48 protein-coding genes (1 of these 48 running past the window's edge) are annotated in these 57671 nt (G+C 37.7%); 13 read left to right on the plus strand and 35 right to left on the minus strand.

Annotated elements, in window-relative coordinates; all coding sequences use genetic code 11:
- The first annotated feature begins 206 nt into the window (after positions 1 to 206).
- A complete protein-coding gene (locus AC4IF5_RS02450) occupies positions 207 to 494 on the plus strand; it encodes a GNAT family N-acetyltransferase (protein WP_490731349.1) in 288 nt (95 codons plus the stop codon).
- Here the strand turns inward: AC4IF5_RS02450 and AC4IF5_RS02455 are convergent, their stop codons facing one another.
- On the minus strand, positions 495 to 1592 hold the full coding sequence (locus tag AC4IF5_RS02455; protein ID WP_490731350.1) for an MBL fold metallo-hydrolase: 1098 nt from the start codon (positions 1590 to 1592) through the stop codon (positions 495 to 497).
- An 89-nt stretch (positions 1593 to 1681) separates the two neighbouring features.
- Between AC4IF5_RS02455 and AC4IF5_RS02460 the strand changes: the two genes are divergently transcribed.
- Positions 1682 to 3295: a S41 family peptidase gene (locus AC4IF5_RS02460; protein ID WP_490731352.1), complete on the plus strand. Its 1614-nt coding sequence runs from the start codon at positions 1682 to 1684 to the stop codon at positions 3293 to 3295.
- A gap of 75 nt (positions 3296 to 3370) precedes the next feature.
- Here the strand turns inward: AC4IF5_RS02460 and AC4IF5_RS02465 are convergent, their stop codons facing one another.
- From AC4IF5_RS02465 to AC4IF5_RS02485, 5 genes are all read right to left on the minus strand, one after another.
- Entirely contained in the window at positions 3371 to 3961 is a 591-nt protein-coding gene (locus AC4IF5_RS02465; RefSeq protein ID WP_490731354.1) for a hypothetical protein, read from the minus strand.
- Between the two features lie 12 nt (positions 3962 to 3973).
- Positions 3974 to 4483: an RNA polymerase sigma factor gene (locus AC4IF5_RS02470; RefSeq protein WP_490731355.1), complete on the minus strand. Its 510-nt coding sequence runs from the start codon at positions 4481 to 4483 to the stop codon at positions 3974 to 3976.
- Positions 4484 to 4897: 414 nt separating this feature from the next.
- On the minus strand, positions 4898 to 5716 hold the full coding sequence (locus AC4IF5_RS02475; protein ID WP_490731357.1) for a hypothetical protein: 819 nt from the start codon (positions 5714 to 5716) through the stop codon (positions 4898 to 4900).
- A gap of 11 nt (positions 5717 to 5727) precedes the next feature.
- Positions 5728 to 6240 (minus strand): RNA polymerase sigma factor, encoded by a 513-nt coding sequence (locus tag AC4IF5_RS02480; RefSeq protein ID WP_490731359.1) that lies wholly within the window; start codon positions 6238 to 6240, stop codon positions 5728 to 5730.
- 155 nt (positions 6241 to 6395) lie between these two features.
- Positions 6396 to 8024, minus strand: coding sequence for an NADP-dependent glyceraldehyde-3-phosphate dehydrogenase (locus AC4IF5_RS02485; RefSeq protein WP_490731360.1), 1629 nt, complete (start codon positions 8022 to 8024; stop codon positions 6396 to 6398).
- Positions 8025 to 8180: 156 nt separating this feature from the next.
- Here AC4IF5_RS02485 and tpx point away from each other — a divergent pair, with 156 nt between their 5' ends.
- Entirely contained in the window at positions 8181 to 8750 is a 570-nt protein-coding gene (gene tpx, locus AC4IF5_RS02490) for a thiol peroxidase (protein WP_490731362.1), read from the plus strand.
- A gap of 54 nt (positions 8751 to 8804) precedes the next feature.
- On the opposite strand, the gene AC4IF5_RS02495 is transcribed toward tpx, so the two are convergent.
- The 7 genes from AC4IF5_RS02495 to AC4IF5_RS02525 all read right to left on the minus strand — a co-directional run bounded on the left by AC4IF5_RS02495 (position 8805) and on the right by AC4IF5_RS02525 (position 15096).
- The gene (locus AC4IF5_RS02495) at positions 8805 to 9581 is read right to left on the minus strand and encodes a Rossmann-fold NAD(P)-binding domain-containing protein (protein WP_490731364.1); all 777 of its coding nucleotides are present in this window, start codon (positions 9579 to 9581) and stop codon (positions 8805 to 8807) included.
- Between the two features lie 40 nt (positions 9582 to 9621).
- Positions 9622 to 10383, minus strand: coding sequence for an MBL fold metallo-hydrolase (locus tag AC4IF5_RS02500; RefSeq protein WP_490731366.1), 762 nt, complete (start codon positions 10381 to 10383; stop codon positions 9622 to 9624).
- 256 nt (positions 10384 to 10639) lie between these two features.
- The gene (locus AC4IF5_RS02505) at positions 10640 to 11182 is read right to left on the minus strand and encodes a Crp/Fnr family transcriptional regulator (RefSeq protein WP_490731367.1); all 543 of its coding nucleotides are present in this window, start codon (positions 11180 to 11182) and stop codon (positions 10640 to 10642) included.
- 16 nt (positions 11183 to 11198) lie between these two features.
- On the minus strand, positions 11199 to 13184 hold the full coding sequence (gene hutU / locus AC4IF5_RS02510; RefSeq protein ID WP_490731369.1) for a urocanate hydratase: 1986 nt from the start codon (positions 13182 to 13184) through the stop codon (positions 11199 to 11201).
- Positions 13185 to 13429: 245 nt separating this feature from the next.
- Positions 13430 to 13723 (minus strand): hypothetical protein, encoded by a 294-nt coding sequence (locus AC4IF5_RS02515; RefSeq protein ID WP_490731371.1) that lies wholly within the window; start codon positions 13721 to 13723, stop codon positions 13430 to 13432.
- A 49-nt stretch (positions 13724 to 13772) separates the two neighbouring features.
- Complete coding sequence (locus AC4IF5_RS02520; protein ID WP_490731372.1) at positions 13773 to 14759, minus strand: 2-hydroxyacid dehydrogenase; 987 nt, start codon at positions 14757 to 14759, stop codon at positions 13773 to 13775.
- A 76-nt stretch (positions 14760 to 14835) separates the two neighbouring features.
- Positions 14836 to 15096: a prevent-host-death protein gene (locus AC4IF5_RS02525; RefSeq protein WP_490731374.1), complete on the minus strand. Its 261-nt coding sequence runs from the start codon at positions 15094 to 15096 to the stop codon at positions 14836 to 14838.
- Between the two features lie 266 nt (positions 15097 to 15362).
- Here AC4IF5_RS02525 and AC4IF5_RS02530 point away from each other — a divergent pair, with 266 nt between their 5' ends.
- Complete coding sequence (locus AC4IF5_RS02530) at positions 15363 to 16490, plus strand: DUF2268 domain-containing putative Zn-dependent protease (RefSeq protein WP_490731375.1); 1128 nt, start codon at positions 15363 to 15365, stop codon at positions 16488 to 16490.
- A gap of 66 nt (positions 16491 to 16556) precedes the next feature.
- Here AC4IF5_RS02530 and AC4IF5_RS02535 read toward each other — a convergent pair whose 3' ends face one another.
- Complete coding sequence (locus tag AC4IF5_RS02535; protein ID WP_490731377.1) at positions 16557 to 17207, minus strand: protein-L-isoaspartate(D-aspartate) O-methyltransferase; 651 nt, start codon at positions 17205 to 17207, stop codon at positions 16557 to 16559.
- Positions 17208 to 17323: 116 nt separating this feature from the next.
- Between AC4IF5_RS02535 and AC4IF5_RS02540 the strand changes: the two genes are divergently transcribed.
- From AC4IF5_RS02540 to AC4IF5_RS02565, 6 genes are all read left to right on the plus strand, one after another.
- Positions 17324 to 18286, plus strand: a complete 963-nt coding sequence (locus AC4IF5_RS02540) for a Gfo/Idh/MocA family protein (protein WP_490731379.1) — start codon at positions 17324 to 17326, stop codon at positions 18284 to 18286.
- 577 nt (positions 18287 to 18863) lie between these two features.
- The gene (locus tag AC4IF5_RS02545) at positions 18864 to 20594 is read left to right on the plus strand and encodes a cellulase family glycosylhydrolase (RefSeq protein WP_490731381.1); all 1731 of its coding nucleotides are present in this window, start codon (positions 18864 to 18866) and stop codon (positions 20592 to 20594) included.
- 66 nt (positions 20595 to 20660) lie between these two features.
- Positions 20661 to 21542 carry a CGA/CIA family class A beta-lactamase gene (bla-A, locus tag AC4IF5_RS02550; protein WP_490731383.1) on the plus strand — a complete coding sequence of 294 codons (882 nt, stop codon included), beginning with the start codon at positions 20661 to 20663 and terminating at the stop codon, positions 21540 to 21542.
- A gap of 44 nt (positions 21543 to 21586) precedes the next feature.
- Complete coding sequence (locus AC4IF5_RS02555; RefSeq protein ID WP_490731385.1) at positions 21587 to 21997, plus strand: hypothetical protein; 411 nt, start codon at positions 21587 to 21589, stop codon at positions 21995 to 21997.
- Between the two features lie 11 nt (positions 21998 to 22008).
- Positions 22009 to 22905 (plus strand): 3-hydroxybutyryl-CoA dehydrogenase, encoded by an 897-nt coding sequence (locus tag AC4IF5_RS02560; RefSeq protein WP_490731894.1) that lies wholly within the window; start codon positions 22009 to 22011, stop codon positions 22903 to 22905.
- A 45-nt stretch (positions 22906 to 22950) separates the two neighbouring features.
- A complete protein-coding gene (locus AC4IF5_RS02565) occupies positions 22951 to 23190 on the plus strand; it encodes a DUF8828 family protein (RefSeq protein WP_002977986.1) in 240 nt (79 codons plus the stop codon).
- A gap of 53 nt (positions 23191 to 23243) precedes the next feature.
- On the opposite strand, the gene AC4IF5_RS02570 is transcribed toward AC4IF5_RS02565, so the two are convergent.
- The 3 genes from AC4IF5_RS02570 to dnaN all read right to left on the minus strand — a co-directional run bounded on the left by AC4IF5_RS02570 (position 23244) and on the right by dnaN (position 28184).
- Positions 23244 to 23654, minus strand: a complete 411-nt coding sequence (locus AC4IF5_RS02570; protein WP_490731391.1) for an META domain-containing protein — start codon at positions 23652 to 23654, stop codon at positions 23244 to 23246.
- Positions 23655 to 24141: 487 nt separating this feature from the next.
- Complete coding sequence (gene pheT, locus AC4IF5_RS02575) at positions 24142 to 26544, minus strand: phenylalanine--tRNA ligase subunit beta (protein ID WP_490731393.1); 2403 nt, start codon at positions 26542 to 26544, stop codon at positions 24142 to 24144.
- Between the two features lie 509 nt (positions 26545 to 27053).
- Positions 27054 to 28184 (minus strand): DNA polymerase III subunit beta, encoded by a 1131-nt coding sequence (gene dnaN / locus AC4IF5_RS02580; RefSeq protein WP_490731395.1) that lies wholly within the window; start codon positions 28182 to 28184, stop codon positions 27054 to 27056.
- Between the two features lie 263 nt (positions 28185 to 28447).
- Here dnaN and AC4IF5_RS02585 point away from each other — a divergent pair, with 263 nt between their 5' ends.
- Positions 28448 to 28804, plus strand: a complete 357-nt coding sequence (locus tag AC4IF5_RS02585; RefSeq protein WP_490731397.1) for a diacylglycerol kinase family protein — start codon at positions 28448 to 28450, stop codon at positions 28802 to 28804.
- Between the two features lie 73 nt (positions 28805 to 28877).
- Here AC4IF5_RS02585 and AC4IF5_RS02590 read toward each other — a convergent pair whose 3' ends face one another.
- The 17 genes from AC4IF5_RS02590 to AC4IF5_RS02670 all read right to left on the minus strand — a co-directional run bounded on the left by AC4IF5_RS02590 (position 28878) and on the right by AC4IF5_RS02670 (position 55655).
- The gene (locus AC4IF5_RS02590; RefSeq protein ID WP_490731399.1) at positions 28878 to 29345 is read right to left on the minus strand and encodes a GyrI-like domain-containing protein; all 468 of its coding nucleotides are present in this window, start codon (positions 29343 to 29345) and stop codon (positions 28878 to 28880) included.
- 170 nt (positions 29346 to 29515) lie between these two features.
- Positions 29516 to 29848, minus strand: coding sequence for a gamma-glutamylcyclotransferase family protein (locus AC4IF5_RS02595; protein ID WP_490731401.1), 333 nt, complete (start codon positions 29846 to 29848; stop codon positions 29516 to 29518).
- Positions 29848 to 30477 (minus strand): SGNH/GDSL hydrolase family protein, encoded by a 630-nt coding sequence (locus tag AC4IF5_RS02600; protein WP_490731403.1) that lies wholly within the window; start codon positions 30475 to 30477, stop codon positions 29848 to 29850. Before AC4IF5_RS02600 ends, AC4IF5_RS02595 begins: the two co-directional genes overlap by 1 nt.
- Before the next feature lie 159 nt (positions 30478 to 30636).
- On the minus strand, positions 30637 to 31017 hold the full coding sequence (locus AC4IF5_RS02605) for a barstar family protein (RefSeq protein ID WP_490731404.1): 381 nt from the start codon (positions 31015 to 31017) through the stop codon (positions 30637 to 30639).
- A gap of 13 nt (positions 31018 to 31030) precedes the next feature.
- Complete coding sequence (locus AC4IF5_RS02610; RefSeq protein WP_490731406.1) at positions 31031 to 34726, minus strand: phosphoribosylformylglycinamidine synthase; 3696 nt, start codon at positions 34724 to 34726, stop codon at positions 31031 to 31033.
- Positions 34727 to 34925: 199 nt separating this feature from the next.
- Positions 34926 to 35897, minus strand: a complete 972-nt coding sequence (locus AC4IF5_RS02615; RefSeq protein WP_490731408.1) for a WG repeat-containing protein — start codon at positions 35895 to 35897, stop codon at positions 34926 to 34928.
- A gap of 50 nt (positions 35898 to 35947) precedes the next feature.
- The gene (purB, locus tag AC4IF5_RS02620; protein ID WP_490731410.1) at positions 35948 to 37375 is read right to left on the minus strand and encodes an adenylosuccinate lyase; all 1428 of its coding nucleotides are present in this window, start codon (positions 37373 to 37375) and stop codon (positions 35948 to 35950) included.
- Between the two features lie 556 nt (positions 37376 to 37931).
- On the minus strand, positions 37932 to 38576 hold the full coding sequence (locus AC4IF5_RS02625) for a hypothetical protein (RefSeq protein WP_490731412.1): 645 nt from the start codon (positions 38574 to 38576) through the stop codon (positions 37932 to 37934).
- Positions 38558 to 42019 (minus strand): DUF6443 domain-containing protein, encoded by a 3462-nt coding sequence (locus tag AC4IF5_RS02630; protein WP_490731414.1) that lies wholly within the window; start codon positions 42017 to 42019, stop codon positions 38558 to 38560. The genes AC4IF5_RS02625 and AC4IF5_RS02630 overlap by 19 nt, the downstream gene beginning before the upstream one ends.
- 5 nt (positions 42020 to 42024) lie before the next feature.
- A complete protein-coding gene (locus AC4IF5_RS02635; RefSeq protein ID WP_490731416.1) occupies positions 42025 to 45465 on the minus strand; it encodes a hypothetical protein in 3441 nt (1146 codons plus the stop codon).
- A gap of 12 nt (positions 45466 to 45477) precedes the next feature.
- Entirely contained in the window at positions 45478 to 45618 is a 141-nt protein-coding gene (locus tag AC4IF5_RS02640) for a hypothetical protein (protein WP_490731417.1), read from the minus strand.
- Positions 45619 to 46108: 490 nt separating this feature from the next.
- Positions 46109 to 46498, minus strand: coding sequence for a hypothetical protein (locus tag AC4IF5_RS02645; RefSeq protein WP_490731419.1), 390 nt, complete (start codon positions 46496 to 46498; stop codon positions 46109 to 46111).
- Positions 46499 to 46593: 95 nt separating this feature from the next.
- Positions 46594 to 48921 carry a beta-glucosidase BglX gene (bglX, locus tag AC4IF5_RS02650; protein ID WP_490731420.1) on the minus strand — a complete coding sequence of 776 codons (2328 nt, stop codon included), beginning with the start codon at positions 48919 to 48921 and terminating at the stop codon, positions 46594 to 46596.
- Positions 48922 to 49005: 84 nt separating this feature from the next.
- Positions 49006 to 49713, minus strand: coding sequence for a carboxylesterase family protein (locus AC4IF5_RS02655; RefSeq protein WP_490731422.1), 708 nt, complete (start codon positions 49711 to 49713; stop codon positions 49006 to 49008).
- A gap of 235 nt (positions 49714 to 49948) precedes the next feature.
- Entirely contained in the window at positions 49949 to 51340 is a 1392-nt protein-coding gene (locus AC4IF5_RS02660) for a glucoamylase family protein (protein ID WP_490731424.1), read from the minus strand.
- A 72-nt stretch (positions 51341 to 51412) separates the two neighbouring features.
- Entirely contained in the window at positions 51413 to 52831 is a 1419-nt protein-coding gene (locus AC4IF5_RS02665; RefSeq protein ID WP_490731426.1) for a RagB/SusD family nutrient uptake outer membrane protein, read from the minus strand.
- Positions 52832 to 52841: 10 nt separating this feature from the next.
- Positions 52842 to 55655: a SusC/RagA family TonB-linked outer membrane protein gene (locus tag AC4IF5_RS02670; RefSeq protein WP_490731428.1), complete on the minus strand. Its 2814-nt coding sequence runs from the start codon at positions 55653 to 55655 to the stop codon at positions 52842 to 52844.
- 347 nt (positions 55656 to 56002) lie between these two features.
- Between AC4IF5_RS02670 and AC4IF5_RS02675 the strand changes: the two genes are divergently transcribed.
- Complete coding sequence (locus AC4IF5_RS02675) at positions 56003 to 56674, plus strand: DUF4197 family protein (protein ID WP_490731430.1); 672 nt, start codon at positions 56003 to 56005, stop codon at positions 56672 to 56674.
- 40 nt (positions 56675 to 56714) lie between these two features.
- Positions 56715 to 57020, plus strand: coding sequence for a DUF493 family protein (locus AC4IF5_RS02680; RefSeq protein ID WP_123273762.1), 306 nt, complete (start codon positions 56715 to 56717; stop codon positions 57018 to 57020).
- A 259-nt stretch (positions 57021 to 57279) separates the two neighbouring features.
- Here AC4IF5_RS02680 and AC4IF5_RS02685 read toward each other — a convergent pair whose 3' ends face one another.
- On the minus strand, positions 57280 to 57671 hold the 3' end of the coding sequence (locus AC4IF5_RS02685; protein WP_490731432.1) for a M43 family zinc metalloprotease. The gene runs 1636 nt beyond the window's last position; the window shows 392 of its 2028 coding nt (coding positions 1637-2028); its start codon lies beyond the right edge, outside the window; its stop codon occupies positions 57280 to 57282.

Genomic DNA, 57671 nt, shown 5'->3' on the forward strand with positions numbered 1-57671 from the left:
TCTTTTAATCTTTTAATCTTTTAATCTTTTAATCTTTTAATCTTTTAATCTTTTAATCTTTTAATCTTTTAATCTTTATAGTTATAAAATTCGTTAAGATTCCTAAAAACTATTACTTCATATCATTTAATTTCGTAATTTTAAAAAGGAGAACGTATTCGGGAAATTCTCTATTTTATTTTTTAATCAACCAAATCTCAGTAATTATGGAAAATATAAAGTTTAAAGTATCTCCATATCAGGATGAATTGCAGCTACTTATTGACGGGAAAAAGGCAGGCTATATGTCCATAGAGGTTGACGGAAGACTGCTGATCGTATATTACACCAAACTTGATGAGGAACGTGAGGGAAAAGGATATGCCAAGCTATTACTGGACGAGCTGGTACGCTACGCAGAAGAAAAAGATTTGCTTGTAGACCCGGAATGTGATTTTGTCAGACAACAGTTTGAAAATCATCCCAGAAGATATAAAGATATCTGGCACGCCTGATCAATCCTCCCACCAGACAGTAAACTGCCGGTCCGGCTGATTCAGATCCACAACTTCTCCGATCATCGGAGTAAGGATATCCAGTCCTTTTTCTTTTCCAAAAGCCGTTATCTTCTGTAATGGCTCATTCCAGGGGTGAAGAGCCAGCGCAAATTTAGCCGCATGAACCGGAATAATGTACCTTGCACGAATATCTAAAGCTGCCTGAATGACGTCTTCAGGCAGCGTATGAATATATCTCCATGCTTCTCCGTACTGCCCGTTTTCAAGAATGGCATAATCAAAAGGACCATATTTTTCACCGATCATCTTAAAGTGGGAATCATAACCGCTGTCTCCCCCTAAAAAGATCTTTTTTGTAGGTGTTACCAAAACATAAGAAGCCCAAAGGGTATCGTTCTGTTTTATCCTTCTTCCTGAAAAATGTCTGGCAGGAGTAAAAGCTAATTTTATATTATTCTTTAATTCCACTTCTGCACCCCATTCTTCCTCAATAAGCTTGGTTTCAGCATATCCCCATCTTTCCAGATGCGCCCCTACTCCCAATGGTAAGATCACTTTATCTGTCCGCTCACGGATCGATTTTACTGTCGGATAATCCAGATGATCAAAATGATCGTGGGTAATCACCAGATAATCCAGATCAGGAATATCTTCAGGCTTAAAAATATCCGAACCTTTAAATGCTTTATTGAAATATTTAAAGGGAGAACCATATACACTCAGTACCGGATCGATCAGAAATGAAACGCCATCGGTCTGGATGTAATAAGAAGAATGTCCCAGCCAAATAAATACATCTGTATCCTTAGCAATACTTTTCAGGTCTGTATGTATGGAAGGAATTTCTTTCAAAGGCTTCAGCAACGGGTCTTTTTTACCTAAAAAGAAATCATAGGTAACTTTTGACATTTTGTAACCTTCAGCAATGGAAGGTGTATGGCTGATATTCTGAAACTGTCTTTTTTTATAGAGCTTCGACTGTCTGATACGCTTCAGCCGTTTGCCTTTCGGTACCGCACCAAATGCTTTCATATTGATCACAATAAAAAAGGTAATGGTCAGCACAACCATACTCGTAAGAATCCAGTAAATCATTTGCAGAAAAATAAACATCAAATGTATCGACTTTTGTTTTTAAATGAAAATATGAAGTGTCTGGGCACTTTCTTTTAACTAAATTTATCATGTCTTACGGAAAATTTAGCATTCATTTAAGTGATGATTCATTGAAAACTTTCTATTTTAGCAGCTTAAAAACTCAAAGTACATTGAAAAATTATTCGGCAATATTTCTTCTGTCTGTGCTTTCGTCATGCGCATCTATAAAAAAACATAACGAACAGCGGGCTTCATGTATTTCCCCGGAACAGCTTAAAGAGGATGTCGATTATGCTTATTCCAAGCTAAAGCAAATGCACCCTCAGCTTTACTGGTATATTCCCAGGCAGGAATTGGAACATAAGTTAGACAGTCTTAAGCAGACTCTCAATGAACCGCTTACTCCTCTTCAGTTTTACTTCAAGCTACAGCCCGTAATTGCAGGAATCCGTGAAGGGCATCTTTCGTTAAAAATTCCCAGAAAGAAATTCACCAAAAAGGAAATTAAAAAATTAGAAAACGAGAAGGGAATGTTCAGCCGTTTCGAATATTATGTTTCCGGTGACCAGATGTATATTGTTCAAAACCCTGATTCTATTGAAAATATCAAACCCGGTACTGAAATTTTATCCATCAATAATGTTCCGGTTTCAGGTTATATCAAAAAATACCGCAACCTGATCAGCAGTGACGGATATAATACGACCTTCCAGCCCTATTTTTTAAAGGATCTTTTCTTTAATTTCTATATTGCAGAAAACGGAATCTCCAGTAAAGCGACCATTGAAACACTTTATAATGGGAAAAAGCATACCTACACTTTAAGCAGAGAATCCAAATCAGTTACTGATCTTGAAAAGGATAAGGAACTGAAAAAAAGAACACCGGAGAAAAAGCTGAATGGATATGTCGCTTCGAGCAATTCTTATAACCGGAGCTTTCAATTTCTGGATAAGGACAGCACGATAGCTTATATAAAAGTAAAAAGCTTCTCCAGAGAATATTCCGAAGAATTCTATAAAAAAACGTTTTCAAAAATTAAAAATGCCAGGTCATCCTATCTCATTATAGATATCCGAAATAATTACGGAGGTTCGCTTTATGAGATCAACAACCTGTATTCCTACCTTACCGACAAGCCTTTTACACTGATAAAGCCATCTCAGGTCAACTCCAGAGATATTCCACTGAGAACCAATTATTTCAGAAAAAGCTCTGCTTTGGAATATGCTTTTAAAAGTATTGCCTATCCAAGTTATTTTTTGGCTCAGGCTTTCAGCACTTATAAAAAAGACGGCAAGGTATTCTATAAAATGAAAGCTGATAAGCCCACCAAGCCTAATAAACAAGCTTTTCACGGAAAAGTCTTTGTACTGATCAACGGCGGAAGCTTTTCTGCATCTTCTATCATTACAGCAAAGCTTAAAAATGATAAAAGGGCAATTCTTGTGGGAGAAGAAACCGGAGGAGCCAATGACGGAACAGTAGCCGGCTTTTATTCTTATCAGAAGCTTCCCAACTCTAAAATCAGATTTCCTATCGGATTGCTTCTCGTACAGCCGAATATCAATTTTTCCGCTTCAAAAAGAGGAGTGCTCCCGGATGTAGTGGTGAGTGAAAGCCTGCAGGATATCATCGATAAAAAAGATCCGCAGCTGGACTGGATAAAAAATGAGATTGTCAAAGAGCAAAATAAATAATATAGGTTTCCCGGTACATGTACCGGGATTCATTAAAACGGGTAGGGGGGGGATTTCAGCCCGCCGATACCCGTTTTATCTTTTCAGCTCATCGAAAAGACCTTCAATATATTTGATATGCCTGCCGTAGAAATGATAAAACCAGAATTTACCGGATAGAAAGAGTAAGAACAAGCCTCCGATTACAGAAACTATCAGTATGAGGATAAGCTTTGTTTCACTCAAAGGTTTCGGCCAAGGTATAAATTCCATTACAATGATCACCTCAGATACCACAAAAGGGGCAAAACTGATATAGTAGGACAGGTAATACTGTTTGTTCAGATCAAACTGTACGATCAGGTCTTTCAGGGAATCATAGGTCTGAAGTACAGGGTTACTGATATCATTATAGAGTTTAAAGAACTTAAGAAAAAAGAAGGCGGTGACAATAAGCATTGAAGCGATCAAAACTGTAATGTACAGTTGGAATTTAAAGGGCCTGCATACAGCGCACACCATAAATGCAAAGATGAAGATTCCTATGATCCACCAGAATTCCCGGCGCATGTTCTTACGCATTTTTTCAAGAGGAAGATTGATCTTATTTCTTTGCTCTATACTTATTTCCGGAGTTTCTTCCGTAATATCTTCGTTCCAGGTATTTTTAAATTCATCGATATTCATTGGATTGCTGATTTAATGGTTGTTTACGTTATTTTGGCTTAAGATATCTTTCAGTTTATTTTTTGCCCGGTTCATTTTTACTCTTGCATTGCCTTCTGAAATTCCCATTTCATCTGCGATCTGCTTTCCTGAAAAATCTTCCAGATAGTAGAATATAAAGGCCTTATCAATGGGGTTAAGCTGATGGATCGCCTTATACATCAAGTTTAATCGTTCTTCTTTTTCATGATCATAGTCCTCCTGAATGGCTATATGATTGGAAAAATCTTCATTGGTAATAAAGCTTCTCCTTTTATCGGATTTAAGGAAAATAATCGCTGTATTTAAAGCAATTCTGTACAACCATGTTGAAAATTCACTTTGCCCTCTGAAGCTGGAATATGCTTTCCAGAGCTGATAGGTAATTTCCTGAAAAAGATCATTACGGTCATCTTTTTCAGTCATATACATTTTGGAAATCTTAAAAATGATCCCTTTATGCTTTTCGATCTTACTTATAAACTCTTGTTCTAATGAGGTCATAGTTTGTTACTCTACAGAGTTAGTTTACATTCAGAAAAAATGTTACAGGTATTTGAAAAAAAATAAAAAAACCTGGCAGAAAATACTGTCAGGCTCTCATCATGTGTTTTTAACTTCTACTATTTTTTAGGATAGCATTTGTACGAAATAATTTTGTGGGATTTTATCTTAACAGTCAATTCTAGTATTTCAATCCTACAATCTGACTTATATTTTTCTATTATACTATATTTTCACAGTTAGTAGAAAAAAAGTAAAAATGTTACATTTTTTTACAAAAAAACCAGCAGTAAAATTTCTGCCGGTCTTTCTTTATGTTTTTAAAGCTGTCAATTTATTCAACAATTATTTTTTTAGCGGACATCACGATCACCTATTCAGACAGCAATATTGAAAAAAGCCGATATAAAGAAACTAATTGAGCCTGTTTAAAGCTTTCTGTAAAGCTCTTATATCAATAAAATCCAATTTCGCGCCTATAATGATGAAGATCAAAAGAACCAGCGTCAGGAATAAAATGATAAAAATATAAACAGATACGAACCATATAACGGTATTCAGAATATTCCCTTTAATTCCTAATTTATTCATGAAAAACTTCTGCGACCGCTCAAACCATGTTCTTTTTCGTCCTTCTTTGGAAACCGGTACTTCAATACCGTTCAGTTCATCCACCAGGTGTACCACATCATCAATATACCTTCCGTACATATAGTAAATCCAATACTTTATAATAAAGGCAACCAGCAAGAGCGTTATCAAAAGACTGATCCCGAAAATAGCAAGGTTATACTCCATATCAAAATGGAAGCTGATCTTGATCAGAGATAAAAGGAAGCCGAGCGGGATATATGAAATATAATATGAGATGTAGATTTCTTTCGATATAAGAAGTTGGGTTTTAAGATTAAACAGATCATAGTTGGTATTAATGCTGGTCTTCCTCAGCATCTTATAAAGCTTAAGGAATCTGGAATAGAAATAAATTATGAAAGCAATTGTCAGAATGGTGACAAATGTAGATATCGTCCTGATATTAGAGTCTGTGGAAGCAAATGGAAAACCGGTCAAAAGCAATGGTAATGTGATGACCATCAGCCAAAACTCAGTTTTCATATTGATCTTCAGCATCTGCAACGGAGAATGTATTTCCCGCTGTTTTTCCAGAGAGATTTCAGGGGATTCCTGTCCTATATCTTTATTCCAAAGTTCTTTAAAGTTGTCTAACTCCATTCTCTTATCTTTTAATTTGAATCTGTTTTTTGCTGTCTCGCAATGATCTCCTTCAGCTTTTCTTTTGCTCTTTTAAGTTTTACCCGTGCATTCACTTCGGTAATTCCCAGCTGAAAAGCAATTTCTTTTCCCGGAAAGTCTTCCAGAAAGAAAAAGATGAGGGCTTTATCGATTGGGCTCAACTGGTGGATTGCCTCATACATCAGTTTCATGTTTCTATCATCCGTATCATTATAAGGCTCCTGCTGGGCGCTCAATCCCTCGATATTCTGATTCCGGATAAAACTACGCTTTTTTTCACTTCGCAGAAAAACAATTGCTGTGTTAAGCGCAGTTCTGTACAACCATGTAGAGAAATCACTTCTCTTTTGAAAATCACCATATGATTTCCAGGCCTGGTAAATGATCTCCTGATAGAGGTCATTCTGATCATCTTTATTATCCATATACATTTTAGAGATCTTGAAAATAACACCTTTGTGCTTTTCAATTTTCTCTAAAAACTCTTTTTCCAGTGAAAACATGGGGTATGTACTAATCCTTGGGTAATATTTATAAAAACACTACTGTATTATAACACAAAAAAATCAATTCAATGTGTCAATTTAACAAATCCTTAAAAAACAAAGAAGTTTATTAAGGATTTTTATTTTATGTTAAATACAATCAGGGATCAAAACTAAAAAATATAATCTGTACTTAAGAAGTTGGAATCATGATCTCTGACGATGGTATTCAGTAATGTTTTATTCGATTCCGTCAGCTTTGCTGCCACCAGAGATCTGATGGAAAATGAACGGAGCGCATCAAAAACCGAAAGCGTTCCTTCCGCACTGTCTTTTCGTCCGGTAAATGGAAATACGTCCGGGCCACGCTGAGCCTGACAGTTGATATTGACACGGCTTACAAGATTCACAAACGGATCGATCAGGCTGGCTACTTCCTCAGGGTCTTCACTGAAAATACTCACCTGCATTCCATGTGACGCATTGACCTGGTAGTCTATCGGCTCTTCGATATCTTCAAACGGAACAACAGGAATTACCGGCCCGAACTGTTCTTCATGATACAGCTTCATATCACTGTTTACAGGATAAACAACAGCCGGGAACACAAAAGATTCCTGAGTATACCCTCCGTCTTTATTTAAGACTTCAGCCCCTTTCAATAATGCATCATCAATACATTCTTTCAGATAAGAAGGTTTGTTCGCTTCAGGAAGCGGCGTTACCTTTACCTCTTTTTCCCATGGCAGCCCGGGTTTCAGGGCAGAAACGGCTTCACTTAATTTCGTTGTAAATTCTGCTGCAATCTCTTTCTGAACAAATATCAGTTTCAATGCTGTACAACGTTGCCCGTTAAAAGACAGCGCTCCCAGAATACACTCGCTCACCGCCACATCAAGATTAGCATGCTTCGTTACAATCGCAGCATTTTTAGCATCAAGGCTCAGGATCGCTCTAAGACGATTCACTTTCGGATGAAGTTTTTTCAGTCCATTGGCTACTTTGCTTGAGCCGATAAAAGCCAGCACATTCACTTTTCCGCTTTCCATAATGGGGGTGATAATTTCAGAACCTTTTCCGTACAGCGTATTCACGGTACCCTTCGGGAAAGCTTCCTTAAAAGCATTTAATAAAGGATAGTGAGCCAGCACACCATGTTTCGGAAGTTTAAATAAAATAGTGTTTCCCATGATCAATGCCGGAATCAGTGTGGTAAAAATTTCATTCAGAGGATAGTTGAATGGTCCCATACTCAGAACGACTCCAAGCGGTGCTCTTCTGATCTGTGCAATGGTACCTTCAGCCTGCTGAAAGCGGGAAGATTCCCTGTCCAGATCTTTCAGGGCATCAATGGTCTGATTGATATAGTCTACGGTACGGTCAAATTCCTTGGTAGAATCCGCCAATGTCTTACCGATCTCCCACATCAGCAGTTTAATAATCAGATCACGCTGCTGAATCATCAGGTAAACGAACTTCTGCATACATTTGATCCGCCCTTCCACAGACATTGTCGGCCATTCGCCAAGGCCATTATCATAGGCTTTCACACAGGCTTCAAGAACTTCCATCGCTTCCTTCGGACCTATATTCGGAATGCTTCCCAGCAATTTCCTTTCCAATCCGTTTTCTGTAGGGATGCACACCGGGGAATAAATATTCGTGACATCACCACTCCATTCTACCAGCTCGCCATTCAAAAGATAAGTTCTCTGATGGATGACCGGAACTTTATATTCTTCCGGGATTTCATTTTCACCTTTAAAAATTTCATGGAATGATGCTCTATTTTCTAAACTCATACGTATTTCTGTTTTTTATGTAATATGATCATTTAATAACATAAAGTTAGAGGTAAAACAGATTGAAAAAACAGCCGGTTAATAGATTTATTCTATTTAGATTAAAATTAACACAGGCTCCTGAAAAAAAGAATAATTTTGTTAAAAATAGAATTCATGTTGTCAAAATTAGTTTTCAGTACATTATTTTTCTTTTCAGCATTTGTTTTTGCCCAGAATAAAACGGCAAATACCATTTTAATGAGAGGAAAAGAAGTTCATACCTATTCCAAATTGCCGGCGGTCAATAAAGCGGCACCAAAATTTACGCTTACGGATGTTGACATGAAAGATCAGACCTTAGATTCCTACAAAGGGAAATATGTGATCCTTAATATCTTCCCAAGCGTGGATACAGGCGTTTGCTCAGCGTCCGTTCATCATTTTAATGAAGATGCCGCCAATATTCCGAATACGGTAGTACTTTGTATCTCTAAAGATCTGCCTTTTGCCCAGAAAAGATTTTGTGGCGCGGAAGGAATCAAAAACGTAGTGATGCTTTCAGATTTCCGTTCAGATTTTGGGAAAACGTATGGAGTTGAAATCACAGATTCACCAATGAAAGGATTGTTGAGCAGAGCTGTCGTAGTCATTGATCCTTCAGGAAAAATCATTTATGAAGAGCAGGTTGCCGATATTTCACAGGAACCGAATTATGAGGCGGCTATTCAAGTGGTAAAAAAATAAGTTTTTGCTTTTTAATATTTAAAATCTCCGGCGATCAAAGATCGCCGGAGATTTTTATTCAGAAACATTCATAAGATGAAAATACCGTGGATCCGGATATTGAAATTCAAAGTTCAAATCTGAAATTAATTTTGAGGGAGATATTGTTCTGCCCTGGTTGGTACGCTCCCCTGAATAGGGAAGATCTTTCTGAGCGTGGATGATCTCTTCTTTATTAGGGTGAACGGGCGCCACCACATTATATACTTTGGATTGAGATTGATTGTTCAGCATTATTTCAACAACGGAGCAAATATCCGCATAATGAATATGGTTGACCAACAGATCCAGATTTGAAATATTATAATTTTTTAAAAGCCGATGATCTCCCATTAATCCTGCCAATCTCAAAATATTGACTTCAGGAAACCTGCTTTTTATAATATTCTCGCTTGGAACATCCTCCGGAGACCGGTCCTCTTCTTTAAATTCTTTTTCAATATCAGGATATACTCCTGTAGAACTCATCATAAATATCTGACCATGGTAATCTCCCAGAAATGTCAATAGATTTTGGGCTCTCTCATGCAACGGAATTTCAGTTCCCCTTATTCCTGAAAACGGAACCGTGATAATTACCGCATCCAATTGTGGTACAACTTTCCATTCCGTCATTGTTTCGGATATATCTTCATCCGGAAAGCTTACCAATGTCGTATGATATCCTTTATCAGATAAATCTTTTATTTTAGATTCGGACGTGGTAGTAGCGAAAATCTCATACCGCCCGGATAATTTATCAGCAATATGGCTCCCCAGCCAGCCACAACCTATAATTCCAATTTTTTTCATTGTTTAATTTATGAATTTATTCTCTATAATAAACTTTAATCTAAGAATCTATCAGAGTCTCCCCATCCTTCAGAATAAGGTATCCCTGCCCTGTTTCTTCTGAAGTCTTCTTTAAATCACCTTCATCAAATACCTGAGGAATATAAAATTTCTCATGGGCAAACAATCCGTAATGCATTGGCACCAGCTTTCCGGCGTGTAAAAGATGTGCTGCGGAAAAGGCTTCTTTCAGATTGAGGGAAGCGGGAACAGGGCTATATTCCAGTCCGATGATTTCAAAATTGACCACAACTCCGTTCACGGGCAGAAAGGCGTAATCGATATTTTCATTCTCTTTGCCAAGCTTCCAGAATTGGTTATGCCAGATGGTATCTCCACCATGAAAGATTTTTGTAGTTCCGTCATCGACAATCCAGGAGGACTGAATTTCCCCTACTCCATCCATTGCAAATACGGGCTTAAAGGTAATATTATTTTCTGTAAACATTTCATCCAGATTCAATACAACCGTATCAACATCATCCATAATTTTTCTTACAAAAGGCTCCAGTCCTGAGTATACAATAAGTTTACCGTCTTTTTTCAGGCATTTTCTGATCACCCCTTTATCAAAATGATCTAAATGTAAATGGGTAAATACAATGTAATCGGCCTGTATAGAGTCTGAGAATTCTATGACTTTCTCTACGGCATCTCCTAAAACAGGTTTATAATAAGAAAAATCTTCTACGGCATCTATTAAAACGGTTTTGTTTTGAGAAATGAGTTTGATGCCTGCCCAGTTTAATTTTTGTATTTCCATATTTCCTTTTTTTAACAAAGGAAGAGACTTATGGAAAGTCAAGCAATAAACAAAAGTTAATTAATTTCTGTGTGAGAAGGATAACATCGCAAGGAACGCAAAGATAAACTTATGCTGACTAGTATTTTTACGTTCGCAATGGCATTTCATATAGCTGAGTATTTATTAATCTTTGCTAAGCACCTGAGGCTTTACGATCTCAAAAGCATAATGAGCAGTGAAGTTCTCTGTGATCGTTTACGTTAAAAAATTAGGGCTAATTAATACGTTTCCTGATCCTGCTTAAAGAGATAGGAGTAATCCCTATGTAAGAGGCCAGATACTTTAAAGGAATATTCTGAATGTAATGAGGTTTGTTCTTCAACAAGTATTCATAAAGGTCCTGCGGGGTATTTTTCAGCAGCAACATTTCTCTTTTCATCGCCGCATTAAGTTTTCTGCTCAGATAGTAGTTCTGAACAAACCGGCATTGCGGATTTACAGCAAACATTTCGTTGACCTCATCCAGGGTAATTTCCCACGCCAAACCATTGCTTATCGACTCATAAATTCCCTCGGAACCTTTCTCTCCAACGGTAAAAATATCTCCGGGAAAGTAAAAATCAGCACAGATTTCGGTGTCCAGGTCTGAGGTATTATGAAGGTAATATTTACGGACAAGCCCATCTTCAACAAGATAGGCTTTATGATCCGGAAATATGTTTTTCTTTGAAAATTCAACTCTGGCAAATTTTTTCCAAACGGGATCACCATCCTCTACATTGAGGTGGGAAAACAGTTTTTTATTGATACCTGCCAACACTGAACATTATATTTTACAGTAAATTTTCATCTACAAGGTTAGGAAGGGTCACTTTCAGATTGGGTTCCGCTTCCATCGCTCTTTTAATGGCGAAAATAGCGCCTTCATTTCTTGCCCAGCTTCTTCTTGAAATTCCGTTGTTGACATCCCAGAAAAGCATAGATTTCAGTCTTCTGTCGGCATCATCGCTTCCATCCAGCAGCATTCCGAAACCTCCGTTGATCACTTCTCCCCAGCCTACTCCTCCACCGTTGTGAATGGAAACCCAGGTTGCCCCACGGAAACTGTCACCGATCACATTGTGAATGGCCATATCCGCTGTAAATCTCGATCCGTCATAGATATTGGACGTCTCCCTGTAAGGGGAATCTGTTCCTGAAACATCATGATGGTCTCTACCTAATACCACGGGTCCGATCTCTCCGTTCTTAATCGCTTTGTTAAATGCTTCTGCAATCTTCATCCTTCCTTCCGCATCGGCATACAAAATTCTCGCCTGTGAACCTACCACAAGCTTATTTTCCTGTGCTCCTTTGATCCACTGAATATTGTCCTTCATCTGCTGCTGGATCTCTTCGGGAGCATTTTTGATCATTTCCTCCAATACGGCACATGCTATATTATCCGTTTTCTGCAGATCATCAGGATTCCCGCTGGTACATACCCAACGGAACGGGCCAAACCCATAATCAAAGCACATAGGTCCCATAATATCCTGAACATAACTTGGATATCTGAACTCTCTTCCCAATGTAGGGTTTTCTGCCATTACATCAGCTCCGGCTCTGGAAGCTTCCAATAAAAAGGCATTTCCGTAATCGAAGAAATAGGTTCCTTTTTCTGTATGCTTATTGATCGCCGCGGCATGTCTTCTTAAAGTTTCCTGAACTTTTTCTTTGAATAATTCAGGATCTTCAGCCATCATTCTGTTAGACTCTTCAAAGCTTTGTCCTACAGGATAATAGCCACCTGCCCAAGGGTTATGAAGTGAGGTCTGGTCTGAACCGATATCAATTCTCAAATCTTCCTGATCGAACTTTTCCCAAACTTCAACAATATTTCCAAGATACGCCAGAGAAACCGTTTCTTTGTTTTCCTGAGCTTCTTTTACTCTTTTTACCAATGCATCAAGATCTTCATGGATCTCATTTACCCATTTCTGATCGTGGCGGATCCTGGTGATCTTTGGATTCACTTCTGCACATACGGTAACGCAGCCGGCAATATTTCCTGCTTTTGGCTGGGCACCACTCATCCCTCCCAATCCTGAGGTTACGAATAATCCTCCTTTCGGTTCTTTCTTGATTTTTCTGAAAGCATTCAGAACAGTAATCGTAGTTCCGTGAACGATGCCCTGAGGACCGATATACATATAGCTTCCCGCTGTCATTTGTCCATATTGGGTAACCCCCAATGCATTGAACTTCTCCCAATCATCCGGTTTTGAATAGTTCGGGATCATCATACCGTTCGTTACCACTACTCTCGGAGCATCTTTATGAGACGGAAAAAGTCCCATGGGATGTCCTGAATACATTACCAATGTCTGTTCATTGGTCATTTCAGACAGATATTTCATGGTCAGCAGATACTGTGCCCAGTTTGAGAACACCGCACCGTTTCCACCATAGGTAATCAATTCGTGAGGGTGTTGTGCTACCGCATAGTCCAGGTTATTCTGAATCATCAGCATGATTGCCTTTGCCTGCTCGGATTTTCCCGGATACTCGGTGATCGGCCTTGCCTTCATTTCATAGTGCGGACGGAAACGATACATATAAATCCTGCCATAATCCTCTAATTCCTGCTTAAATTCAGGAATCAGCTCTGCATGAAACTGAGGTTCAAAATAACGCAAAGCATTCTTTAATGCCAGCTTTTTTTCTTCTTCTCCTAAGATCTCTTTACGTTTCGGAGCGTGGTTGATATTCGTTTCATAGGGTTTTGGCTGTGGCAGCTGATCAGGTATTCCCTGCTGAATTTGTTCTTGAAATGTCATATTGCTATTTAAAGTTCTATGTTTACAATGTTTGAAGTTTTAAAGATATTCAAATTGGGAAATATAGGCAAGTAAAAGGCTGAAAGGTTAAAAGGCGAAAAGGTAAAATTGCTTATTGCTTATTGCTTATTGCTTATTGCTTATTGCTTATTGCTTATTGCTTATTGCTTATTGCTTATTGCTTATTGCAAAAAAACAAAAACCTCACTGAAATTCAGCAAGGCTAATCTGTTTATCATCAAAGTCTAAGTTAAAACATCGTCGTTTTCTTCTTCGTGGTCGTCTTCATTATCACTGAGGCTCCAGTAATTGTTCTCTTCATCTTCAGATCCTATTTCTTCCATTTCGTCATCATCTTCAATTCCGGGGATATCCAGTCCTTTATCTATTTTATCCTCATCTATATCTTCATCTAAAATAGGATTTCCATCTCCGTCAAGCGAAATATGTTTTTCTTTTTTAAATATATCTTCACTGGAATCATAATCCATTTGTTCCAGTCTTCTGTTCTGTTCATTAATATTGTCTTCAGGTGCCATGATGTTTGGATTTTAAAGTTTAAATAATAAGAACAAAAATAATTCCAACTTAGGATAAGTGGTCTGAATAAACTTCAGGATTGACACAATTCGGCATTCTTTCCTCTTTTGAAAAAGCGATAATATTTTCTGCTGCAAGTTTTGCCATTCCGTTCCTTGCTTCCCTGGTAGCGGAACCTATATGTGGCAGAACACATACACTGGAAAGCTCTAATAGAGGATCATCAGCAGGCATAGGCTCCGGATTGGTAACATCAAGACCTGCTCCCCAGATTTTCCCATCCACCAGAGCATTATACAGATCTTTTTGATTGTGAAAACCTCCTCTTGCCGTATTGATGAAAATTGCATCCGGTTTCATTTTTTCAAATACCGAATCATTGAACAGACCTTCATGCTCAGGAGTAAAATTAGCATGAATACTTAGTACATCTGACCTTTCAATCAGTTCTTCAAAGGAAACATATTCTGCTCCCAACTCTTTTTCTGCCTCTTCATTATGATTGCGGTTATGATAAATGATATCCATATCAAAGGCTTTTTTTGATTTTTCAGCCATTTCAAAACCTATTCTCCCCAGTCCGAAAATTCCTAATGTTTTACCATAAAGCTCCTGTCCCAAAGCATGTAAAGGATCAAATGTATTCCAGTTTCCTTCTTTTACTTTCTGAAAATTGTAACTGGCCTTTCTTGACACTGACTGCATTAAAAGAAAAGCAATGTCTGAAGTGGCCCTGCTCAAAACATCAGGGGTATTGCCTACCGGAACATTCCTGGCATTAGCTTCTTTGATATCAACATGATCAAATCCTACGGAATACAGAGCAATAGCTTTAACATTCGGACAGGCATCGAAAAAGTCTTTATTGTATTTAAAATCACCGCCTATGCTTAAAATAGTGTCTGTTTTCTTACAGTAATTCAGCCATTCTTCATATGACAGATTCTCATTTTCGGGAAGTATTACTTCCAGACCAGCTTCTTTCAGCATATTCAATCCAATTTCAGGAATTCTTTTGTTTACAAAAACTTTCATTATTTTCTGTTTATCAGTTTAAATAAAAAAACCTCACTCGCAAAAAGTAAGGTTATTCAACTTTAATATTAAAAAATTATTTTTCATCTGATTGTTTCTTGTTTTTCTCCCAGGCTTCGGAAGCCAGTTCCTGAATCTCTTCCCAAACCTCTTTTGCCGATTTCTGGGCTTGTGTCATAAATCCCTGTTTGGTCGCCTCCTGATTCCTGCTTTTCATATCATTCATATAGTCCTTCACCTGTTGGGAATAGCTTTCTACACTATATCCCGGATTATTATGCAGGTTTTTCCGGACATTACTAAAATCATGCGACGCCTTGAATCTGTTCGTATCCATAATAATAAGATTTTAGTGATTAGGTTCTTAAGAAAGTTCAATTTTCATTCCGAAATGGATTAAAATATTTTAAATTTTAATTAAAAATTATACAATAATACCTAACATGCAGACAAACCCTGACAGAAACAGGAAAGTGTCAACATGTTAATGATTACTGTTGACGGAAAATTGGAAAGTGTGAGTAATTACAATTCTACTTGCTAACAATTACCTATTTATTTATGTTCCCGAAAATAGTGTAATTTTCATAAAAATCCTGTTGTTTGATACTACATTTTATAAATTACTGGAAATCAACTTTTAAATTCTTTTTAATTATTATATCAGCATTTTTAGGACATCATCTGTTTTTTTCTTTTACATATATTAAATTTGTCATACAAAACTTTAATCAGTTAGTTATGAGAGCCCTTTGTTTTATCATTATATTCTTTTTTATCCCGCCAAAAGTAAACGCACAAATTAATGAACACCCCACTTCCGACCCCAATAAAATAAAATTTGTTTTTGACGATATTAACAATTTTTATAATATGCTTACCGTCATTAATCAGGCAAAAAGCAGGTCTGACAGTTTGATTATTATTCATACAAATTTCATAGAAAGCGGAAGTGATGGAATGAAAGAATATTGGCAAATGGAAAAAGATAACGGCAGAAATATTGAAAAGGAATATTTGAAAATTATCAGGAAATATCCGAAATACTTTCAATCGCTCAAATCCTGCATAGAGGAATTACCCAATCAAATTATTCAGTATCGTAAGTATTTTGAGAAAATGAAAGAGCTATATCCGGAAGCTGTTTTTTTTAACAACTACTTTTCCATCGGATTTTTTAACACACAAGGTCAAATGCTAAAATCAGGCTCTGTTTTTGTTAGTACAGAAGCCACTTTGACAAGTAAAAATGTTGATTATAGTGAATTTTCAGATAGCTTTTCCTGGCTTCAAGAAGATGCCGTTGGATTTAAGGGATTAGGATATCTAATAGTTCACGAGAACTTACACTCACAACAAGAGAAATCAAACCATAAAAGGTCTTTTTTGCATACTGCTATTGTAGAAGGTGCTGCTGTTTTCTTAACTGAACTAATATGTGGAGAAGAAAGCCTTATCGGTCCAGCCGGGTTGAGTAAAGATATGTTTAAAAAAGCTAATGACAGTCCTGAATTATGGAAAGAATTTTTAAAAGATCTAAAAGATAATAATTATTCACAATGGTTTTTTAACGAAGGAGGAAAATATCCGTTTGCTATGGGATATTACATGGGATATATGATCTGCAAAGATTATTACGAACGGTCACAAAATAAAAAAGAAGCCATTCATAATCTGGTAAAAGTGCATGATGCAGAATTTATTTTCAAGAATAGTAGTTATTATAAATAGGCGTTTTTGAAATAAGATTTCTGTTTGTAGACGTTATCATAATCACAACCTCACCTTATGAATGGTTTATTTATTGGTACTTCCCAACATCGGAACAAATTTATAAGCCCCGAATTCTTCTTTTTCAAATTCTGTAGGACCTACTTTGGTAAATCTGTATAAAACCTGTTCATCTGTCGGACCCAATGGAATTACCATGCTCCCTCCCACTTTCAGCTGTTTTAATAATTCTGTAGGTAAAGTGGAGGCACCGCAGGTAACAATAATTTTATCAAAAGGGGCAAAAGTGGGAAGGCCTGCAAAACCATCTCCAAAACTCTGGAACTTTGGAGATAGATGAAGCTCCCTTAGCTTCTTTTTTGAGAAATCGAAGAGATCTTTCTGTCTTTCTACCGTATATACCAATGCTTTCATCGCCACCAGAACGGCGGTCTGATATCCACATCCCGTTCCGATCTCCAGCACTTTTTCACCAGCCTTTACCCTCAGCAGCTCAGACTGTTCCGCTACAGTGGACGGATGGGAAATGGTCTGGTGCGCCAGAATCGGGAAAGCCCGGTCTTCATAGGCAAAGTCTTCAAAAATACTTTCGATGAAAAGGTGTCTCGGAACTTCATTCATTGCCGAAAGTACATATTCATCCGAAATCCCGATCCTGTGTCGGAGATACTCAACTAAATTCTTTCTTTTTCCTTTATGTACAAACGAATCCTGCATAGGACAAAAATAAGAAATTAGATTTTAGATTTCAGGGATTCGGGAAAAGAATTATCCACAAAAACTGCTTCTACAATCTAACATCTTTCTTATCTTTACAAAAATTTAATACAGCTATGTTAAAAGCAGGTTTGGTAGGTGCCGGACACTTGGGAAAAATACATTTAAAACTTCTTAATCAATCAGATAGATATGAGTTCGTAGGTTTCCATGATAAGGATGTTGAAAACGGAAAGAAACTGGAAGCCGAATTCGGATACAAATATTTTGAAAATTTTGAGGAATTGCTGGAGCAGATCGATATGCTGGACATCGTCACCCCGACCGTCTATCATTATGATTATGCTTTAAAAGCTATTGAAAAAGGCCTTCATTTCTTTATTGAAAAACCGGTTACGCAAACCCTTGAGCAAGCAGAAGAAATCCTGCGTTTATGTCAGGAAAATGGGATTAAAGCACAGGTAGGACATGTTGAAAGATATAATCCTGCTTTTATTGCCACTAAGGAATACATCAACAATCCGATGTTCATTGAGATCCACAGGCTGGCTGAATTCAACCCGAGGGGAACAGATGTCTCCGTTGTCCTGGATCTTATGATCCATGATCTGGATATTTTATTAAGCATTGCCAGATCCAGGGTGAAGAACATCTATGCAAGCGGTGTCTGTGTGGTAAGCAAAACGCCTGATATTGCCAATGCCAGAATAGAATTTGAAAATGGATGCGTGGCCAACCTTACCACTTCAAGGATTTCTATGAAAGCCATGAGGAAGAGCAGATTCTTCCAGAAGGACGCTTATATCTCTGTTGACTTTTTAGAGAAAAAAGCTGAAGTTATCAGAATGAAAGATGCTCCGGAAAATCCTACTCCATTTGACATGATCATAGAAAATGCGGAAGGAGAAAAAAATCAGATCTTATTTGAATACCCGAATATTCAACCGAATAATGCCATTCTTGATGAGCTGAACTCTTTCGCTGATGCTATTACGGGTGATAAAAATGTAGAAGTTTCCCTTGAAGACGGAACTGAAGCACTGAAAGTGGCTTTGGAAATTATGAAACTTATCAGCTAAATAAAGTCTGTTCTGCGATCTTCAGCAGATGCTACAATACGATCTTGTCATCGCTACTTCTTAATGATGACAAGATCGTATTTTTATAAAATATTCTCATTTCCGACATCATTATATAATAAAGTTGTTTTTAAGTCACAAGCTTTCTGCACAATAAGTACACTTAAGCTTTATGAAAATCTTTGATTTTCTTCTTATGTGAACTTTTTGTACAGTATCATTTTAAACCAACTTAATTGCATTAAGGTATTTAGAATAAAGCTTCACACAAAAAGAAAGGCATTATACTGATATGGATAATATATCGGGAAGCTTTATATTTTCCAATTTAACATTCTCTTCTCTATTCATTATTAAAAAAGGGATAAATTGCTGATTTATCAATATAAATTCCATTTCAAAACAAAAAAAACAATATATTTGAAAAACAATTCAATAAACAATTGAGAAATTTTGTTTCACATATACAATGGATTCCGGGCAAAATAAATGGTCTGAGTATAGACTCTTATTATGATGCCATCATTCATTATAATTAAATTCCAGAATATTCCCTACTATTTAAAATCAAACAACTATGAAAAGAGCCATTCTATTATCCGCCTTATTATTGTCTCAATTTGGGACATCACAATTATTAAAGACCTCCGGGCAGAAAATCATCAATGATAAAGGTGAAAATATCCAGTTAAGAGGCCTTGGCTTAGGAGGCTGGATGCTACAGGAAGGATATATGCTGAAAACAGCAGATTTTGCCGGCCCTCAGTATAAAATCAAGGAAAAAATAGCCGGGCTGATTGGCGAAGATGGCATGCAGGAATTTTATAAGGCTTATTTAAAGAATGGAATCACAAAAAAAGACATTGATTTTTTGGCAAAAGCAGGATTCAACTCCATCAGGCTTCCTATGCATTATAATCTGTATACCCTTCCTATAGAAAAAGAGCCGGTAAAAGGTCAGGATACCTGGCTGGAAGAAGGCTTTACAATGACAGATGATCTGCTTCAATGGTGTAAAGACAATAAGATCTATCTGATCCTTGACCTTCATGCAGCTCCCGGTGGGCAGGGAAATGATGCGAATATCTCTGATAATGATACCTCCAAACCTTCTCTTTGGCAAAGTGAAGAAAACCAAAGAAAGACGGTTGCCCTTTGGAAGAAGCTAGCAGACCGTTATAAAAATGAGCCATGGATCGGCGGATACGATATCATCAATGAGCCTAACATCAATTTCACCGGAAAAAATCAAAATGGCACCGATGAAATGTCAAATGCGCCTCTCTGGAAATTACAGAAGGATATCACGGCCGCTATACGGGAGGTTGATCAGAAGCACATTATCTTTATTGAAGGAAACGGATGGGGTAACAATTACAACGGGTTAATACCGATCTGGGATAAGAATATGGCTTTCAGCTTTCATAAGTACTGGAATTATAATGATGACAAGACCATACAGTTCGCACTGGATCTGAGAGAAAGGCACAATATGCCGATATGGCTGGGAGAAACCGGCGAGAATTCTAATGTGTGGTTCACAGAACTGATTCAATTGCTGGATCACCACAACATCGGGTATGCTTTCTGGCCGATGAAAAAGATTGATAATATTGCAGGCATTACGAATGTAAAAACAACTCCTGAATATGAAAAGCTATTGAACTACTGGAAGAACGGAGGTGAAAAGCCATCAAGGGAATATGCAAGAAAGGCCTTGATGCAAATAGCGGACAACTATAAATTCAGCAATGTAGAGGTTAAAAATGATGTCATTGATGCGATGTTCAGACAAGTGACAGATGATTCTACAAAACCATTTAAGAACCATCAGGTTCCAGGCAGAATCTTTGCTTCCGACTATGATCTGGGAAGAATGGGCTCTGCTTATCTGGATAAAGATTTTATCAATCTCTGGGTAAGTGATCCGGCTAAAAGATCAGAGTGGAACTCCGGCCACCAAATGAGAAATGACGGTGTTGACATCTATTCCTGCAATGATAAGATAACCAATCAGTATTATGTAGGAAAAACGGAGGCAGGCGAATGGATGCAGTATACGATCAGTTCCAAGGCAGATAAAAATTACACATTTGAGATCAGATACTCGAGTGTAAACCCATCAAAAATACGGTTGGAAGACGCTTCTGGAAAACAATTAGCCAGCATTCCCTTACAAGCTACGGGCAAAAACGAAAACTGGAAAACCGCCATCGTTAAAAACATTCCTCTTCAGAAAGGCGAAAATAAGATCAGGGTATTTTTTGAAAATGATGGTGCCAACCTAAATTATTTTGAAGTAAAGTAACAATAATTATCTTAAATTGCAGATCCCTTTTAGCCGCTAAAAGGGATTTCTTTTTAACCTGTCACCATGAAAAAAATAACCCTTCTTTTTATTTTGGTTTCAACATTCGCCTTGTCGCAGAAATCAATGCTGGATCAAAAGATCAATACAATAATAAAAGATAAAAAAGCTACCGTAGGAATTTCCGTTCTCGGATTGGAGAATGGCTTCAAATACAGCAAAAATGGTGATAAAAAGCTTCCTATGATGAGTGTTTTTAAATTCCATATTGCCTGTGCTGCCTTAGAGCTTGCTGACAAAGGAAAGCTTTCACTGGATCAGAAAATTTTTATTAAAAAGTCAGATCTTCATGAAAAGACCTGGTCGCCTTTCAGGGATAAGTATCCTAATGGCAATATTGAAATCACTTTAAAAGAAATCATCGATTATACAGTAGCTTTAAGTGATAATAATCTTTGTGATGTTCTTTTAAAAGTGATCGGAGGTACAAGAACCGTTCAGCAGTTTATGAATTCCAAAGGGATAAAGGATTTTCAGATCAAATACAGTGAGCATGATATGGCGGTCAAAGGATGGGATGCTCTCTATGAAAATTATACCACTACCCATTCTGCCACAGATCTACTGAAAAAATTTTATGACAGGAAACTGCTTTCCGGAGAGTCTACTGATCTTTTAATGCAGATCATGCTGGGAACTCAGACAGGAGCCAATAAAATTATTGAACAGCTTCCCAAAGGGACTCCTGCAGCCCACAAAACCGGATCTTCCGGAAAGCGTGACAATCTTCTTACTATTGCAGAAAATGATATGGGAATCATTACCCTCCCGAACGGGAAGCATTACGCAATTGCCGTATTTGTAAGTAATTCCACAGAACCGGATGCCGTAAACTGCAAAATAATCTCTGATATTTCCAAGACAGTATGGGATAATTTTAATAAGTAAAATATTAAGCTTAATTTTAGCGCAGAGAATTGAGTCCATCATTTATGAAAAAAGGAATAGCAGCAATTGCCGTATTTTGTTTTACATTTTTCTTCTCGCAGAAGAATCAAAACTATTTAGAAATCAGCTATGGAAGCATTTGCTGTGGTCCTCCGTCTGAAAAGCCTGTCATCAGCTACCTGAAAGAATTTAAGAAGAAAAACCAGATCAAAAGCCTGGAAGTCCTAATGCAAAGCGGCTTAGGCAGAGAGGGTGAATTTTCTTTATACGTGGGAACTGATTATCTTACTACGAACCAAAGAAGCCGCCTTATACGAGGGCTTATGGCAGCAGTTTCCAATCAGAATAACAAAAGAGAGCAGGACAACAAAGGAACGGTCAATTTTGATTCGGCTACGGTTGTACATCAATCGGATCTTATCAATGCAAAAAATTTAACTATCTATAAAAAATAAAAGAAAAAATGATCAAAAACATTGTAGTTATCGGAGCGGGAACCATGGGGAACGGTATTGCACATACTTTCGCACAAAGCGGTTTTAAAGTAAATCTTGTAGATGTATCTCAGGAAGCTTTAGACAGAGGCTTAAAAACCATCACTACCAATCTTGACAGAATAATTGCAAAGGGAAACCTTACTGAGGAGCAAAAGGCTGAGACATTAGGAAACATCACTACTTTTACTTCACTTAATGATGCTGTAGGAGCGGCTGACCTTATCGTAGAAGCGGCTACTGAAAACCTGGATCTTAAGTTAAAGATCTTCGGACAAATGGATGAGCTGGCACCTGCAGGCTGTATCCTCGCAACAAATACTTCTTCTATTTCTATCACGAAAATCGCTGCTGCTACAAAAAGAGCTGACAAAGTGATCGGAATGCACTTTATGAACCCGGTTCCTATCATGAAGCTGGTAGAGATCATCAAAGGGTATTCTACTTCTAAAGAAACTTTCGCTGCGATCTATGAGATGAGCAAGACATTAGGTAAAGTTCCGGTAGAGGTAAATGATTATCCCGGTTTCGTTGCCAACAGAATCTTAATGCCAATGATCAATGAGTCTATCGAAACGCTTTATAACGGAGTTGCCGGTGTAGAAGAGATCGATACGGTAATGAAATTGGGTATGGCGCATCCGATGGGTCCACTTCAGCTGGCAGATTTTATTGGTCTTGATGTATGTCTTGCTATCCTTAATGTAATGTATGACGGTTTCAAAAATCCTAAGTATGCCCCGAACCCATTGCTTGTAAACATGGTAACAGCCGGAAAACTGGGCGTAAAATCAGGTGAAGGCTTCTATGATTATTCTGAAAGTAAAAAAGCTGAAAAAGTTTCAAAAATGTTTTTGAACTCATTTTAAATCAATAATTTTATTTATCTTTGAGAAAGTTAAAACATTAAAAAAATGAAATTACCAAAGTTTTTATTAGCAGATAATTCGGAATTTCCAGAAGATCTATTTGTAGTTCATACAGAATATCCAAGATTTATCCTAAACGTTGAAGAAGAAGAAGTTGAGTGGTTAGATGATCTTGAAGGTGATGATGAAGAAACGATGGCAGACGAAGCTACGAAAGTGGTAGAAGCAGCATTCAAATGGTGCGATGAAGAGTTGGCTAAGTACGACGAAGAAGAGGAAGATTAATAACACTCTAAACATAAAAAAGGAACTCAGATGAGTTCCTTTTGTTTTTTATTTTATTCTGATTTATTGAATTTCAATAGCAAAAGATTGTCTTTATACAGTTCAAGTGTATTTCCGGTGATCACATATTTGTTGGCTTTCCCCATCATATCCATAAAGTTCTGCTCTACACCAATATTGTTACACATCATTTTCGTAGATCCCATCTGACCGGCAGAAAAAGCTCCTGTAGACGGATCTATCGTTGCTGTTCCGAAATAGTTATTGCACCCTGCATTGCCTGTGATCTTTTCTCCTTCAATATTTAAGGTTGGAATTTTCCCTTTTACATTGTCTGCCAACGTCCATTTTGTATTGGCAAGAGCCGGCTGAGCCTTTCCTACTTTAGAAGCAGACGGGCTGCTCATTGTTCCACACGAAGCCAATATTGCTGCTGTACATATACTTAAAAAAAGATTTTTCATTTTTTTCTTTTTGAATTAATTCAAATTTACGGAAATTATATTATTTAAACGGGCTGGGGTGAATTTTATTATTTCTTAACATTTTATTTATGGCGCATTTTTAAACACGAATACACAGGTATTTTTCACAAATGACACAATTTGTTGTTGCGGACAAAACGAGCTTGATAGGTATAGATATTAGATGTTAGATGTTAGAAGTTGGAAGTTGGAAAACGCAAAGGTGCAAAGTAATCTGACGGCTTAATGCTTTTAAGGCGCAAGGATTTTATCTCTGATACAATTTGTATCTCACGCTGATTTTGCAGATAACGCTGATTTTTAAACGCAAATCACACGAATGAATTCACAAATGACACAAATGTGTAAGTAAACGAATTCTTTCTACCATTAAGATTTTACGGAATGAGATGATCTTATTATCTTTTACAAAAAAACGGACTTGAAAAAGTCCGTTTCTGTTATCATTAAATATGTATTTCAAATATTAAGATCTCAGCTCAGCGTTGAATTCTTTCTGGAAAGATTTGATCAGAGAATCCATTACTTCAGTAATTTCCTTTTCTTCCAGTGTTTTTTCTTCGTTCAGCAACTCAAAGCTCATGGCGTAAGACTTCTTACCTTCAGGAAGATTTTTACCTTCATATACATCGAATAAATTAATATTCTTAATAAACGGAGATTTGTTCTTCCTTGCGGTCTGATATAAGTCCTGATAATTTACATTTTTATCGATCAATAAAGCCAGGTCTCTTCTGATCTTATTGAATTTCGGGATATCTTTGAATTTCAGCTCATTTTTAGAACGTAACTCCTGAGCATATTCCAGCTCAATTTCCGCATAGAAACAATCCTGATCGATATCAAATTCCTTCAGCAATTCAGGAGCCACTTTTCCGATTCTTGCCAAAGCTTTACCATCCGCTTCATACACTAAAGCATCAGAGAATCTTTCATCAGCCAAAGCTACTTCTTTATAGTCTACCGCAAGTCTTTCCAACAGAACCTTTACATAAGCTTTAAGGTTGTAGAAACTTACAGCAGATTTAGGCTGAAGCCAGTTTTCTGCAACATCTCTTCCTGAAACGATAACAGCAAGCTGCTTTCTTTCTTCATACTTCTCTTTTTTATGGTAGATCTTTCCGAATTCAAAGAATTTAATATCCTGATTTTTTCTGTTGATATTATAAACCGTATTCTGAAGAAGTCCTTCCAATAAAGACTTTCTCATGAATGCAAGATCACCGCTCAAAGGATTCAGTAATTTTACCGCATCGGTTTCATCTTTTACAGAAGTCAGTGAGTTGTTCATTACTTCATTGAAACCAAGGCTTTGTAAAGCTCTTGCCCAGCTGTTTTCCAGCTCATCCTGATCATTTGCACTCAGCTTAACCGGGGTAAATGAAATTTTCTGCGGAGCATCAATCTTATTGTATCCATAGATTCTTAAGATCTCTTCAATCACATCAATTTCTCTTGTTACATCTGCTCTGTAAGCAGGAACAGAGATCTCAAAACCGTTCGGAATTTCATTTAGAACCTGAATTTCCAGTGCTTTTAAAATTTCTTTTACTTTTTCTCTGTGAATTTTTGTTCCCAGGATCTGCTCAATCTTTGAGAATCTAATGATCACATAGTTATCTTCGATTTTCTTAGGGTATTCTTCCAGCAATTCTCCTACTAATTTCCCTTCAGCGATCTCCTGAATCATTTTGATAGCGTGGGTGATTGCGGTTCTTGTAAGATTCGGATCTACTCCTCTTTCGAATCTGAAAGAAGCATCAGTATTCAGACTGTGGAATTTTGCTCCTTTTCTTACCGCAACAGGATTAAAGTAAGCACTTTCAAGGAAAACAGTCTTTGTGGTTTCAGATACTCCAGAATTTTCTCCTCCGAAAACTCCGGCGATACACATTGGGGTGTCTTTACCATCTTTGATCATGATCTCAGTACCGTTCAGTGTTCTTTCCACACCATCCAGAGTAGTGAATTTTGTTCCCGGCTTTACCACGCCTACCTTTACTTTCTTGTCTGCAATTTTATCTGCATCAAACGCGTGAAGCGGCTGTCCGTAACCATGAAGAATGTAGTTTGTAATATCCACCACGTTATTGATCGGGCTTAATCCGATTGCTTTCAGCCTGTCTTTTAACCAGTCCGGAGATTCTGCAACCTTCACATCTTCAATGACGGCACCGATATATCTCGGACATAGTTCCGCGTCTTCAATTTCCAGTTTGAAATCGTGAGAGCCTTCGTTATTTAAAGCTACCGAGGCTACTTTATGAAACTGGGACTTCAACTGATTGGTAGAAAGATAAGCATGCAAATCTCTGGCAACACCATAGTGAGACATTGCATCAGTTCTGTTGGGAGTTAACCCAATTTCGAAGACCTCATCATTGGTTAGCTCAAAATAATCGGCAAAATTCTTTCCTACTTCATATTTGGTTTCGTCTAAAACCATAATTCCTCCATGATCTTCACTAAGACCAAGCTCGTCTTCCGCACAGATCATTCCCTGAGAAACCTCCCCTCTGATCTTTGCTTCTTTTATTTCAAAAAAGTTTCCGGTCTTGTCATAGATCTTTGTTCCGACAACTGCTACAGGAACTGTCTGTCCTGCATCCACGTTAGGAGCTCCGCAAACAATATTCAGCACTTTTCCGTTTCCTACGTCTACTGTTGTCTTCTTCAGCTTATCAGCATTAGGATGTTTTTCGCAGGTTAAAACCTTACCTACAACAATTCCTTCCAGACTGCCTCTTACACTTTCAAATTTATCTATCCCTTCAACCTCAAGACCTATATCTGTAAGGAACTCACCGATTCTTTCAGTTTTCAATTCCGTTTTTACAAAGTCTTTCAGCCAGTTGTTTGATATTTTCATTTGTTTATCTATCTACTTTTTTTAATTGGTCAGTGAAACCCAAGATCCCACCTGCTCCATTTTGAAACTTTTATTTGAATTTTCACCAAATTTTTTGGCAATTTTTCGAGGTACAAATGTCGTGTTTTTTTGAGAAATAGAGAAATTTCAAAACGATTTTAAGAGAATTAATTTTCATTCATTGACCTCCTATGGATTGCATAAATCAGCCTGATGCCTTTATCAACTTCACTTTAAAATAAAATTGAAGGATATTATGTTCACATTCGTTCCATTCGCCGTATGGTATGTCTTCTACACTTCTTTCAAACACAAATAGCTCAAATATCAATAACAGGTTGATATTAGTGAAAAAAGATAATGTAATCAGTGTTTTATTAAATAGAAATTTTTTATTGACCGGATACTTTATTTTGAATAAGCAAAGACAGAATCAATTTCATTATTTTTTGGATGTAAAAAATAAAAGCCGGAAAAAATCCGGCTTTTATTTATTTTTATTATGAATCTTACAATCCGATTACCGGCATAGATAACATTAAAATATTTTCGTTGTCTTCAAGACCGTCAAGAGGTTCGATAATCCCCGGTCTGTTGGGTTGAGACATTTTCATTGTAATATCGTCAGAACCTAAGATCGTCAGCATTTCCGTTAAGAATTTTGAGCTGAACCCGATATTGATATCTTCACCGTTGTAGTCACAAGGGATCTGCATGTCTGCTTTGTTTGCATATTCAGTATCTTCTGCATGAAGGTGAAGAATATTCCCTGAAAGCTTAAATCTTACCTGGTTCGTAGATTTATTAGACATGATAGATGCTCTTTTGATCGCTCCCAATAAAAGGTTTCTGTTGATCGTCAATACATTTGGATTTTCCTTAGGGATTACCGCTGTATAATTTGGATATTTTCCGTCGATCAGTCTACAGATCCAGATATGCTTGCCAAAAGTAAATTTAGCCATATTCTCATTGAAGTCGATGGTAACGTCTTCATTGGAGCTTGCCAGGATATTTTTGAAAATGTTCAAAGGTTTCTTAGGCATAATAAACTCCATCGGCTCAGCATTCATCAGGTCTGTTCTTTTATAGACCACCAATCTGTGAGAGTCTGTGGAAACGAAGTTCGTCTCATTCTCTCCAAACTGGAACAATACTCCTGTCATTACGGGGCGAAGAGAATCGTTGCTGGTTGCAAATAATGTATTGGTAAGCGCTTCAGACAAAACTCCAGCCGGCATTGTTACACTCTGAGAAGCATCGAATTCCGGCAACTCAGGGTAATCATCCGCATTGTCTAATGCTACTGCGAAATTATCTTTTTCATCTAAAATCTCAAGCTGGCTTCCAGTCCCTTCCGCATTGTCTTTTACAACAAATGTCAGAGGCTGTTCGCCATATGTCTTGATAAAATCCTGAAAAATTTTAGCAGGAACAGCAAATTTACCTGAATCATCAGACTTCACTTCCAGAGAAGTTACAAGAGTTGTCTCGCCGTCAGAGGCTGTAATGGTAACATTATTTCCGTCTAATTCAAAAAGATAGTTTTCTAAAATCGGTCTCGATTGAGAGCTTGATATTACGCCACTTACAGTTTGCAAAGCCTTCTGCAGTTCACCACTTGAAATAATAAATTTCATAGATTTATAAAATAAGTTTCTACAAATATAATAAATACATATAACAAAGAAAAAAATAATCCAGAGGAGTTTTTAACAAACATCATCAATCTGTTTTCAGACCGGATATTAATGTCCATATTTTTATAGTCTCTCATTTCTCCGTTTAGAAATATTGACTACAAATTATCCCTCCTTCTTTTTTAATCTTATATTCCAAATATAGCGGATAAAAAATTATAATCAAAATACAAAGCCTATCTTTGTTGTAAAAGTAAAAAATAATGCAAAAGCCTCCTATCCATAAAAGTTTTCTGAATGCTTTCCGGGGCGTCGCCGCAATGATAAAAACGGAAAGGAATTTCCAGATCGAGCTTCTGGCTTTTTTTGTCAATCTGTTCTTAATTTTTTATTTAAAGCTCAGCAGTGTTGATACAGCCCTTATCCTGTTGGTTTCATTTGCGGTGTTAAGTGCTGAAATTTTCAATACGGCTGTTGAAAAGCTCTGTGATATCGTTCAGCCTGATTTTGATCAAAGAATAGGCTTCATTAAAGATATTGCTGCCGGAGCTGTAGTCCTGATGGCAATCGCCTCAGTGATTGTTGGAATTATCATTTATCAGAAGTATATTTTCAGCTGATTATTACCACTATACGTAACATGACAACTGTTATTCATGACACCGTTCCGAATCACCATAAGAAAAAACGATATCAGGGAGCCGGGGTTACCGCAATTAAAATATCTACTTCCGCATCTGACGGATTCTCTGCTTTTTCTCCATACATTTCAAAATCAGCAGTAAATGTTCTTCCTAAATCCATATTCCAGATTTTTATCCATTCATTGATGACCAAACCTTCTTCAAGATTACCTTTTGCTGTGAATTTGATGTAATTTCCTCCATCAAAAGATTCCCCTACCATTCCTTCAGGGATATGATCCAGATTTTCCACCTTACAGCCAAGTATAGTGGTATATGGTCTGGTGTGATCCTTTTCATAGTCTGTGTATATCGAATATAGGGTACTTTCAATTTTATTGGGAATGTTATCCAGAAGATTTTCCCTCATGAATTTCTCCCATAATGCAGGGATATCTTTTGCTGCCTGGTTGTTTTCATTAGTTGTTCTTACGGAAATCCCGATTACCTTAAAAGGTTCCACTTTCATGTGATTCATTGCTTGATTTTTTATTGTAAAACAAAGATAAAGCCTGCCGGTGACAACTGCGTGTCAGGAGGGCATCACATCCCGTGGAATTGATTATTAAACCTTTTTCACTCAAGTATTCTTTCTAACCTTCAACTTCCTTAAAGTCTTATTTAAAAATGAATACAGGACAAAAACAATTATCTCCCCACGTAGATAAATCCTTTCTTCCCGGACTTGAAAACGGTTTCAATTCTTTTGTAATCATCCACTTCATATTCATCTGCCTGATGAACCTCTTCTTCCGTCACTTCAAAAAGCACTCCTTCTATCTGATCTTCTTCATTTCCCGAAAATGTAAGAACCGGATGATACTTCTGCCCGCTTTTACGGAGTACCTCAGGATCTGTAATTTCAAGCATATCGAGCTGATACCGGGTAAGCGTGTCTTTCTCTCCCTTCAACAGCCTTCCGAAAGTTTCAAGCTGTACCTGCTCTTTCTGCAGGGTTCCATAAGAAAATAAATAAGGCATTATAAATATTTTTCAATGATTGGTCTCGCCACTTCAGCCATCATGCCGTATCCTTTTTCGTTGGGATGAACACCGTCACCGGAAAGTAAAATCTCCTTATCTTCTAAAAAAGCTGAATAAAAGTCGATATACCCCAAAGACTCTCCGGCTGCAATATCTTTAAGGACCTGGTTATAGACAACTACTTCCTCATTGGTTCTCATTTTTCCTGTACTTACCACCACCCCGTCTATTTTTTGAGATACCGGGAGGATGCTTATCAGGTAAATATCTTTTGAGAATTGTTTTGCATGCTGAACTGCTTTTATGATGTTGCTTTTAAATTTTTCAGGATCTACGATCTGTACACCTTCCTTTACAGCAAGGTCATTAGCTCCATAGCTGATAAAAACCAGGTTTCCGTCTGCTGAGTTTCTTGCCTCCAATTCTACAGGCATTCGCTTCAGTAATCCTTCTGTAGTCTCCCCGCCTATTCCTAAATTGAATATAATAAGTTCGTCACCATTTCCTTCATGAAACTTCTGCAGAGCATATCTTTTCAGAATATCTACCCAGCCTCCAAATACACCATCATATTCTCCATACGTTATGCTGTCTCCAAAGAACAGTCCATAAATTATTTTCTTCATGTAATTGATTCTTTTATTTTCATTTTACCCGGTCTATTATTCAGGATAAAACCTTTTAAAATATTGTTCAAGATAAAATAAAATCTGCTAAATCGGCCTAAGCTGCAAGAGATTTTTATTATGTAAAGGTTAATGAATTGAACCATTATTCATTACTCATCAACTTAAGGTCAGTACAATATTCTGATGCGATTGTATAATTTCAACCAAAATATCAAACAGCGTCTGACCTTTTCCTGCTATCAATGCATCCCGTTTTTGCTGTATTAATTCTATATTGAAAGGTTTTCCCTGTTTAATTTTATTTTCGTAGAAAATACGGGTTGCTGTAATACCTAAGTCTTCTTTCGATTTCTCAGATTCTTTCCAGATCATTTCGATTTCCTCATTGTTTTCAAAGACTCCAAAACCACCATAGAGAATATCATCAAATCCGTCCAGGGTTCCTACTTTCCAGTCTGTGTCTTTCATTAAGACGCTAGAAGCTTCTTCATAAAAACCGTCTAAAGACGAAAAATGACCGCCATTGATGACGATCATTTTTCTTTTATTGTTACTGGAAGTATTCAACACCGTTTTTGAATATATTATGGTAATTCGCAGTTGGTATGTTTTTCATCAGCCCTTCCGTGAAACGTTCCGGGTGACCCATTCTTCCGTAGATCTTCCCGCATGGGCTTGTTATTCCTTCAATTCCGAATAATGAGTTATTGGGATTGAAAGGCATTCCGTGAGCAATGTTTCCATCGAAGTCGATATATTGAGTGGCTATCTGTCCGTTTTCATACAGCTTTTTGATCTCTTGTTCTGAAGCCATGAAACGTCCCTCTCCGTGAGAGATCGGAATCGTGAATGTCTGATCTTTCATTCCTTTTAACCATGGGCTTTCATCATTCACTACCTTCACTGTAACCATCTGAGAAATATGTCTCCTGATCGCATTGTGAGCCAGTGTCGGAGAGTTTTCGTCCAGATCTTTGATTCTTCCGTAAGGCAAGAGCCCTGATTTGACAAGCGCCTGGAACCCGTTGCAGATACCGATGATCATCCCGTCTCTGTCTAATAGCTCGTGAACAGCATTTTTCATCTTTTCGTTCTTTAAAACATTTACGATGAACTTTGCAGAGCCATCCGGCTCATCACCTGCTGAGAAACCTCCCGAAAACGCTAAGATCTGAGATGTTCTTATTTCTTCCACCCACGCATCAATGCTTTCCTCCAGCAATTGGTGATTGATATTGATCAAAGGTAAGCTGCTTACCACAGCTCCTTCTTTCCGGAATGCGTTCAGCGTATCATATTCGCAGTTTGTTCCAGGAAATACCGGAGCGAACACTTTAGGCTGTGCTATTCCGTGTTTTTTAATGATGATATTTCTTGGGTTGACCGAGTTCGACTTTGCATCAATTTCAACTGTGATCTTTTCTTTTTCTATCGTTGGGAAAAGATTTTCAAATGTACCTGTGTAGGCTGATTCGAGATCCGGGATCTGGGATTCAAGGTTGTTGATCTTTAAAATACCAGAATCTTTTACTTCTCCGATTAGCTGAAGTGCTGCTGAGCTTAACTCTTCTTTTGCCTCGATGATCAGGCTACCGATATTTTTAGCCAATAAAGTATTTTCATCAGCGTTAATTTCTGCTCCCAATCTGTTTCCAAAGCTCATCTTTGCCAGCGCTACTGCAACACCACCTTCTTTCACTGTTTTCACAGAGACGATTTTTCCTGACTTAATGTTTTCAAAAATGAATTCAAAAACATCTTTTAAAGCATCATAATCCGGAAGACCGCTTTCCTGGGCAATATGATTGAAGAAATAGACTTTGTTTCCTGCAGCCTTAAATTCCGGGGAAATGATATTTTGTTTTTCTCCGTTAGCACATGCAAAAGAAATCAATGTAGGGGGTACGTTCAGGTCCTGATACGTTCCGCTCATGGAATCTTTACCTCCGATAGCCGCTAAACCAAGGTTGATCTGTGCATCATAAGCTCCTAAAAGTGAGGCTAAAGGTTTACCCCATTTTTCCGGAGCCTGTCCTAATTTTTCAAAGTATTCCTGGAAGCTTAATCTGATATTCTTATAGTCACCTCCCATAGCAACGATCTTCGCCACACTTTCCACTACTGCATAAGAGGCTCCCAATAATGAGTTCTGCTTTGAAATTTCAGCATCGAATCCCCAGCTTGCCAGAGAAACGGTTTTGATATCCTTTGCTCCTAAAACCGGTAATGTCTGAACACTTCCTTCCATCAAAGTCTGCTGGTATTTTCCTCCTAAAGGCATCGCAACAGTTGTTCCTCCTACAGAAGAGTCAAACATTTCCAACAGTCCTTTCTGGGAAGCTACGTTCTTATCTTTTAAGGCATTCAGGAAGTTTTCTTCTGTGAAAGCCTTGGTTTCTTCTTTTACTTCTTCAAGGTGGCTGATCTTAACCTCCTGTGATTTTGAGCATCCGTTCGTATCAAGGAACGCTCTTGAAAGGTCAACGATCTTATCTCCCTTCCAGAACATCTGCATTCTTCCTGAATCCGTCACTTTTGCCACTTCTACCGCTACAATGTTTTCAGCTTCACAGAATCTGATGAACTGTTCTTTATCTTTCGGATCTACAACAACAGCCATTCTTTCCTGAGATTCGGAAATTGCGAGCTCGGTTCCGTTTAATCCTTCATATTTTAATGGTAATACATCCAGGTTGACCTCTAAAGAGTCAGCAATCTCACCGATCGCCACAGAAACTCCTCCGGCTCCGAAGTCATTTGATTTTTTGATCAGCTTTGTCAATTCAGGGTTTCTGAATAGTCTCTGAATCTTACGTTCTTCTACGGCATTTCCTTTCTGAACTTCTGAGCTCATGGTGTGGATAGAGGTTTCATCCTGCTCTTTTGAGCTTCCGCTTGCTCCACCAACTCCGTCACGGCCGGTTGCTCCACCTAAAATAATGATGGAATCGCCATTTGCCGGCTTTTCACGTCTTACCCAGTCTACAGGAACAGCTCCGGTAACGAAACCTACTTCCATTCTCTTGGCCTTGTATCCTTCATCATAAATCTCAGAAACCATAGTCGTTGCAAGACCGATCTGGTTACCATAAGATGAGTATCCGTTAGCAGCCTGTTTTGTAATAGTTTTCTGAGGTAATTTCCCCGGCAATGTCTTATCAACTGATTCTAAAACATCTGCAGCACCCGTTAACCTCATCGCCTGGAACACAAAAGATCTTCCTGATAAAGGATCTCTGATCGCTCCTCCCAAACAGGTTGAAGCTCCCCCGAAAGGTTCGATCTCTGTCGGGTGGTTATGTGTTTCGTTTTTGAATAGTAAATACCAGGGTTCTTTTTTACCATCATATTCCGCTTCGATCTGGATGGTACATGCGTTGATCTCATCAGAAATCACAAGATTGTCCAGATTCCCTGTTTTATGGAAGTATTTACCGCATACTGTTGCCAGATCCATTAAGGAGATCGGCTTCAGCTCACGGCCTAAGAATTTTCTTTTTTCGATATAGTCATTGAAAATGGTTTCCAATGTATGTCTGAACTTTCCTTCAAACTGAATATCTGACAATTCTGTTTCGAAAGTTGTGTGACGGCAATGGTCACTCCAATACGTGTCTAATACTTTAAGTTCAGTTTCCGTAGGATTTCTCTGTTCAGTTTTAAAATATTCCTGAATGAATTTTAGGTCGTCCAACCCCAATGCAAAACCATGATTGTTATAGAAGTTCTCCAGCTCAGCATCATCGAAATTGATAAAATTGTCATGAACTAAAACTTTTGACGGAGTTTCATCAGCAGGAATATCTAATATTGATAAGTCTTTTTCCTGAGATTCCACTTTGTTGATCAGAAGATCTTTGATCTTAGCCAGATCAGCTTCAGAAACGCCTTCAAATTCGATCAGCTTACCGCTTCTTACTTTTGATTTTTCATTTTCTGTCAGCAAAGCGATACATTGCTGCGCAGAGTCTGCTCTCTGGTCGTACTGGCCGGGCAGGAACTCCATGGCAAAGTGAATATTTTTTGCAGGGTTTTCTGTGTGTAAAATATCAGTAACAGGGTCTACGAAAGTGTTGTTCACCACTTTTTCGAATTCTCCGTCATTCAGATTGAAAAGGTCATACACATTGTACACCTTCACACTTTGAACCGCCGGAGCAACCGCTTTTACTTCATCAAAAATTTTTGGACTTTCAACATCGAAAATTCCCCTTTTTTCTACGAAAATTCTTTTGTTATTAGACATTAGATGTCAGATTTTTTAATATTAGATTTATTTTTCTTTTACTTTTCTCAATTCAGAGCGACAGCACCAGATTGCTATCTACTGTTCCACCGTATGGACAGCTCTTTTGGGTAGTATTATCCGCCCCGCATTTTTCCGTACAAATTTAAAGGAATTGTCGTACCTTTTTCAAATTTGAGTCCCGGAATTTCCATTTATTTTATTTGTTTATAAATTTATTGGGATTGTCCTTATGCTTTTTCTGGAAGTCTTCTGCATTTTTTATTTCTTCTTTCAGCCAATCTTCAAAAGGGACTTTCTTCTCATTAAAATCCTCTATAGCATAAAATGTTTTACCATCTTCTGAAACCAGGAATTTGAAACGGTAAAGCATATCCAATTCTTTTTTCCTGTAATCATAGGTATTTACCTGATAATACGGAAAGTTTTCTTTCGGTCTTTCTACAATTTCAAAAAACAGATTCTTTTCATTCTCAGACAATTTATTGTAAAAATTTACGTAAAATAGATCTGAAAGCTTTTTCTTCCGCTTTTCAAAGAACTGAAGAATATTTTTTTCTTTTTCATTGTAATGAAAAGGATTGGGGTAGTATTTCCCTTCTATTTCCACATCTTCACCTGAATTTCCGGCAAGTGGTTGAACAGTTTGCCCTTTGGTATTCATTATCCCCCATTTTCCTCCTACCATTGCTTTATGCTCATCATTGGTTTTCTCCCAGTCACAGCCATCACAGAATACGGCATATCCATAATTAAATGGTGACACGAAATCATGCTCAGGCTGAATCACAATCTTCCCGTTACGATCCGCAAAGCCTACTTTACCATTTTTTACCAGCCTTCTCAATCCTTCAGAGAAATAATCGGCTCCATTGTCATACAGGAAAGGTTTGTATAAAAAATTCCCTTTCCGGTCATACACATATCCCCATGCGTTCTTCTCTGTTTTTTCATCGTCTTTACTACCATCAAGAAAAATGGTTTCTCCTTCTACAGGATCACCGTCTTTAAGGAATGAAAATATTTTGAACTGTGCCGGAATAATAATTTTACCGGCTTTATCTTTTACTCCCACCAAAGAGTCTTTGGATTTGAAATAATACAGAGCTTCTTTTTCCTGCGAAAAAGAAATAATGGGTGACAATATAATGGCTAACAATAGTTTTTTCATATCAATACTGCTGGAAATAAAATATGCAGCCCAAAAGACTGCATACTGTTTTATACTTTAAGATCAGCTTCCAATCCTATTAAATCTTTATTCTGGTCTATAATCGGCTGTACTTCGTTCTTGACGAATTCTTCCGTCTGAATCGGCGCAAACCCTATAAAATTCTTAGGATCTAACACTTCTTTTAATTTTGACTTATCCAATTTTAAAGAATCATCATTCAGGATTCTTTCAATAAGGTCATTTTCTTTTCCTTCCACTTTCACTTTCTTCGAAGCTTCCATAGAGTGAACTCTGATCACCTCATGGATCTCCTGACGGTCACCACCGGCTTTCACTTCTTCCATGATGATATATTCTGTTGCCATGAAAGGAAGCTCTTCTTCGATATGCTTGTTGATTCTGTTCGGATACACTACAATTCCGTTCATAATGTTGTTCCAGATCAATAGGATCGCATCAACAGCCAGAAAAGCCTGTGGAATCGTTAATCTCTTGTTCGCAGAGTCATCCAGTGTTCTTTCAAACCATTGTGTAGAGGCCACCATTGCGGAGCTTGTCGTAAGAGACATGACATATTTTGCCAATGCTCCGATTCTCTCACTTCTCATTGGGTTACGCTTGTATGCCATCGCAGATGAACCGATCTGGTTTTTCTCGAATGGTTCTTCAATTTCTTTAAGATTTTGAAGCAATCGTAAATCGTTTGTAAATTTATGAGCTGACTGGGCGATATTCGATAGTAAAGCGACTACTTTAGCATCAATCTTTCGGTCATACGTCTGTCCTGAAACACCAAATACCTTATCGAAACCGAATCGTTTGGAAAGTTCTTTATCTAAGTGCTTTACTTTGGAATAATCTCCATTGAACAGCTCAAGAAAACTCGCCGCAGTTCCGGTAGTTCCTTTTACTCCTCTGAAACGAAGGGTCTCCAGGAAGAAATCAAGCTCTTCAATATCAAGAACCAAACTCTGTAACCAGAGCGTCGCTCTTTTCCCTACCGTTGTCAGCTGAGCCGGCTGGAAGTGAGTAAATCCTAATGTCGGAAGGTCTTTATACTCAATCGCAAAGTCTGCTAAGTTTTTGATCACATTCACCAACTTTTTCTTTAAGATCAAAAGTCCGTCACGGATCTGGATCAGGTCCGTATTGTCTCCTACAAAAGCTGAAGTTGCTCCCAAATGGATAATTCCTTTTGCTGAAGGGGCCACATCACCATAGGTATGAACGTGAGCCATTACATCATGACGGAATTTCTTTTCGTATTCTGCCGCTTTATCATAATCAATATTTTCAGCATTCGCTTTCAGTTCAGCAATCTGCTCATCTGTAATCTCAAGACCCAGATCTTTTTCAATTTCAGCTAAAGCGATCCAAAGCTTTCTCCAGGTACGGAATTTGTTATTGTGTGAGAAATTAAACAACATTTCTTCACTGGAGTAGCGCTCTTCCAATGGATTTTTGTAGGAATTCATTCGTTATTTTACTTTTTTAGATGTACAAAAATACGGTTTTTCAGTGAGAGACAAAAATCCTGTTTTTATGATTTTCAATCCTGGTTCTTCGCTGGTTTTTATTTATGGAATTAACCGGATTTTCTTGTATGTTTTGTCCTGAAAAAAGTTGACTAAAAATCACACAAACCGTCAGCTTTATGGTTAAAAAAAACATCAGTTCCTGTACAAGAATACAGCGAAGCTTTCAGAATACAAATTGTCCCTTAATATGAACGGGGACTGCAACTCCTTGCCATTATACTTGTACTGATATGCAGCATTCCCACTTAAAACATTATATCCTTCACGCTTTAATCCAAACGGGTAATAGTAGTTTTCTTTAATGATCTCAGAAGTTGTTTCTTTAAATTAAAATATATAAAAGAGGCTGTCTCAAAAGTGTAATTCTGAATGAAATACGATGTAATGAAGAACCTCAAACAACTGGCCATCAATGAGATTCTTCCTTCGTCAGAATGACAAGAGCTGAATTATTTGACTTTTGAGACAGCCTCTTTTATGTCCATATTAACGATTAATACAAAGCAAGAACTTTTTTAAGATACTCCTCTGCAATATTCTTATTGTCTGCAAATGTATAGGGTATATATGATTTATTTGACGGGTCATAAAGTGCTATTTCCGATGACTCAACTGTAAACAAACACATCGACTTTTTAGCAATTAATTTTTGTTTTAAAAATAAAGACATCATTTGTGTGTTCTTATCAATATACAATGAATCCACTTGTACTGGATCTTGATCCATAAAAAAAGCATTTTGTATTTCATAGTTATAGTGGATCGAATAATTGCCTATATGAGTAGGATGGTATTTGCCTTTCTCTTTTTTGAACCAACGTAAAAACATATTAAGATCACGCTCCCCAACAACATAGGTCATTTGTATGGTATCATTTTTCATTGCGGTCATCCCGAATGGCCAACTTGGGGCAATGGTAGCTTCTTCTTTAAGTCTTCCCTTTGTATCAAAAAGCTGAATTGAAGGTGCTCCTTCGTCAGTAGTGAATCTAAGACGTACTATATCTGTTTTACCAGCACTTATTTGATAAGAAAATCCGGTGCCTTCCAATTTATCAAAATTGGAATTTCCACATGCTATAATAGATAACAATAATGGTAAAAGCAGACAGACATTTTTTATTTTCGATCTCCCCATATTATTTTGCTTTTTTTGATTATTCCTTCAGCTGTCGTTACATTTTCATAACCTAAACGCTGAAATAGATTTGAGTTAAAATGTTCTCCATACTCAGGAAAACCTGCTTTTTGGGCTTCTCTTTTCCAGTGTGAATTGTTAAATATAAGCCCCATTTTACTATTCCCTGATATGTTAAACCCTCCTGCATTCAGCATGAAATCCATTTTATTTTGCCCTGTTATTGCAGCTGCCCTACCTGCTGCAAAATTTCCAACATCTCTGGCTGAAACGTATACCCCGTCTGCTATTTGTGAACCGGCATATAACCCGCCACCATTTTGAGTCTTATAATCATATTTATCACCTCCGCCACCATTCCAGGCATAATTCATCCTTGCTACAAATCCTCCGTTGGCTTCAGTATCTTTAGAGACATCATTACTAAAATTATTAAGCCAATCTCTTGCTTGGAAAGAGCCAAAATTTATTTTACCTGCTGGTTGAGTTTTGCCCCTTTTATCAAACTCTGTAAATGAGTTCCAAACAAGTGTTCTTCCCATTCTTTCGCCACCTCCCGAAGTATTTTCTTTAGAATAGTTTTGATTAAGTTCCTGTTGGGTTTCTTTAGTATTACCATCATGACGGTAAACCCCTAAATCTCCGTCATTATAAACCGCAACAACATTTCCAAATTTATCTGTATGAGTGCTTTCTGTGCCACGACCATCAGGATCAATAAAAAGGATTGGATTGTTCATCGCATAGTTGTAAGGTGACCATCTCCTATATTGTTCCGCCAAAGGGTCTACAACGCTCCAACGTCCGATATCCGGCATATAAAATCTTGCGCCATAATCATACATACCATTTTCCGTCTGCAATTCTTTACCGTTATATTTATAATTATACGCAGGATTTCCATTCAGTATATTTACTCCCTCATGCTTCAAACCAAACGGATAATAATTGTTTTCCTCAATGACCTCAGTTCCGCTGCCATTGGCATTTTTCATATAACTCAGACGGACATTTCCCAAGTGGTCTATATAATTGTAAATATACTTATTATTTTCAAAATTATAGTATCCTTCCGCAGTAGGCACAAACTTTAGTCCAAAAGGGATTAATCCTCCTTCTTTACCAACAGCTCCTTCATACTGAAAACCGTCTAAATAATCCGTAATCTTTTCCGACAGCTTCGTTATCACTCCCAACGGATCAAAAGGAGCATATTTATAAACTTTTCCGACCTTCACACCATCAGCCCGATACACATAAGATGTATTTTCCCTGATAACTCCCAAACGGGTAGACAGGCCTTTATCATACAGCAAATGGGAAGGAAGGTTAAGGTGATTGTACTCTACGCCTAAAATACCTTTGTCTTTATGCAATGTCATATTCCCGTTCAGGTCATACTGGATAGGATTTCCCGAAGTATCAGGATATCCAAGATAGTTCTGCGAAGCATCCGTCACCGAATTCAGCCTGTTTCCTGTATAGGTATAGTTCAGGTTATCAATCATGTGTGCCGTTGTTGTGGTGTTTTGGGCATTTCTCTTCAGGTTCAGGATATTCCCGTTCAGATCATAGGACAATTCTTCATTGAAGAAATTATTTTGCGGAACAGAAGACAAAGGCTCAGAATATGTCCCTTTGGTCAGTCTGTTCAATGCATCATAGCTGTATGAATATCTCTTCAATAACCCGTCATTAGCAGTTTTCCAGTCTATTTCCGCAATATTCCCGTTGAACCTTCCCGAAGTGAGATTGGAATATATGGGATTATTATACCTTATTTCATACCCAAATAATTTCCCGTTCAGATTGGCGGGATCATTTATTTTGGTCAGCCAGCCACGGATATTATATTTGTATTCTAGGGTTTGTAATGGATTGGCAATATCTGCTCCTCCTACTTTTTTAGATTCCAGCTGGGATAGTTCATTGTATTTATTCTGAGCCAGAATTTCAACAGGATTGCTGTCTACCTGATGTTTGTGAGTCAGCAGCCTGTTCTGATGATCATACTCAAACGTTTCTGTGATAATTCTTTCCACATCAGTATCCAGTCTCTTATGTCTTGTAACCGTCAGTTTGGGAGCTCCTGAAAAATCAAGCTGGGATTCTGTGTCGGTATAGCCTCCTAAATGATTGACAGAGTGACTTCCTACTTGCCTTCCCCTGAAATCATAATAAAAATAGGTTTTGGTCCAGTTATCATCTTCAATATTCTTTACATAGGAAGCTGTGGGCATCCCTTGGGTACTTACACCGGTATCATGGTAAATAACAGGCTGCCCTAAAATGGAGGGAGATGGAAATTTCCTGGTATCCCTTGGGTAAGTGTCATAATAGTTAATAGTAAGGACGGACTGGAAATCAGGAAAAAAGTTGTTGGTATAATAGAGTAGAATTCCAGGCTTGCTAATGCCCGATACAGCCTGCTCTTCAACAATGCTCAAACCGCCTATCTGGTTCTGCATCTGCTCCCTGCCTGCTCCTGAGAGGATTCCCGTATACGCCACCCGCCCATATTTATCATATTTGGTAAACAGCCATTGCCCCTTTGCTTCCATAAGGGGGTCCCGGGTGAGTATAAGCCTGTCCTGCTTATCGTATACCATATATTCCCAACCTTTTCCCGGAAGCTTCTTTTCTACAAGTCTTCCTCTTCCGTCATAACGGTATTGGTAGCAGAGGTTATCAAGCGTTGCCTGGTCCAATGATGTGGAAACGGATGCTAATGGGGGAATGACAAAGGCGAGCTGGTTATATTCATTATAAACATAATAGGTACTGCTTCCATCTTCTTTTCTAACCATAATGGTCTGGCCTTTACCATTTTTGAATTCTATGGTTTTATTTCCATCTTCATCGATTACGGTATTCTTATACAGCTGGCCATCTGTATACAGCAGGTTTTCACCAGGCATCGATTGGGTAGCTCCGTTTTGCCAGGTGGTAACCGTTGTAAATTTTCTCACTTCATCAGCGGCTGTAACCGCTGCGTATTCAAATTTTACGGGTTTAGTACTCCAGTCATTTCCTACCTGGACCTGCTCCTGAATCCGGTTGAGGGGAGAACTTTCCAGCCTTTTTTCGGAATAGATCTTTTCGCCTCCATATATGGATGAGGCATTGTTTTCCGGGTTAGGAACAATAGCTCCGTTTAATGTTCCGCCTTGGGGGATAGGAAGATAATCCTTAATCTGTCTTCCAAACGGATCGTATTCGATATGGGTAACTACATCTTTGCCTTGTGGGGATGCTTTGACATTGACTACCTGCTTAGGTCTTCCTAATCCATCAAAATACTGGACCGTTTCTGAGGTTTTTGTAGGAGTAGTCCCACTATAATCAAGGTAAGTTTTGGATTGTATATAGTTTTCTGTGCCGGACACCTGTGCTTTTACAGCTCCCATCAGCAGGAATCCTATGGGAATTATTATTTTTTTCATCGGTCTTAGTTTTTAAAGTGATACTGGTATTCTTTTAAAGTTTTATAAGAAACATTTCCGGAAGCATCTCTTACTTCCTGTTTCACTTCCTTCAGCCTGTTTTCGGTGTCATAGAAATAGAACTCTTTCACTCCGGAAGGTTGTATCACAGTTCTTACTCCTACCAAAGGATCATAAGTGTAGGTAGTAATCTGTGCAGATGGTGCAGCGGTCTTCCTAAAAGTATCCAATGCTGATAATAAAACGGATTCGTCATTTCCCGTCCCTGCAGAGGCATCTGTATTGGAGGCATCGACAATTGAGGTTATTGCAGACTGTAAAATATCAGAAAACTTAATTCCTTCTACCCTGGCAATAGGAAACGTTTTATTATATCCCCAAATAATGCTGACAGGGGTTCCTTCTTTCAGCGTATACTGCTCAGGGTTACCCTTGATATCATATTTATCATATTTTATCCTGTTTTCCATGGTATTGGTCTGGGTGTTCAATCCTGTGACAGCATCAGGAAAAAGACTGCTGGTAGCCGGATTATAGATCAGCTCAGTTTTGGCAATCGTTTTTCCCGGGTCAGAAGAGTTCATTTTCTGAACAACGCCGGTTTCCAAAGGAATACCGATCATATTGGCATTGATCAGCTTTTGGTTGTTTTTCTCCGTAGCATACAGGTAATTCGTCACCGTTGATGTTCCGTCCGGAAGAACCAGAGTAGACAGGGAAAGATAATCATTAGTATTATAAGCATTAGTACTGGTACTTGCTACCGAAGTCTGAATACTGTTGTTATAGAAATAAGAGATCTCGGTTTTCTTAGATGGCAGGGTGATGCCAAATTTTTCAAAGTTTTTATAAGGGGTTGTCAGACTTACATTCCCAACATGGCTTAAAAGCTCCTGAAAGCTGTTATAAATAAAGTATTCTCCTACTGAACTTCTGTAAAAATTATCAAGTAATTTGATTCCGTCATTTTTTTCGATTTCTGTTACTGAATAATCTGTATTCGTTTCAGAAAGTATTTGGCCATCTGAATTGTATTTTTTCTCAGAAATTAATTGTCCCCGCAGATAATCAAGATTCGGTATGGGTCTGACAGGAGGTTGTAATGATAGACTTCCGTCATTAGGATAATCAACAGGAGACCTGAATGTGTAAACCGTACTTCCATTATCTATGATATTGTTATTATCTCCTTTGGTAATCTGCTTTACCGTAACGTATTTGTATCCGACATCTGATCCTTGTGTTTTCTGAACAGGAAGGATATTATAGTCTGTTTTTACATCAAAATTAGCACTATATACAATATCTGCATTGTTTGCTTTATTCCGGTAAGAATAACTGTCACTATACCTCATGATAGGTTCAGGAAACACCAATGAACCACTGCTTTTTTGGGGGCTATCAATATCTTTATAATCATATACAAATTCCCTGGAAGGTTTAGGAGAGGCAGGACTATCAAAATATTGAATATTATTAATCCTTAATCCTCCTCCGTTACGTACTATATCATTCACAAAAATATTTTCTTCCGTAGTGGCCATAAATGAATCATATGTACTACCTGGAATGGATGGGAAATAACTGCCTTGTAATGATGCGTAATACGTACCAGGTTCAAAATATACATGATCAAAATACTCTGAATGGATCTCTCCGCCAACATCTAAGCCTGATGTGGGGCAAAAAGGAGGCTCTGGTCTATTGCAAGCCTGATTACCATTAGCTTTTTCAAAAACTTTTTCAAAGTTATTGTCACTGATTTTTTTATAGACCTTAAAATTCCAGTTATAGAAAATTAAATTTCCAAGCATGGAATGAAGCTTAACATATTGGGGATCGTTTACCGTAAAAAAGAATTGCTTGGTATCACCAAAGGTTCCGAAATTAATAAAAAAATCAAAACTCTGTTTTTTCCAATAGCCCTGGACAGCTTCCATACCGGCACCATTATAATAATGACTATAGGTATTTGATCCAAAATCAAAAACCACTTTTCCTTTTGTAGGATATGTGATGGATTTAATAATATCATTTGCTATATCATCGGTATAATATCCCCATCCGTCTTTACCAAGTTCTCCTGTACTTTTATGATATGCTATAGAATATTCCTGGTTCTGATCAGTGGAAGACATCTTAACAATCTTATTCAGAACCATTTTTCTTAATGTAATCGTAGCGTTATTTGATTTATAGGATGTATTGGTATAATCATATTCAAAATTATACTTTTCGGTGTAGCTCCCTGCATTTTGCCCCAGGTAGTTGCTTTGGATCGATTTGAGTTTATAAAGTTCCGAAGGCTGGGCATAATTGGAGTCCTGCCGGCCTTTTTCATAATTCAGGTATATAATTCCTTTATCTACTATTTCTATACTGGTTAAAAGCTGTGTATTGGTAATATTACTTACTGTTTGAGACTCTATGGCACCAGGCATGCTCCAATCCGGGTTTTGGTGAGTCCCGTTAGTATTTTGACTTGTATTATGATAATACACATCTTTTGCGTTCCTAAAAGTTCTGGTAGTAGGTTCTTCAAACTTAACCACTGAAGAAAGATCATACTTAAATAGGGCTAAGGCAATATTATTCTGATCTGTAATTTTTGTGAGATGAAATGATGCCCAGTAATTATCAATTTCAAGGTTGCCATCGATGTTTCCTATTCCTGTAGTCAATCCCGTTTTTGTATTGGTAATTGATTTTTGGGATTTCTCCATAGGACTGAAAATATATTTGATCCCCTTATCATCTACAATCGTAAAAGAAATAACTTCTCCGGTAGTATTATGTTCAAAAAGAATCTGAAGATTGTTCTTATCCAGCTTCTCCGCCTTATAATTTCCTGCTGCGTCCTTTATAATATAAAACCTTCCGGAATTCCCCATAAAGTTATATTGAAACAGATCGTACTCTGTGTCATATCTTCCCAGCCCTGCAAAGAATTTGTAATCATCCATATTAACGGGCTCATCATTCATTACTTTATAAGTTGGGTTATTAATATGATCATAAATACCAAACTTTGGCTTAGGAGGACTGGAAAATGCGATAGTCATGCTCTTTTCATCTACACCGCCCCCTCTTACGGTTCTTGAAATGGTTCCTCCGGCTATCATGCTCCAACCTAGCCCTGTTTCACCTGCTTTATCATCAGGTTTTGCATTCAAAGGATGATACTTGAGCTGGACAGCCACTGATACTTTTGCGTTGCTTGTCGGAATATTGAAAAATGGAATATTGATATCGGGAATTCCTGTATAATAACTTACAGGAACTTCTTCAAACTTCATCAGATTATTTGAAGTGGGAGCCGCCGGAAACATTTGATTGATATCTCCAACATAGCTTTTGGCAACATCTCCATCGGGTGATGATTGCCCTTGAAGGCTATGACCCCAAAAGACTGTTAATAAAATAACAGCTATTGTACTTTTTTTCATGATTGTTTGTTTTTATTTTTTGATCAGCTTTGCATTCGCTGTTTTATTCGTATCAGTCTTTATCGTCACAAGATAAGCTCCCTGTACAACATCCTGAGCGGATAAGCCCAAAGTAATGCATAAGAATAGTGCACTTAAGTAATTTTTCTTCATTAATTGTAATTTTTGCGTGAATATAAAAATTGTTAAGAATTCCCACAACAAGGAAAATCCCATTTTTAACATAGGGGATTTTACGGTAAATGAATCTACCCTGATAAATACATTAGTTTCATAAAAATAGGGTTTTAAAGTTTGTACTTCGGTTAACTAATACAAAGTTATCAAGCCGTGGCGACAGAACCTGTCGTATTATATTTATTCTTTGAATATTTTATTAAGAATGAACGATCTTTTTTCAGCACGTAAGAAGCTCAGGTTAAAAGAGGGAGATTATTGAACTTTATCCTTCTCCATAAATATCTGTAAATCTACGGTTCATTTTTTTCACAAACCGCACTTATGATTACTCTTATTTTATTGGATATTTTAACCATCTATAAATAAGGTCACGGATGCACGATTTTTTTATTTATGTATCCGTAGTAAAAAACAAAGGCTGCCTCTTCTGAGACAGCCTCTATTGACTTTTCACATTCTGATCTTATTGATAGATCACGACATTATCCTTTTTAAGCTGATAACCGCTTTTTTTGAAAGGAACCAATACGTACCCATCTTTTTTCCAGGCTTTTGCTTTTCCTGCTCTGGTCAGGATCACGCTTCCTCCTTCAGCATCTTTAACGAAAACCTCAGCTTTTTTCTTGTCTTTGCTGAAAATAACGGCTGCAATATAGTCTCCATTGGAAGCTACTTCTTTCAGCTTGATCTTTTCTTCAAAAGTCCTTACACAATTCTTTTTGATCTGTGAATATGTATATCCTGCCGAACCAATACATCCATGTGCATCTTTATCGCCTCCCAATACCGGAGTTTGTTGTGCAAATACTAAAGTACCAAGGAACATCGCGCTAAGTAAAATTGTTTTTTTCATGTTTTTTGTATTATATTATGATAACTACGTGAGGTATTAATAAAAATCATGCCAAAAAAACATAATACACATCTCTGTGAATAACTTTATACTTATTACTTCGCCCAATTGATCTTTGAATGTTTCACTTCGTCAGAATTCGTACCGATCATAATATCAAATTCTCCCGGTTCCCAGTCGTATTTCAGATCTCCGTTGTAGAATTTCAGATTTTCCGGGGTAATATCGAAAGTTACTTTTTTAGATTCTCCTTTTTTCAAAAATATTTTCTGGAAGCCTTTCAGCTCTTTTACCGGTCTTGTAATACTTCCCACCACATCTCTGATATACAGCTGAACGACCTCTGCTCCATCATAGTTTCCACTATTAGTTACCGTAACAGATGCCTGAATGGTTTGATTTCCTTTAGGGTTGGTATTGGAAACTGCAATATCAGAGTAATTGAATTTTGTATAGCTTAATCCGTAACCAAAAGAATACAATGGAGTATTGCATTCATCCATATAGTTTGAGCGGAATCTCTCATAAGTACATTTATCAACTTTATCCTGGCTCAGCGGACGTCCTGTATTTTTAGCATTATAATAGATCGGAACCTGTCCAAGGCTTCTAGGGAAGGTCATCGGAAGCTTTCCTGAAGGGTTTACTTTTCCAAACAGAACATCTGCAATAGCATTACCCGCCTCAGATCCTGCAAACCAGGCATTCAGAATGGCATCCGGAGTATCTTTTACATTCGTTAAAGCTAATGGACGGCCTGTGAAAAGGACCATTGCGATTGGCTTTCCAGTCTTTTTCAGCTCGTTTAACAGGTCTACCTGTGACTGAGGAATGGTAATTTCAGTTCTTGATGAAGATTCTCCGCTCATTTCTGCTGATTCTCCAATGGCCAGTACGATAACATCTGCTTTATTGGCAATATCAACGGCTTCTTTTAATAATTCTTCTTTTGAACGGTTATCCCTGTCTGTTTTCTTTCCGTGAGCGGCATAGATTTCTTCCAGTTTTGCATCATAATCGATGTTGGCGCCTTTAGCGGAAAGGAATTTAACTTCCTTACCATAATTAGCCTGAAGCCCCTGCATTAGATTAACAGAAACGGCATGTTTTGTAGCTACACTCCAGGTTCCCGCCATGTTCATGGAATTGTTTACCAATGGACCAATTACCGCAACAGTTCCTGCTTTTTTCAAAGGAAGAACCTGATTTTCATTTTTCAATAAAACCATAGACTGAGCCGCAACGTTTCTTGCTATATTACGGTTTTCCATATTGTACACTTCTTTTGCAGCCAGCTTAGCATCTCCATGCTTGTATGGATTGTCAAATAATCCGAGATCATATTTTGCTTCAAGAATCCTCCTTGTTGCCGCATCAATTTCAGCCTGGGTCACTTTTCCTTCGGATAAAGATTTTTTTAATGTGGTTAAAAAACCTTCTCCCACCATATCCATATCAATACCTGCTTTCAGAGCCAAAGCAGAAACCTGCTGAAGATCTCCCATTCCGTGATCAACCATTTCGTTGATCCCGGTATAGTCAGTAACAACAAACCCTTTGAACTTCCATTGATTTCTCAGTACTTCAGTCTGAAGCCACCTGTTTCCTGTTGCAGGCACTCCATCCACTTCGTTGAATGAAGCCATCACTGAGGCTACACCAGCATCTACAGCAGCTTTATAAGGAGGAAAATATTCATTGAACATTCTCACGTGGCTCATATCAACAGTATTATAGTCTCTTCCTGCCTCGCCGGCACCATACAATGCAAAGTGCTTTACACACGCCAATATATTGGTACCATTTGCCAAATCTTTCCCCTGATACCCGTATACCATATTTTTAGAAACTTCACTTCCCAGGTACGGATCTTCTCCGGAACCTTCGGAAACCCTTCCCCATCTTGGCTCACGGGAAATATCCACCATTGGCGAGAAGGTCCAGTTGATCCCATCTGAAGCCGCTTCTCTGGCTGCTACTCTGGCAGACTGCTGAACAAGATTCATATCCCACGAAGCGGCAAGTCCTAAAGGAATCGGGAAAGTGGTTTCGTAACCGTGAATCACATCCATTCCGAAAATCAAAGGAATTTTCAGACGGCTTTTTTCAACCGCTACTTTCTGTACAGCTTTTATTTTATCTGCGCCTTTTATATTGAACAGTCCTCCAACCAATCCCTGCTCCACTTTTTTTCCAATATCGGAACTCTGGGCCTGGCCTGTTGTAAAGTCACCTGAAGTCGGCAGGTTGAGCTGACCGATCTTTTCATCCAAAGTCATTTTAGATAAAAGGTTGTCTACAAAAGCTTTTTTCTTCGCCTGGTATTGAGCGGTCTGATAAGACTGAACAGGCTTATCCACCATTTCCTGAGCGGAAAATACCGGGGAAAGCGCCAAAGCTGCAAGTATAATTAACTTTTTCATAAATCTATCTTCTTAAATGATTATTATATATTTTTTGCTAAATTGAATGGTTTCTATAAGCTATTAAATTGATTCATCAAACATTTACTTCCCTTTCTTTTTGGACAGCATCCATTCATAAAACTGCGGGTTTGAATATGTGGAATCCCAGGAATTGTGATTGTCATTCGGGAAAATGACCAGTTCTGCTTCCGGATTCACCGGATGAAGTTTCTGGTAAAATTTAAACGCATTTTCCGGAAGCACAATATCATCCATTCCACCGTGAAAAATTTTCATATTCAAATCCTTAAATTTATGGATATTTGCAGTCATCACGTGATCTGTCGGCGCACAGACTGAAGCTACTGCGGCAAACATTTCAGGATGTTCCATAGCCAGCTTCAACGTGCCCCACCCTCCCATAGAAAGTCCTGTGAGGTAGATCCTGGAGGCATCGATCTTATATTTTTTCTGAATTTCCTTTATTAGATTATAAACTGTAACGGTATCCCACCATGTATCTGCAGGGCATTGCGGAGCAAGAATTGCAGTGGGTTCCTTGATCAGATTTTTATAAGTAAACGGGCTATGGGCCTTTACTGCATCCAGGTTATTTCCACGTTCTCCTGAACCATGAAGAAAAACGATCAGCGGAACATTTCCTTTGGTATTCTGAGGGAAATCCAGGATATAGGATATTTTTTCGGTTCTTTTAATTTCTTTATTCAGTTCAGCTTTTATTTCCTGTGCATTCAGCTGTAATGAGAATGGTAAGAGTAAAAGAGAGATATGTTTTAATTTTAACTTCATATTGTTACTTAGGTTTTGGGGATATAATATTTTTATTTAAACAGGGTTCAAGTTTGTTTCTATTGAATTTAATGCTCTCACAAATTAGGCAGATTGCCATACTTAAAAGACATGAAAATCTGCTTTATCCGCTTAATCAGCGAACTTTTAAATTTCTATTTCTTCCGCACTATAGAATAAGCTAATCCTTTTCATCAGCAGGATAAGGACTTCTTCTATTGAGTTCAAAATAGATTTATTGTATTCCATATTTTGCGGACTGAAAACTTAGTTTCTTCAATCCTTGCTGAATCTCCGGAGCATTCATAAACAGCTTCCAAAGAAATCCGGTTCTGTAGTTTTCTATCATGGGTGCTATGGTTCCTTGGTCAATGGCCAGATATCTTGGGGTAAACCAATTGTTGTAATTGATAGAAGTGGCATCATAAGGTCCTGCCGAACCTATAAATTCTGGTGTTTGGGTATAAATGAATCTCAGGAATGCCATTGATTCTTTTGGAGTATATGGAAAACTGCTCAGAGCTGCCGTAGGAGTTATCACTCCGTTGTCATTACCCGGCATATGAGCTGTATAGCCTGTGCTTCCGTCCTTATTCCTTGTATAACCGGCTGTCAGGCCCCAATAGTTTGGTCCATATCCTTTCCATTGCTTTGGATTTTCAACACAGTATTTGTAGTCGATAAGCGTTTGGTTTTTATTGACATCAAAGTAATTTTTCACCAGTTTATCAGATAATCCTGTAGGATCCAGCCCAATGTATGAATATTGTGCCCAGAACAACGGACCGCCGTATTCTTCGGCATAATTGTGTTTTACATACAGGGGTAATCCGTATTTTATTTTGTCAGTAAGATAAGTTCCATTCCTGGTCCAGCCTTTATAGTAAGTATCCGCATCAATGGAATATGTGGGTGAAGATGCGGCTAAAATATAAGTGATGAGACATTCATTATAACCTTCGAGAGGAAAATTCATTTCCCATTGGTATTCCGGAGACCAGTGCCAATAAAGAACCTTTTCACCTCCTTTGGTATACCAGTTCCACTGAATTCCTTTCCACAACTGATCGCACTTCTCTGCCAAAGCCTGTTCTTCCGAATTCCCGTTTTTGAAATATTCACGGACCATCAAAATTCCAGAGGTAAGAAATGCGGTTTCCACAAGATCTCCTCCGTTATCTTTTTTACCAAAAGGAACGGTTTTCCCTGTCTCCCCATTGATCCAATGGGACCATGCTCCTTTATACCGGTCTGCTTTCGCCAGAAAATCCATCATATGGGAAAGTCTCTTAACGGCCTCCTGCCTTGGGATAAATCCTCTTTCCACTCCTACCAGAATGGTTGCCAGCCCAAATCCTGATCCTCCTGTAGTAATCACATGCTTGTCATTATCAGGATAAATATTATCTTCATGATACCGCTCTCTTCCCAGCATTGACTTAGGTTCTGCATAGTCCCAGAAATAGGTCAGCGCATCTTTCTGCACCCTATCCATAAGCTGCTCATCTGTAATATTACTGTCTACAGCTTTATTTTGAGTTGTTTGCTGTTTGGGAGTCCGGGGATTCTTACATGAATATGCCAAGAATAAAGAGGTTACTGCAATTGATAATACAATCCTTTTCATGATGTCTTTTTTTCTTTATTATACTAAAAGAAGAGGAGAACTTTCATTCTCCTCTAAAGTTTGTGGGTTTATTTAATATCCTGGGTTTTGGGTAAACAACCCGTTACTTTCATTCATCGCATCCAATGGAATCGGGAACAGCTCATTCTTCCCTGCTTTGAATCCATAAGATGCAAGTACAGTCGCTGCCTGCCCCGTTCTTACAAGATCTACAAAACGGTCTCCTTCCAGAGCAAGTTCTACTCTTCGTTCATGCCAAATTGCTGTTCGAAGTGCAGACTGCGTTGAAGCGGTTGTACCGGCTAACTGCGCTCTGGTTCTCACTCTGTTAAGATTGGTAACGGCCGTAGCAGTATTTCCTAATTCGTTGGCTGCCTCTGCATTGATTAAAAGAATTTCTGCAAATCTTAGAATTCTGATATTCTGTCTTGATCCATAATCACATGCACTGTTATTTAATGCTTTAGGAAGATATACTTTCTGATTATATGTTGTTACAGAATTGGCATCCCCCATTGCAATAAGATCACCTTCCGGTGTAACCTCTCCGTTTCTCAGAATAGTAAGTTCTTTTCTGATATCTCCTGGTTCAAACGCATTTTCCAATGCCTGAGAAGGAGTAAAGAATCCCCATCCAAACTGATCTCTTACTCCCTGTACCTGAGCATACTGACTACCTCCGAATTGAGATGAACATTCACAATTTACTTCAAATACAGATTCTTTTCCAAATTCTCCATCAATTCTGAATACATGATTAAAATCCGGATCAAGATCGTATCCCATAGCCATTACTTCATTAGAAGTATCATAAGCTTTCTGCCAATCTTTCTTATAAAGATATACTTTAGAAAGTAAGCCCAATGCAGCACCTTTCGTTACTCTTCCTAATTCTGAAGCCGGATAAACCTGAGGAAGAATTTCTGCTGCAGAAGTAAGATCTGAAATAATAAAATTATACACTTCTTCTGCCGAGTTTCTTGGAACCCTGTAATTGGACTGAAGTCCGTCAAAAATCGGAACTCCACCATATATTCTTAATAAATTAAAATAAAAATAAGCTCTCAGCATTTTTGCTTCTGCAACCAATCTTGTTTTTAAAGCAGAATCCATATCTATTTTCGGAACATTGGTAATCACCTGATTACATCTGTTTACCGCCTGCCATTGTCCTATCCAATACCCTCTTATTCCTTCATCACTTACGGTATAGGTAAACTGATCATAAGCATTGATAAAAGAACCATCTCCAGGATTAGATCCTTTCACCACATCATCTGCTGGTACTCCAAATACGAATTGATATGGGAATGCTGAGTTTTCCCAGCCCCTCAAGAAAATATAAATGGCATTGGTAGCCTGCATGGCATCTTCCTGAGTCCTGAAAAAAGCCTCCGCTTCTGTTGCACCTTCTTGTTTTATATCCAGATAATCGTCTTTACAGCTTATTACTAATGAAAATAAAGCGATGGATAAAAATATTTTTTTCATGTTCTTCTAATTAAAATGTTAAATTCATACCAAAAGTATAGATGGCTGAAATTGGATAAATATTGTTATCAACCCCCATTTGCACTCTGTCTGTATTCATGATTTCCGGAGAGAATCCATGATATTTAAAGCTTGTCCAGGGGTTCTGAGCACTTACATATAATCTAAGTTTGGTAAGCAATAAAGATTTAGCAAAGTCTCTAGGTAAATTATAACCTACAGTAATATTTCTGATCCTAAAATAACTACCATCTTCCACAAAGAAGCTACTTGGTAGAATGACAGACTGATTATTTGTAGTCATAGGATACGAATTGGAAGTTCCCGCACCCTGCCATCTGTTATTGTAAAAGTCCAGATCCCAATTTTCATTTCCATAACGTTGTTCACGGTTGTAGTTATAAATTTTATTACCAAATACTCCCTGGAAATCTACAGCAACATCAAAATCATAAACATTTAAATTAACTCCGAAACCATAGGTTCCTTTTGGAATCGGACTTCCTAAAAATGTTTTATCTCTGGTATCAATCACTCCGTTTCCATCCATATCTGTAAATTTAAGCCATCCTGCTTTTGCCCCGGTTTGACCTGATGCAGCAGCCTCTGCGTCTGTTTGGAATACTCCTGCAACCTCATAACCGTAATAAGCCCCTACAGGCTGTCCGGTTTGTAACCTTACAATAGAATTTCCAAATAGGCTTGCTCCTGTATTCAAATAAGAACCTTCATATACAGAAGTAATTTTATTTTTAAGAGTGGTAAGATTACCATACACTCCCAATTTTACCTTATCCGAAATTTTAGTATCATAATTTACGGATAATTCAAAACCTCTGTTGTTGAATGAATATGCATTGGTAATAAAGTTATTCCAGTTACTTGCACCGGAAACCGTTCCCTGAACTACCCCATATACAACATCTTTAGTATCTTTATCAAAATAAGTTGCATCAATTTTCAGCTTATTATTAAATAAAGCCATTTCTAAACCGATATCCCTACCCGTTGTAGTTTCCCAACCGATATTAGGGTCAATAACCTGATCAATAGTCTGTGCCGGAAACCCGGTATTTCCAAAGTAAGCTCCTTCTTTAAATATTGAAGTCACCAGCGTATACGCTCTCGTTACATCAGGATTCCCAAGTTTTCCCCAACTGGCTCTTAATTTTAACAGGTTGAACACATTCTGGTTGCTCATGAAGTTCTCTTTAGACACTACCCAGCCTGCACTTACTGCAGGGAATATCCTATGTCTGTCTCCTGAAGAATATTTCGAAGTTCCATCTCTTCGGACAGATCCGTTCACAAGATATTTCCCTTTGTAATCATAATTTACTCTACCAAACATAGATTCAATTCTATCCTGATAAGGAACTACTGTCCTGGCCGGATCATAAGTCGTTGAAAAAATTTCAGTTCCGTTAAAGATATTTAAAGACTCATTCGTTCCGTTATAATAGACGTTATTGGCATCCAAATAAGTCTGAGCGTATGAATTCCTTGTTCTGGAAAATCCGGCAAGAATTTCAAGGTTATGATCGCCTAATGATTTTTTCCAGCTTAGTGTATTATCCCAAACATAATTTCTGTTTCTTGAGTCTCTCGTGATCAGTTTATTAGGCTTTTGATCAGCAGCAGGAACATAAGCAAGCGTAGGATTATATTCATACTGGTTTGTATTATAATTATCCGTTGTATAGCTTACTCTTAAAGTGAAATCATTTAGAAATTTATATTCAGCCCAGATATTATTCAACAATCTTTCCTGTCTGATCTGGGAACGATACAAGTCTAGTACAGCTCTGGGGTTCGGTATTGAATATCCGTTAAAGTACTGATAATCTCCGCTATTTGGATTCATAACAGAGAAAATAGGAGGTGCATTATACGCGTTTAGCAGCGGATTTTTTGAAAGATCAGTACGCATTTTTGAGAATGAAAAATTATCTCCGATCGTTAAATTATCCGTAATTTTATAACTAAGATTTACTTTTGTATTGAATCTGTTAAATCCTGTTCCTGAATTTACTCCTCTTCCTGCAGCAAAATTTCCCTCATCCTGCAGGTAGCCTACACTTCCATAATAGTTAAGCTTTCCTATACTTCCTGATGCAGAAAAGTCATTAGAATTGATGATACTGGTTCTGAATATTTCTTTGAACCAATCTGTGTCTGCAGGGAAATTAGCTCTTGAAATAGCACCATTAAGATTTCCGTTATCATTCATCAGCTTTTCGTTATACAATTCAATATATTGATCTGAATTAACCATCTTGGGAATATTGGTGATTTTCTTAATTCCCAAATATGAATTGAAGCTGAATACAGGTTTTCCTTTTCCTGATTTTGTTTTAATGATTACTGCTCCGTTGGCAGCTCTTGCTCCGTAAATTGCCAAACTGGAAGGATCCTTCAAAACACTCATTGATTCGATATCCTGAGGATTAAGGAATGATATATCATCTGTAATCATCCCGTCTACAATAAATACGGTTTTACCAGTCAAAGAACCTACACCCCTGATATCTACTCTTGGTGAAGTTCCCGGGGTTCCGGCATTTAAAACCTGCACACCCGACAATTTACCCTGTATTGAACTTATTGGATTAGCATTTGGCTTATCAGCAAGATCCTTGGCAGAAACCATTCCGATACTTCCGGTCACATTTTCTTTTTTCTGGGATCCATACCCGATCAGAACTACCTCCTCGATCTTCTGCTCTTTTACAGCAGTATCTTTCGGAGTAGTCTGTGCATTCACATTCATCCCAAAGTACAGAACTGCGATGAGGCATGAATACTTTAAATTACTTTGTTTCATATAGTTTCAATTTTATTCAATAATCAAATTTTCAGTATGCCATTAGTGGAGTTATTTTAAATTCTCAAAAAAAGACATTAACCAAAAATATGAAAAATATTGAATCACGTTAAATTATCCTAAAAATTTAAAAACAATTGTCTTTTATTAAAAAAAGAGTGAAAAAAGTTCATACTTTATGAATTTTATTTTAAAATAAACATATATACCCCATTATATCATTAATAATATAATAGCATTTTCAGCATAAAAAATCACCAAATCCCATCATTGAACTTAATATTTTGTTAAATAGAGAATAGTATTTACCTTTGGTGCAGTTTTTGAAAAAAGCAATAAAAAGATCAATGAAAAAATATATCATTGCAGCCGCTCTTATCATCGGGACCGGGGCAGCTGTTACCACCACCGTACAATCTTGTACAACCCTTGCCACAAGCGACATGGGGCTTTCTATTATTAAAAGGATGCTCCTCAATGGAATCGACAAAGGAATGGGAATCTACTCAAACAAAGAAGCTTTCCTGCAGAACAATATGGTAGACAAAGCTCTTCCAAAGGAGCTAAGAGACATCAATTCTACACTGGAAAAAATCGCTCCGTCACTGGTAGCCAAAGAAAGAGACTATATCGCACAGGCGGCAGCCTATACTGTAAATGTTTCTAAACCGATCTTGCAGGGAGCTGTAAACAGTCTGAACGCGCAGGACGTCACAAGGATCATCCAGGGAACTACCGCTACCCAGATTCTGAAGGAAAAAACGTCACAGCAGCTTATCGCAGCTATTGCTCCCAAAGTGGATGAAAAGCTGAATGAATATGGAATCGTGAAAACGATCAACACCGCTTTATCCGGAAATAATTTCCTGGGCAATCTTTTAGGAGGGAACAATAATACTGTTAATTCAGGCGGGTTGAGCCAGCTTGCCTCGGAACAGCTTGTCAACGGACTGTTCAATATTATCGAAGATTATGAGCATCAGAACTCCAAATCTCTCCTCGGGCCATTTGGAAAATAGGAAAAATTTCGCTATATTTATATTATATTAACAATTGCAGATGGATATATTACAAGGAAATCAACACGCAAGTCCTGAAGATTTTTACAAGTCTTTGAGAGAGAAGCTGGAGGATCATCATGATTTTCCGGAGGATTATTTATTTAAATTTATTATTCCTACAGACCAGGCAAAACTTACTGAAATTTACAGGGTTTTTGATGGCATTAAGTTTACATTGGGAAACCGCGAAAGCAAAAATGGAAAATACACAGCCTGCAACATCAATGCATTTGTTCTGGATGCTGACCAGGTGGTAAATATTTATAAAGAAGTAGCAAAAATAGAAGGCGTTATTCTATTGTAAAAAACAAAAGCCGTTTCATGATAAATGATCCGGCTTTTTTATTGTACTGATCCTTTCCAAATTTTTCCTTCTTTACATTATAGCTTTTCATCCGGATTAGCAAAGAAAAATATTTACAAACTACTATAAGTATAGATTTATGTAAAATTGTATTCTTTACCCTAAATACCTTTCTCTTATTCTCAGCACTTCACTGTTAACAAAAAATCCGCCCCATTTTAGAGGCGGATCATCTATTTTACAATACATTCTGTATTTATTACTTCTTAACAAATTTAATGCTTTCTGAGATTTTAGCGTTCTGTATTGTAATAACATAAACTCCTTTTGCAAGGTCTGCTACACGAATCTGATTATCATTAATTTTTCCTTTCTTAACAAGCTGTCCAACAGCATTGTGAATTTCAAATTGAGATTCTCCTGAAAGTCCCGTAACACTAAGAATGTCATTAACAGGATTAGGGTATATACCAAAGTTATTTTTCTTATTAACCTCTGTAGTTCCTAATGATTCTTGTGTAGTAAATGTTTTAGTCTCATAAGCAAATTCATTGTCTAAATGAAATATTATCTGTCCTGAACTTGTAGTCAAGTCTACATATCCATCCTCCAGCCCATCGCCAAAGTCATCGGAAATCGTAAATGCATAAC

Source organism: Chryseobacterium sp. UF-290, from assembly GCF_058245615.1.

Bases quoted from the DNA above. Each gene is read 5' to 3' on its own strand.
- AC4IF5_RS02450 (WP_490731349.1), top strand. From the start codon at position 207: ATGGAAAATATAAAGTTTAAAGTATCTCCATATCAGGATGAATTGCAG.
- AC4IF5_RS02455 (WP_490731350.1), bottom strand. From the start codon at position 1,592: ATGATTTACTGGATTCTTACGAGTATGGTTGTGCTGACCATTACCTTT.
- AC4IF5_RS02460 (WP_490731352.1), top strand. From the start codon at position 1,682: ATGTCTTACGGAAAATTTAGCATTCATTTAAGTGATGATTCATTGAAA.
- AC4IF5_RS02465 (WP_490731354.1), bottom strand. From the start codon at position 3,961: ATGAATATCGATGAATTTAAAAATACCTGGAACGAAGATATTACGGAA.
- AC4IF5_RS02470 (WP_490731355.1), bottom strand. From the start codon at position 4,483: ATGACCTCATTAGAACAAGAGTTTATAAGTAAGATCGAAAAGCATAAA.
- AC4IF5_RS02475 (WP_490731357.1), bottom strand. From the start codon at position 5,716: ATGGAGTTAGACAACTTTAAAGAACTTTGGAATAAAGATATAGGACAG.
- AC4IF5_RS02480 (WP_490731359.1), bottom strand. From the start codon at position 6,240: ATGTTTTCACTGGAAAAAGAGTTTTTAGAGAAAATTGAAAAGCACAAA.
- AC4IF5_RS02485 (WP_490731360.1), bottom strand. From the start codon at position 8,024: ATGAGTTTAGAAAATAGAGCATCATTCCATGAAATTTTTAAAGGTGAA.
- tpx (WP_490731362.1), top strand. From the start codon at position 8,181: ATGTTGTCAAAATTAGTTTTCAGTACATTATTTTTCTTTTCAGCATTT.
- AC4IF5_RS02495 (WP_490731364.1), bottom strand. From the start codon at position 9,581: ATGAAAAAAATTGGAATTATAGGTTGTGGCTGGCTGGGGAGCCATATT.
- AC4IF5_RS02500 (WP_490731366.1), bottom strand. From the start codon at position 10,383: ATGGAAATACAAAAATTAAACTGGGCAGGCATCAAACTCATTTCTCAA.
- hutU (WP_490731369.1), bottom strand. From the start codon at position 13,184: ATGACATTTCAAGAACAAATTCAGCAGGGAATACCTGATCAGCTGCCA.
- AC4IF5_RS02515 (WP_490731371.1), bottom strand. From the start codon at position 13,723: ATGGCACCTGAAGACAATATTAATGAACAGAACAGAAGACTGGAACAA.
- AC4IF5_RS02520 (WP_490731372.1), bottom strand. From the start codon at position 14,759: ATGAAAGTTTTTGTAAACAAAAGAATTCCTGAAATTGGATTGAATATG.
- AC4IF5_RS02525 (WP_490731374.1), bottom strand. From the start codon at position 15,096: ATGGATACGAACAGATTCAAGGCGTCGCATGATTTTAGTAATGTCCGG.
- AC4IF5_RS02535 (WP_490731377.1), bottom strand. From the start codon at position 17,207: ATGCAGGATTCGTTTGTACATAAAGGAAAAAGAAAGAATTTAGTTGAG.
- AC4IF5_RS02540 (WP_490731379.1), top strand. From the start codon at position 17,324: ATGTTAAAAGCAGGTTTGGTAGGTGCCGGACACTTGGGAAAAATACAT.
- AC4IF5_RS02545 (WP_490731381.1), top strand. From the start codon at position 18,864: ATGAAAAGAGCCATTCTATTATCCGCCTTATTATTGTCTCAATTTGGG.
- bla-A (WP_490731383.1), top strand. From the start codon at position 20,661: ATGAAAAAAATAACCCTTCTTTTTATTTTGGTTTCAACATTCGCCTTG.
- AC4IF5_RS02555 (WP_490731385.1), top strand. From the start codon at position 21,587: ATGAAAAAAGGAATAGCAGCAATTGCCGTATTTTGTTTTACATTTTTC.
- AC4IF5_RS02565 (WP_002977986.1), top strand. From the start codon at position 22,951: ATGAAATTACCAAAGTTTTTATTAGCAGATAATTCGGAATTTCCAGAA.
- AC4IF5_RS02570 (WP_490731391.1), bottom strand. From the start codon at position 23,654: ATGAAAAATCTTTTTTTAAGTATATGTACAGCAGCAATATTGGCTTCG.
- pheT (WP_490731393.1), bottom strand. From the start codon at position 26,544: ATGAAAATATCAAACAACTGGCTGAAAGACTTTGTAAAAACGGAATTG.
- dnaN (WP_490731395.1), bottom strand. From the start codon at position 28,184: ATGAAATTTATTATTTCAAGTGGTGAACTGCAGAAGGCTTTGCAAACT.
- AC4IF5_RS02585 (WP_490731397.1), top strand. From the start codon at position 28,448: ATGCAAAAGCCTCCTATCCATAAAAGTTTTCTGAATGCTTTCCGGGGC.
- AC4IF5_RS02590 (WP_490731399.1), bottom strand. From the start codon at position 29,345: ATGAATCACATGAAAGTGGAACCTTTTAAGGTAATCGGGATTTCCGTA.
- AC4IF5_RS02595 (WP_490731401.1), bottom strand. From the start codon at position 29,848: ATGCCTTATTTATTTTCTTATGGAACCCTGCAGAAAGAGCAGGTACAG.
- AC4IF5_RS02600 (WP_490731403.1), bottom strand. From the start codon at position 30,477: ATGAAGAAAATAATTTATGGACTGTTCTTTGGAGACAGCATAACGTAT.
- AC4IF5_RS02605 (WP_490731404.1), bottom strand. From the start codon at position 31,017: ATGATCGTCATCAATGGCGGTCATTTTTCGTCTTTAGACGGTTTTTAT.
- AC4IF5_RS02610 (WP_490731406.1), bottom strand. From the start codon at position 34,726: ATGTCTAATAACAAAAGAATTTTCGTAGAAAAAAGGGGAATTTTCGAT.
- AC4IF5_RS02615 (WP_490731408.1), bottom strand. From the start codon at position 35,897: ATGAAAAAACTATTGTTAGCCATTATATTGTCACCCATTATTTCTTTT.
- purB (WP_490731410.1), bottom strand. From the start codon at position 37,375: ATGAATTCCTACAAAAATCCATTGGAAGAGCGCTACTCCAGTGAAGAA.
- AC4IF5_RS02625 (WP_490731412.1), bottom strand. From the start codon at position 38,576: ATGGGGAGATCGAAAATAAAAAATGTCTGTCTGCTTTTACCATTATTG.
- AC4IF5_RS02630 (WP_490731414.1), bottom strand. From the start codon at position 42,019: ATGAAAAAAATAATAATTCCCATAGGATTCCTGCTGATGGGAGCTGTA.
- AC4IF5_RS02635 (WP_490731416.1), bottom strand. From the start codon at position 45,465: ATGAAAAAAAGTACAATAGCTGTTATTTTATTAACAGTCTTTTGGGGT.
- AC4IF5_RS02640 (WP_490731417.1), bottom strand. From the start codon at position 45,618: ATGAAGAAAAATTACTTAAGTGCACTATTCTTATGCATTACTTTGGGC.
- AC4IF5_RS02645 (WP_490731419.1), bottom strand. From the start codon at position 46,498: ATGAAAAAAACAATTTTACTTAGCGCGATGTTCCTTGGTACTTTAGTA.
- bglX (WP_490731420.1), bottom strand. From the start codon at position 48,921: ATGAAAAAGTTAATTATACTTGCAGCTTTGGCGCTTTCCCCGGTATTT.
- AC4IF5_RS02655 (WP_490731422.1), bottom strand. From the start codon at position 49,713: ATGAAGTTAAAATTAAAACATATCTCTCTTTTACTCTTACCATTCTCA.
- AC4IF5_RS02660 (WP_490731424.1), bottom strand. From the start codon at position 51,340: ATGAAAAGGATTGTATTATCAATTGCAGTAACCTCTTTATTCTTGGCA.
- AC4IF5_RS02665 (WP_490731426.1), bottom strand. From the start codon at position 52,831: ATGAAAAAAATATTTTTATCCATCGCTTTATTTTCATTAGTAATAAGC.
- AC4IF5_RS02670 (WP_490731428.1), bottom strand. From the start codon at position 55,655: ATGAAACAAAGTAATTTAAAGTATTCATGCCTCATCGCAGTTCTGTAC.
- AC4IF5_RS02675 (WP_490731430.1), top strand. From the start codon at position 56,003: ATGAAAAAATATATCATTGCAGCCGCTCTTATCATCGGGACCGGGGCA.
- AC4IF5_RS02680 (WP_123273762.1), top strand. From the start codon at position 56,715: ATGGATATATTACAAGGAAATCAACACGCAAGTCCTGAAGATTTTTAC.